Raw genomic sequence first — 57,671 nt, 5'->3', positions numbered from 1 at the left:
AAGACTGCCATCGCAGAAGGATTGGCACTGAAAATTACTGAAAGTGCTGTGCCCACAAAATTGATAGGCAAAGAAATATATATACTGGATGTAGCCTCGCTTGTAGCCAATACGGGTATTCGTGGACAATTTGAAGAACGCATGAAACAATTGATCGAAGAAATACAGCAAAGGGACGACATCATTGTATTTATAGATGAAATCCATCTACTGGTTGGAGCGGGTACAGCGGAGAGTTCACAGATGGATGCAGGAAACATATTGAAACCTGCACTTGCCCGTGGAGAAATGCAACTCATTGGGGCGACTACGTTAAAGGAATATCGTCAGATCGAAAAAGATGCGGCCCTGGAGCGTCGTTTGCAACCGATTATAGTGAAAGAACCAACGCTGGAAGAAGCGGAACAAATTCTTCAAGGGATTAAGGATCGCTATGAGAACTTCCATGAAGTACGTTATTCCGACGAAGCGATCCACGCTTTTGTATCTCTTTCTGACCGCTATATCCAAGACAGGTTCTTGCCGGATAAGGCGATTGATCTGATGGATGAGGTCGGTTCACGGTTGAACTTGGCAAATGCAGAAAACGATGCGCATGCCATACAACAGCATTTGGATGAAATCGAGAAAGAAAAAACCGAGGCGGCAGAACGAGAAGATTATGAAAAAGCAGCAAACTTGAAGTATGTCGAAATCCAGCTCGAGAAACAGCTCGAGAAAGCTAAGGATGAGGAGAAGACCATCGACGTAGACGTCTCTGATATCCAGTTGATAATTGAGGAGAAAACCGGCATCCCTGTAACGAAGTTGCAAGCAGATGAGCAAGAGAAGATGCGTGATCTGGAAGAGAGAATGACCAGCAAAGTCATCGGGCAGGAAGAAGCTGTTGCCAAAGTTGCGAAAGCAGTACGCCGTAGTAGGGCAGGTCTGAAATCGAAATACCGTCCGATAGGTTCCTTCCTCTTCGTCGGACCGACTGGGGTCGGCAAGACAGAACTGACTAAGGCATTGGCGGAAGAACTGTTCGGTTCCCGAGAGTCCATGATACGCCTTGATATGAGTGAGTACATGGAGAAACATGCAGTGTCTAAGATCATTGGTTCTCCCCCAGGTTATGTTGGCCACGAGGAAGCTGGACAACTGACTGAAAAAGTGCGGCACAACCCGTACAGCATCATCCTCCTGGACGAGATAGAAAAAGCGCACCCTGATGTACAGAACACTTTCCTTCAGATTATGGAAGATGGCCATTTGACAGATTCGCATGGTCGTATGGTCAGTTTCAAGGATACAGTCATCATCATGACAAGTAACGCAGGTACAGGAGTCAATACAGCGAGTGTAGGATTCAACGCAGAGGCACATGAGTCTGTATCGACACTGGAGAATCTGAGCGACTACTTTAAACCTGAGTTCCTGAACCGTTTCGATTCAATCATCAACTTCAATGAACTCTCTGAAGATGACCTATTCCTGATAGTCGATCTCATGTTGGCAGAACTTCGGGAAACTGTCGAAGACAACGACATCGAAATCACGATTACGGATGAGGCGAAATATGAATTGGCACGGCTCGGATATGACAAACGATTTGGAGCAAGACCATTAAGAAGAGTCATCCAGGATAAGGTTGAAGACCAACTTACAGATCTTATACTGGAAGAGGAATCAGTGGGCAATGTTGAAGTAAGGATGGAAGAAGGAGAAGTAAAAGTCGCAGTGGTCTAAAAATTGAGACAGACGCATGTGATATGTGAACTTCTTGAAATGAAAGCATGAAAAAGACTTCCGGGGAATCCCGGGAGTCTTTTTCATATATGGGACTTTTATCAATCGAATCAGGACATGCGGCGCTTAGACACAGCCCGGTCTCGCTGTTAGAATGGTTTTAGAAGTTTGTCTGCAGCCATTGAACTGGAGAAGAATGGGGAGGACAGATGGAGTCCAGATGAGGAGGTAATTTCATGAAAGCAATCAAACTATTGATGGCCGCCGGTATGACACTCATGCTGTTGACCGCATGTGGTACAGGAGATGATGAAGAAGAATTCAATAAACAGCAGACCATCAATGACTATTGACGATAGACCTCTCAACCATTAGAAAAGTTTAAGGTTTCCCGGTTAAGGGAAGACGGTTATAAACATTTCTAGGAGGCGTCGTCGTGCAGGAACATAAATTGTACATTAACGGACAATACGTCGAATCATCCGGTAATGAATGGCTCGACATCATCAACCCGGCAACAGAAGAAAAAATTTCCAAAACACCAAAAGGTACTGAAAAAGATGTAGACAAAGCTGTAGAAGCGGCATTTAATGCCCAAAAACAGTGGGAAATGACCCAAACATCGAACGCGGTAAAATTGTACGCAGGTTAGGCGATGAAATCGAAAAAAATAGGGACAGATTTATCGATATTCTTCAAGAAGAGCAAGGTAAAGATTATGAGTTGGCAAGCGGTGAAGTAGATCTTGCCATCGACTATTTCCGATATATGTCTGAATGGGCGAGAAGGATTGAAGGGGAAATCGTTCCAAGCGACCGTCCTAATGAGAACATCTTCATCTATAAAAAGCCGATAGGCGTCGTAGCGGGTATCATACCATGGAACTTCCCGATTTTCATTCTGGCAAGAAAAGTCGCTACTGCTCTTGTAACCGGTTGTACAATCGTAGTGAAACCAAGCCAACATACGCCTAATACAACAATGGAATTTACAAAGCTTATACATGAAATGAAAGATATACCAGAGGGTGTATACAACGTTGTGACAGGTGTCGGCTCTGAAATAGGTAATGCATTGGCTACTCACGAGAAGGTCCATATGGTGACTATGACAGGAAGTATTCCAGGCGGCGCAAAGGTAATGGAAGCTGCTGCGCAGAATATCACAAAAGTCAATTTGGAGTTAGGTGGAAAGGCACCAGCAATCGTTACGAAAAATGCAGATTTAGACCTTGCAGCACAAAATATAGCGGCATCACGGCTTGCGAACAATGGCCAGGCATGTACAAACGCAGAGAGGACTTATGTCCATGAAAGTGTAGCTGATGAATTGATTGAAAAACTAAGAGTAATATTCGAATCCAAGAAAATGGGTGATCCACGCACGGACAAGGAGATCTCAGTCGGACCACTGGTCAACCAGGAGCGGCTCGAAACTGTAGATGAAATGGTGCAGGAAGCCATTAAAGGTGGTGCTGAAGTGGTCACAGGAGGGAAACCTGCAGAGATGGATGAAGGGTTCTTCTATGAACCGACCATATTGACTAACGTCACCCACCAATCGAATATAATGAGCGATGAGATATTCGGTCCAGTGATCCCGATCTCTACGTTCAAGACATTGGATGAAGCGATTGAAAAAGCCAATGACACAGTGTATGGACTTTCATCTTCTGTATATACTGAGGACCTGAATGAAGCTATGCGCGTAGTCAATGAAATGAAATTTGGCGAAACTTTTGTCAACCGTGAAAACTTTGAAGCGGTACAGGGTTATCACGCGGGAATGCGCCAGTCGGGTCTTGGAGGTGCAGACGGCAAGCATGGAATGGAAGATTTCCTTGTGACTCAAGCAGTCTATATGCAATACAAAACGGATGATAACCAGTAAGTGAAGGGGCCATGGATGTAATATCCATGGGCTCTTTTTAAAGGAGGCGCGCTGATGGCGCATGATCATACCCATAACGCCAATAAGAAAGTACTCCAGATCAGCTTCTTCATCATTGCAGGGTTTATGATTGTAGAAGCAATCGGGGGCTTTTTGACAAATAGTCTTGCGTTGCTATCTGACGCAGGTCATATGCTGAGTGATGCCATTTCCTTAGGCGTAGCAGTGCTGGCGTTCAGATTTGGCAGTAAATTGGCAGATTACAGTAAAACCTATGGCTACAAGCGTTTTGAAATACTTGCAGCCATTTTCAACGGTGTAACGCTCATACTTGTCTCTTTATATATATTCTATGAAGCTTATCAGCGTTTTACAGATCCGCCTGAAGTAGCTTCAACGGGTATGCTTATAGTCGCTATCATAGGCTTGTTGGTCAACTTGATCGTAGCCTGGTTAATGATGCGGAGCGGTGACACTGAAGGGAACCTTAATATCAGAGCCGCATTCCTACATGTGATGGGAGATCTCCTCGGTTCGATTGGAGCAATCATAGCTGCACTCCTGATCATGTTCTTCGGATGGGGATTGCAGACCCCCTGGCAAGTGTGATTGTTGCAGTGCTGATTCTCTTCAGTGGCTGGAAAGTTACGAAATCATCGGTGCATGTACTGATGGAGGGTACACCGGTTGATGTAGACGTTGAGAACATCATTAAAGTCTTCAAAGAAGATGAACGGGTCATGGATATTCACGATCTCCATGTGTGGAGCATCACAAGCGACCAGCATGCTTTATCCTGTCATGTGACAGTAGATGGGAAGAAAACTATAGCGGAGAGCCAGTTGCTGCTCGATGACTTGGAAAAAAGGCTGATGGATGAAGGTATAGGGCATGTTACGATACAAGTTGAAAGTACGGACAACCCGCATGATGAAAATATATTGTGCGGAGCACTAGAGGAAGAAAATCATGAATAGACCTAGAGGGGATGGAGCATAGCACAAGCTGTTATGCTCCATCTTTATACTCTCTTGTAAAACTTCTCAATGAAGAAAGTCATAAAACAGTGACAAATGTCATAGATTTCTGCTGACACCTGATTCTATTTATATGGTTGTTCCCGTTATAAAATGAATTTAATTAGAATAATGGGAAGGAAGGTATACGTATGACTAAAGAAAAACAGGCTCAACTCAGAAAAGCGGTCATGCCTTATGCAAAATCACAGACGAAGACCAGCATAATTCAAATCCTCAATACAATCGTGCCATTTTTTGTATTGTGGTTCCTAGCCTATCAATCATTAAGCATTTCTTTCTGGCTCAGCCTTCTATTCAGCTTGGGTACAGCTGGATTCATGATCAGAACATTTATCATATTTCATGATTGTGCACACCAATCTTTCTTTAAAAGCAAGAAATGGAACAGTATATTAGGTACGTTCACCGGCGTGATCACACATTTTGCTTATGAAAAATGGAAACGTGAACACTCCATTCACCATGCAACCAGTGGGAATCTTGATAAGCGTGGCATTGGTGATATCTGGGTCATGACCGTTGAAGAATATGAGGAAGCAAGCAAAAGTGAGCGGCTCAAGTATCGCCTCTATCGCAATCCGCTTGTCATGTTCGGGCTTGGCCCCTTGTCGCTGTTCCTCTACGCCAACCGCTTCAACCGTAAGGGAGCAAAGAAGAAAGAGCGTATGAATACGTATCTCATCAATGTTTCCCTCTTGGCCATTTACGCATTGATCGGTTTCACTTTAGGATGGCACGTCCTTCTGCTTGTTCAACTTCCAATCATCTATTTTGCAGGTGCACTGGGCATTTGGCTCTTCTATGTCCAACACCAATTTGAAGATTCATATTTTGAGAACGAATCCGAATGGGATTATGTTAAAGCAGCAGTTGATGGCAGCTCATATTATAAACTGCCGCGTTGGTTGGAGTGGATGACAGGCAGCATCGGCTATCACCACGTCCATCACCTTGCTCCGAGGGTGCCGAACTATCATCTCGAGCAAGCACACGAAAGTACACCACCCCTGCATCAGGCGACAACCATCACACTGAAATCCAGCCTTGAATCGATCCGGTTCCGCCTATATGATGAAAGAAATAAGACATTCGTCGGTTTCAGTGAAATCGACGAAAGGTTAAAACAGAAGCGCGCGAGCCTCCAGTAGAAACTAATCCCCCTTCACGGGGGATTTTTTAATATAATGTCAATAAAACTGTTACACTTGAATAAAATGAGGAGGCTCAGCATGCGTGACTGGTATCATATATTTCCAAAAAATACGGGGCTCAGTCTATATATATGGATTATTTTGTGCATACTCCCATTCTATTTCATATTCCGTTCGAACTCATTGGTGGAAATAGTATTCGGCAGTGTCATGACACTGCTTTTCTTCACGATATATTGGCTGACCTTCAACACCAGGGGTCCACTTGTATATATCGGGTTAAGTATAGAACTCCTCATCAATATAATCATGACAATTCTTTATGGATATGTATATTTCGCACTTTTCATCGCTTTTTTTGTAGGGAATATAAAAAGTAAAGCAGGATTCGTCTCCATGTATGTCATTCATCTCGTAACGACAGCAGGAGCCATAGTAACAGGTTTTTTCTATAACTATAGCCTTCTTTTCAGTCATCTGCCATTCTTGATTATGACATTGCTCGCAGTCACACTCATCCCGATCAATCAATATAATAGGCTCAAACAAGAAGAGTTGGAGTCTCAGCTGGAAGATGCAAACCTCAAGATAGCTGAACTCGCAATCGTTGAAGAACGCCATAGAATTGCCCGGGACCTCCATGATACGCTTGGACAGAAATTGTCCATGATCGGGTTGAAGAGTGAACTGGCCCAAAAATTGATGGCAAGGGACCAGGAAGCGGCCAAGGAGGAGTTGGCAGATATTCAGGTTGCATCCAGGCAAGCATTGAAGGAAGTACGTGAGATGATCAGCAACATGAAGAATGTTGCACTGTCGGAAGAGATCACCCACGTCAAGGAACTCATGGATGCAGCGCAGATCAGTTACGACATCAATATTGATGGAGAACTTGATCACATTCCCTTACTAGTGGAAAATGTGCTGAGCATGTGCCTGAAAGAAGCGGTCACAAACGTCGTCAAGCATAGCCGCGCACACTTTTGTGCAATAGAGATCATTGAGACCAATAAAGATATCTTCCTCAAAGTTATGGACAATGGAGAGAGTAAAGAAGAAACTTTCGAAGCAGGACACGGGATCAGTGGTATGCGGGAACGTTTGGGATTTGTAAATGGTGACCTCAGATAATCAATAATATGGATGGGTTTGAAATCAATATTACAGTACCGAAGATATTGAAACAGATTGAGGAGGGAGAATCGTGATCCGGATTGTAATTGCTGAAGATCAAAATCTATTGAGGGGCGCGCTTAGCGCATTACTGGATTTAGAGGAAGATGTAGAAGTAGTCGGGCAAGCAGAAAACGGCAAGGAAATATTGGACCTGGTTGAAAGGGAAAGGCCGGAAATCTGTCTGATGGATATTGAAATGCCTGTCATGACAGGACTCGATGCTGCAGAACAGCTTCAGGAAGCAGATTGTAAAGTCATTATACTTACTACGTTTGCCCGGCCAGGCTACTTTGAAAGGGCGAAGAAGGCGGGGGTTAGCGGCTACTTGTTGAAAGATAGCTCCAGTGAGACTCTGGCACACTCAATCAGACAGATTATGAAAGGGAAGAAGGTCTACTCCCCTGAACTTATTGATATAGCTTTTGAAGCTTCCAACCCATTGACTGATAGAGAAAAGGAGATTATCCAACGCCTCAGAGAAGGGAAAAGCACCAAAGTGATCGCTAAGGAATTATATCTCTCGAATGGGACGGTCAGAAACTATATATCAATCATATTGGATAAGATGGGTACAAAAAATCGTATTGAAGCAATATCGAAAGCACATGATAAGGGATGGCTCAAGTAGAATGAAGCAACCTATAGATAAAACCATGCTATATATTTAAATATGTAGTACCAGCATACGAGGGTGAGTATACTGAGGAAAAACTTCTCAATCCGCCCACCTGTCTTTACAGTGATGGGAAAGCGTATTACGATCGGCAACGGAAAGAATAAACGAATGCCATTATGGGTAGCCATATCAAGCAGATAATGGCTGATCATCCCAGCAAGAAGGCCGTACTTTATAAGATCACCTGAGAAAATCTGGTCGGTGATGAGTGATATCAGAACAAGGAATAGCAGACTATGTGTGACGGTACGATGTCCGAACAGCAGGTTGATGAGTTTTGATAGGAAAGGGAACTGACGGCCAATCTTGCTCCCGCTATGGCATATGTCCGGCAATAATGCGCCCACTATACCTGCGGTGGTTATGATGAAAGGGTTCTCGCCGATGCCATAAGATACTGCAAGACTTGCTGCGATGCCCCCGACTAAGTGTGTTTTTCCAGTCATTGCTGTTGCCTCCTAAAATGCAGTCAGATGAATATTATAATACAATCTGGGATTATTTTCCCGACAATCGCAGAAAAATTTAGCGTAATCTCTACGTACTAACGCAAAGTAAGCTTATTTCATAGATTTGAAGGGAATATGGTGATGAATTGTGTAATAATCACTGAGCTCATCAAGAACGCATATGGGGATATGAGGATGCAGAAGCCGTAATCACTGACCAGCCCCTGGAAAAATATGAGTATAATAGAGAACAGACAAAACAATAGAAAAGGAGCATTATAATATGGATGGAACAAATAGAGCAGATATCAATGTAGGCAGCACAGTTAAGGTGGTGCAGAAACATCATCAGAAGTCTGGACAATTGACTGAAGGAAAAGTAGCGAGGATTTTGACCAATTCTCCAAACCACCACCATGGTATAAAAGTAAAGCTTGAGGATGGAACTGTAGGTAGGGTCAAAGAAATTGAATCGTAAAAATAAGCGCCTTTAAAGGCGCTTATTTTTATAGAGTCATATATGATCAAAATCATCTGGAGATCCCCGGTAGACGCGGAGTGCAAGGAATACCGCGACAAGTGAGAAGAGGAAGGCGATGAAATAGACGAGTTCTACTCCGGCAACCATCGCCTGGTCAATAGTCACAGGGTCATCAGGTCGTTCTGAAGCATTGAGGTAGGCAGCTTGCCTGGCATTCAATATACTGATGAATACAGATACTCCAATGGCGCCAGCCAATGGCTGCAATGTTGAGATGACAGCTGTACCGTGAGGGTATAAATCCTTAGGCAATTGGTTTAAACCATTTGTTTCGACTGGCATCATGATTGCAGAGACCGACACCATCAACAGAATGAAACTGACGATGATGGTCCAGATTGAACTGTCCGCATCCAGTCGGCTCATCGTGAACATGGTCACAGCGAGTATGATGGATGCAGGTATCATCAACGGCCGGGGACCGAACTTATCGAACAGACTACCCATGAATGGGGATAGGGCACCATTCAGAAGACTGCCTGGTAGCAGTAACACTCCCGCAGTCGCTGCACTTAGCGCGAGCGGGCCCTGCATATAGACCGGGAGTATGATTTCTGACGCAAACATCGTCATGATGATGATCAGGAACATGAAAGCGGCTTGACGGAACATGGGATATCTGAAGACCCTCAAATCCATTATCGGATCATCCAATTTGAACTGGCGCCATGCGAAGAGGGCGATTCCAAGAAAACCGATCAATATGGTCCCGACCACTTCAGGGTTTAAAAATCCGGCTTCGCTCTGTCCAGCGGAACTGAAGCCATAGATCGTCGCTCCGAAACCGACTGTAGAGAAAAGGATGGAAAGTAAATCAATTTTAGGCTTTGTGACTTCTGAAACATTAATCAAGAAGAAATAAGCAAATGCTATTGAGAATAAAGTGAAAGGTATAACCGAGATGAACAAGAATCGCCAACCAAGGTATTCTACAATGATGCCTGATAGCGTCGGGCCGATTGCTGGTGCAAACATGATGACGAGACCGATGATTCCCATGATTTTCCCTCTGCGATGGGGCGGATAGATGAGCAGGAATACATTGAAGAGTATGGGGATCAACATTCCAGTTCCTATGGCCTGAATAAACCGTCCGAGTAGAAGGATGCTGAATACAGGTGCAGAAGCGGCTATCAGCGTTCCTACGGTGAATATGATCATGGTCCCCAAGAACAGCTGACGGGTGGAGAACCACTGTATCACCAGTGCAGAGATTGGGATCACTACACCCATGACGAGCATGAAGCCTGTAGCCATCCATTGGACAGTGGGTAGCGTGATGTTGAATTCTTCCATAAGGGTCGTAAACGCGATGTTGAGCAGCGTTTCATTTAGTATGGCAAAAAAAGCGCCTATGATGAGCGACAGCATTATCGGAAGCGTTTTAACATCAGGATTTTCGGAAAGATATTCATAATTAGTGTCGTTCGTCATGGTCAGCCTCCTGATTATGTATTGGGACAAATTGCTTTAGTCTATGGGTACATTCCAATATAATATTATGTATATATGATATGTACAAGCAGATAGACTTATGTGGAGGAGGTAAGTATGCGCTGCGGAACGAAATGTTTTATCGTCACTATAGAGATGGGAAAGCAGACATTTGTCGAAGAAATCGGGGCAAGGAGTCAGGCAGAAGCAAGAAAAATGACAAGACATCACCATGGCAATGAAGCTAAAGTGAAAAGGATCATAAAAAAGACGGACTGATGAAATAAAAATACATGACATCGCAGAAAACGGGTATAGATGTGTTGAAATCTAAAAAACACACCGTCCAATAAGGAGGATTACATATGGAAAGATTCAAGGCACTTGTTGCAGATAAACAAAACGATAAAATGGAAATGAACATAAAAGAATTAGGCATGGAAGATTTATCAGAAGGAGAAGTAGTCATCCGGGTAGCCTATTCAAGCGTCAATTATAAAGATGGCATGGTGGGTGTGACTGGTGCTATAGCTGAAACCTTCCCAATCATACCCGGTATAGATCTCGCAGGCACCGTTATCTCTTCAGAGGATGATCGGTTCAAAGAAGGGGACGAAGTGATTGCGACAAGCTATTACATCGGCACACGCCACAGTGGTGGATTCAGTGAAGTTGCACGCATACCCGCTGACTGGGTGGTACCGCTTCCTGAAGGGTTGACTAAAAAAGAAGCAATGGAGATCGGGACTGCCGGGTTTACTGCAGCATTATCCATCCAGAGGCTTGAAGATAACGGGCTTGAACCAGGAGATGGTGAAGTGCTGGTGGATGGTGCCAGTGGGGGCGTCGGTAGTATTGCCATCAATATGCTTGCAGGCAAAGGATACGATGTAGTTGCAAGTACAGGGCGTACAGAAGAAGCGGAATATTTGAAGTCGCTCGGAGCCCGGAAGGTCATCCACAGGGATGAGGTGACTGACACAGACGGAAAATCTACACGCAAAAGAAGATGGAGGGCGGCAATCGATCCAGTGGGTGGCAAAACGCTCCAGTATATATTAAGCAGTTTGGACTATGGTGGTTCTGTTGCGACATGTGGACTTGCTGGAGGTATCGAGGTCGAGACTACAGTGCTCCCATTTATTTCCCGGGGAATAAACTGGTTGGGGATTGATTCGGTGAAGTACCCGATGGAAAAACGTTTGGAAGTGTGGGAAAGGTTGGCCAGTGACATGAAACCAGCCGCTCTTGGCACACATATCGCACATGAGGTGACGCTTGAAGAATTGCCTGATACGTTGCGAGATATTTTAAATGGAAAAGTGAGAGGGCGCGTCATAGTAAGGTTATAAAAGAGTGCCCTTCATCCTGGTATAGGATGAAGGGCACTTTTCATTTATCTATTTGGCATAGGCCTCTTCTTCAAGTTTTTTGATTTGTGCTTCAACATACTCAGGTGAAAGGTCATTTTCTATAACATATCTATTCCTTGAGCGCTTGCTGCATTCCAGTGAACAACCACCAAGATGTTTTGCCTCGTTTTCTTCCGAAGCAAGAATCTGATCGTTGCAATCCGGATTGGCACAGTTGATATAGCGCTCACAAGGCGTACCGTCGAAATGGTCGCGCCCCACGATATTATGCTCCACCTGGTTGACTGGTACTGTCAACCTTTCATCGAAGACATACATCATGCCATCCCAGTTTTGACCTTTTGCGACAGGATCTTTTCCGTAGGTAGCGATGCCGCCATGGAGTTGACCGACATCTTCAAAACCTTCGCGTTTCAACCATCCAGAAAATTTCTCGCAGCGTATGCCCCCTGTGCAGTATGTCAATATGCGTTTGCCTTCAAGCATATCACGGTTTTCTCTTACCCAGTCAGGTAAGTCGCGGAATGTTTCAACATCCGGACGGATGGCGCCACGGAAATGGCCGACATCATATTCGTAGGTATTTCTGGCATCGAGCACAATTGTATCCTCGTCCTGCATCTGCTCAAGAAACTCTGCAGGCGCCACATACTCGCCAGTCATCTCACGTGGATCGATATCATCTTCCAGGACTCAAGTTTACGAGCTCAGGTCTTGGACGCACATGTATCTTCTTGAAGGCGTGACCTTCTTCCTCATCAATTTTGAAGGTGATTCCTTCAAAGAGTGGATGCTCCTTCATATATGCCATATACTTTTCAGTATCTTCTACTGTGCCGGACACAGTACCATTGATACCTTCTTTGGCTACAAGTATGCGTCCTTTAAGATTCATGCTTCTACATAGTTCAAGATGTTCTGAAGCGAATGCTTCCGGGTCCTCGATATCAACATAATAGTAGTACAGTAATACTTGATATTTCATTGTCTTTTCCACCTATCAATTATATTTGCAGGATATACCTGATAGTTGCATGAAGTGTTCATGCAATACTTCATTATACCAATAACCCGTCTGATTTTAAAGAGTCTACCATAAAAGCAGATATTCATGAATGTTGCAGTATACTGATAGCCTAGAATTAACATCTTGGACATGATTCGATAGACCGGATAGTGGAAATTGCTTATAAAAATTGATAAAATCATATAATTGGATATTTAGTGATGAGAGGTAGATGGCTATGAATAGGAAAAAGGCACTTGTTGTTTTCTCGGGAGGTCAGGACAGTACGACCTGCATGTTTCATGCAATGGCCCATTACGATGAAGTAGAGTTAGTCACTTTCAATTATGGGCAGCGTCACAGCAACGAGATTGAAGTGGCAAAAAGTATAGCGGAGGAACAAGGGCTTAAACATCATATATTGGATATGTCATTGCTTGGCCAATTGAGCCCCAACGCCTTGACGGCACATGACATGGAGATCACGAAAGAAGCAGATGAAGAAATGCCGAATACGTTTGTTCCGGCCAGAAATATGTTGTTTTTATCCTTTGCTACGGCACTGGGTTACCAGATAGGCGCCGGTACAGTCATCACGGGCGTCTGTGAGACAGATTACAGTGGCTATCCCGATTGCCGGGATATTTTTGTCAAATCAATGAATGTAACGGCAAACCTTGCCATGGATCGCAACTTCGTCATAGAAACACCGTTGATGTGGCTGGATAAGAAGGAAACATGGGCGATGGCAGACGATTATGGCAAGTTGGAATATGTACGTGAAAAGACATTGACGTGCTACGAGGGTATCATAGGGGATGGATGCGGAGAATGCCCAGCCTGCAGGCTTAGAAATGAAGGATTAAATGCCTACTTGAACGAAAGGGATTGAGATAATGAACTACAATACTCCGATGCATGACTATACATTTGAATTAAATAAAGACTTCAATTTTTCTGCTGCACACTATATTCCGGATGAGCGGGCAGGGAAATGCAGTAATGTGCATGGCCATACGTATCATGTGAATATTACGGTTGCAGGAAATGAACTAGATGATCTGGGCTTCCTGGTCAATTTCGGGAGCTTAAATCACTGATAAGTGGTGCGTTTGACCATACGCTCCTCAATGACCATAAACGTTTTAGGGATGTGCCCCCGACTTCAGAAACAATGGCTAAAACGATATATGAAATGGTTGCGGAATATATATCCGGATTGGATAACAAGCCGGTATGCTTACAGGTTATTCTGAGGGAGACACCCACAAGTTATGTCGTATACCGTCCTAAAAAGGAGATGCGATGATGAGAGTCCCAGTACTAGAAATTTTTGGGCCCACATTCCAAGGGGAAGGTGCTGTAATCGGACAGAAGACCATGTTCGTCAGAACAGCAGGGTGTGATTACAGCTGCAGCTGGTGCGATTCGGCATTTACTTGGGACGGGTCTCAAAAGGATCGTATTCGAATGATGACAGGAGAAGAAATTTTAGCAGAACTAGATGGCCTTGCGCCAAACAACTATAGCCACGTTACCATTTCCGGTGGGAACCCCGCCCTGCTGAAAAATATGGGTGATTTTGTGGAACTTGCCAAAGAAAGAAATATTCAGATGGCTGTAGAAACACAAGGTACCGTTTTCCAGGAGTGGATGAAAGATATTGACGATGTCACCATCAGTCCGAAGCCACCAAGCTCCGGCATGGTTACAGATTACGAAAAATTGGAGAAGGTAATGGCTGGATTGAACGATGGAGGCGGCTGTTATAATTTCAAAGTGGTGGTCTTTGATGAACAAGATTTCGAGTATGCTGCACATATCCATCAGAAATATCCTGATGTTGCATTCTACCTGCAAGTAGGCAACCCATTCCTTGGAGATAATGTTGCAGACCATACCAGCAAATTGCTTGAGCGTTATAACAATCTAGTGGATATGACTATGAAAGATCAAAGAATGAATGATGCCAGAGTACTTCCGCAGCTTCACACATTACTCTGGAGCAACAAGCAAGGTGTATAATGAGATGGAGAGGTTCTTAGCACCACCCTCTATAAAAAACTGAGGCATACAGCAAATGGCTGCATGCAAAAAGGAGTATTACAATGCATAATGAAAACACTAAAGATCTGAGTCTCCTGGGAAATCAGGAAGTGAAATACGACTTCGATTATAACCCTAAACTTTTGGAGACGTTCGATAACAAGTATCCTGACCGGGACTACTTTGTAAAATTCAATTGCCCTGAATTCACTACGCTTTGTCCCATTACGAATCAGCCTGACTTTGCGACTGTCTATATCAGCTATATACCAGACGTGAAAATGGTTGAAAGCAAATCATTGAAGTTGTACCTATTCAGTTACAGAAACCACGGTGGCTTTCATGAGAGTAGCATGAATCTGATCATGGATGATCTGATTGAACTGATGGACCCGAAATATATAGAAGTGTGGGGCAAGTTCACCCCACGGGGCGGCATCTCGATCGACCCATACTGCAATTACGGCCGCTCCGGAACCAAGTATGAAGAGATGGCGGATTACCGTATGATGCATCACGATATGTACCCTGAAAAGATAGATAATCGATAAAAAAAGCGCCCTGGGGGGCGCTTTTTTATTCAGATGCAGTGTGATTGGCCTTATTGAATGTAATGATCTTGTACAGGTGGTAAACCGCCCCGTAAAGTACGAGTAAAGGCGTGATGATGAGCAATAGGAAAAATAGGGTGCCGCCAAATTCACGTAAACCAAAATTCGAGAAAAATTCTTGCGTAGCGACATCCTCTAGCGGCGGATAGAACACAAAGATATAGATTAAAGTAATGACTGCAAGTGTGAATATGTAGAAAATCATATTGGTGATATGGTAGGGAACAGTGTACTTATCGAATTTAAACATATTAAAAAACCCCTCTATATTCATTCTACAGATATTATACACTATAATAGAGCTATGTGGATATTAAAAAAGTGAAAATGATGAATTATGGAAATATTAGGAGGTATAATATGATCAGACAAGCAAGGAAAAAAGATTTGAGCCGGGTTATGGAGATCAAAGAAGCGGTTGTCCCCTGATGGTTGCTGCAGGGAACACTCAGTGGAGCTCGGATTACCCCAATGCTCAGCGCTTCACCAGAGATATAGAGGCAGGTACTTTGTATGTCTATGAATTGGATGAAAAAATAGTCGGGTTTGTGGTAGTGGATGATGAGCACCCTAAACCTTATGAGGAAATATCCTGGGAAGTGGATGCATCAGAAGCGAAAGCAATGCACCGTATGGCAGTAGATCCTGGAGTGCAGGGGCGGGGCATCGCGAGGAAGATAATGGAGGCGATAGCAGAGATACTAGAACAACAAGGTGTCAAAGGCATTCATACAGACACTTCACTAGAAAATGAACGGATGCAGAAACAATTTGAACGTAATGGCTATCATTATAGAGGGAAACTCCATCTTGATGATAATATAGAGGATTGGTATATAGCCTATGAAAAAACATTTTAGCACTAGTGAATGCATTATAATGTTTTTTTAACTCGCTTGGATGGTGTAGTATATAGTGGGGAACAACAATTGAATAGGAGGAGTTATAGTGAAATTGTTATTGAAGCTGATAACCGGCATCGTTGTCGGTATTGGTGTGGGCGCCCTATATTATGGGGTGGGTGAAGCAGGTGGACTTGGAGTTTTTCTTGAATTCCTGGTCAGGTTATTCATCACGATAAAGTCTATTCTTGGGAGCTTCATATTCTTCATGATTCCATTGATCATACTCTTTTTTATCGCAAATGGAATTTCAAAGATAGGAATAGGATCCGGCAAAGTTGTCGGGGTCACCTTAGGCACAGCATACATATCGACACTTGGTGCAGGACTTCTTGCGTATATGGTGGCAATGATGGTGATGCCTCGCATCACTAATGGCGGCAGCGTTCCAGAAGAAACAGCCGGCCTCGAACCCTTCTTTACATTCGAAATAGCACCATTGATGGATATACTTACAGCGCTTGTGTTGGCTTTCGCCTTCGGTATAGTCATTACCCTCACGCGCTCAGAAGTGATGGAGAAATGGTTTGAGGAAGGTAAGAATATCGTTGAGTTTCTGATCCAGAAGTCGTCATTCCAATTCTGCCGTTTTATATAGCTGGTGTGTTTGCAGAAATGGCTTCACAGGGGACGGTCTTCAACACATTATCTGTATTTGGACTTGTACTGCTTGCGGCAGTCGCTCTTCACTGGATTTGGATCACTATCCAATATACGATCGCCGGTGCATTACTCGGCAAAAATCCTTTCAAGATGATTAAAACGATGATGCCTGCTTATTTCACTGCGCTTGGTACGATGAGCAGTGCAGCGACGATTCCAGTCACCTTGCAGCAGACGAAAGAGAATGGAGTGCGGGGGCGGATAGCAGACTTTGTTATCCCGCTTTGTGCAAATATTCATCTCTCCGGCAGTACGATAACAATAGTCAGCTGTTCAATTGCAGTAATGTCGGTATTGCCCGAATATCAGCTGCCAGGTTTTCTCGCAATGCTCGGTACAATAATGCTCCTTGGAGTCATCATGATTGCGGCGCCTGGTGTGCCAGGTGGTGCAATCATGGCAGCAAGTGGGGTCCTGGTCACGAACCTCGGCTTTACAGAAGCGGCTGTTGCCTTCATGATTGCACTGTATATGGCGCAAGACAGCTTTGGTACAGCAGCGAACATTACAGGTGACGGAGCGGTTAGTGCCATTGTCGATGCCTACGAAAGAAAATTGAATAAATAGCGGAAGAAATTGGCCATGAATGATTGCCCTTCAAATGATCTACTTGAAAAGTCGAGAATTTGGAGGGCTTTTCTGTAGGCAAAAAGAGAGGGAAATGAAAAGATTTCGGTTTTATATCACTTGTACGGCCAGAATTGGATGATCTGTAACATTTACGAGTCATAGAATCCCCAAGCGAATGAAAATATGTTTATAATGGTAGTTATGATTATATGGATAAAGGATGCACTCTATGAATAAGTTTTTGTATTTCATCATCGTCATTTGCTTTTTGGATCTGTTCATTCAGCTGCCGATCATCACCCCATTCGCATTATCGCTTGGGGCTGATGAATATGCGGCAGGTATCATTGTAGCGATATATTCTTTGTTTAATATAGTGGGTAATATATTCGGCGGATTTTTCTCGGACAAGTTCGGTAGGAAGAACATGCTGCTTCTCGGAATGGGCTTACAGATCTTCATTCTGTTGTTGTATACCGTAGTGCCGACTGTAGGACTTCTCATCGGCATACGGGTTATACATGGATTTTCTAGTGGTTTACTGACACCCGCTGCATTCAGCCTTGTAGCTGATATATCCCGAAGATCGGCGATTGGTAAATCAATGGCGCTGACTGGAGTATCCATAGGGGTGGCTGCAGTACTGGGGCCGGCACTTGGTGGCATCATATCCAGCCAGGCCAGTTACCAGATGGTATATCTCGTCATGTCAGGTATATTCGTATTTGGTATCCTGTTGATTTTTATCACTGTTAATGAGAGCACAACAGTGAAGAGTCGTGAAGAGCACTATACTACAAACTTTGGTGAGATCATCATGAGGCCCTCTCTGATAGTGGCTTATATCTCTGCGTTCACTCTAATGGTTTCAAATGGTTCGCTAGCATTCGGCCTGCCACTCAAAGTTGCTGAGGTTGGATTATCGGACCAATCAACAGGCGCGATGCTTAGTGTATTTGGCATCACGGCCATCGTTATTTTTGCGAGTCCGCTCAATAGGATATATACAGACTATAGTCCGGTGGCACTTGTATCCTTTGGGGTTCTGATTGTAGGTTTTTCCATGATGGCTCTCCACATCGTCCCTACAGCTTTAATGATCTATCTTGTGATGATCCTCTATGGTATTGGCTTCAGCCTGATTTTCCCTTCTATGAATAAGATAATTGGGCAAAATACGGAAATATATGAGAGAGGGAAAGCCAATGGCATATTCTATTCCTTCTTTTCTTTAGGGTCTGTAGCAGGTGCCTATTTATCGGGAATCTTTGCTACGTATTTTACAACTCCTTTCCTTTTCATTGGAATGATACTCATCATATTGCTGAGCGGTATCCAGTATGCACATAAGAAAAGTGGCGTTTAATATCTCCAGTCAAAGAAGCATAAGGACGAAGGGTGTGGTTATGTGAAAAATGTTTTGCTTATGGGTACCAACGGTAGAATAGGAGAAAATCTTTATGAAGAATTGAAAGGTGACTTCAATCTTTTTGCGTTTTCAAGTCCGAATCAAGTAAACAACGAGATGGATATCACATTTTTGAAAAAAGATCTGTTTATTCTACCTGAAGTGGAAGAAGCACTGAAGGGAATCGATACGGTGCTCTTTTTTGAAGATCCAATAATGCGGTTGAACAGGCAGACGCAAGGACGTTTTGAGGACTTTTATATTTTGATAGCGGATAATATCGCCATGAGCCGCGCAACTGCATGAAGTCAAGCAGATAATATTCATCGCAGATGAGGTGAGTGACCCCTATATCGTTGAAGTGCTGGGTGCTTTTGGTGCAAAAGTACAGGTCACCCGGACCCCAATTAAAAGATACGGCAAGACCCTCTCCTATAAAACAACTGACTATAACAGTGTGAGGAGTGTGCAGCGCGCTCGCCTGCCCCGAGGCTGGAACATCAAAGATGTTGGGCAATATTATTTTGACTGGCTTGATAATATTCTTTATGGGCTCATCAATATCAGCTATGAAGGACCAACAATAAACATGTACCTCCCAAAAAGGCGCACCCTATCCTCGTCATCGAATATGATGCAGAAGGCAGCTACAATGGTTTGGAAATCTACAGGATAAAGGGTGGCAGCTTATCAAAAAAAATGATGAATAAAACACCCAGGTTTGAATTCAGAGCACTGCCGGGCGGGGAAGATTTCCTTATGGCACTTCATGACTTTGAGCCTAAGTTCTCTTGGGGCGCCTATCAAATTGTACAGGCGCCTCTATACACATTAATCAACCGCATATATCAAGTGGAGATGATCATAAATAACCAAGCCCCTGGCTCACATAATCGTCCTAATGTAGAACGATAAAAAACGGGCCGATCGATTAATCGATCGGCCCGTTTCATATTAATGGATGAATGTATGGCTGGATACTTGCGATGAACTGATGGTCCTGAAGTTTTTAACGCCTTTACCGCTACCGAAGTTCATTTCGGAAACAAGGATGGAACCGTCAGAATTGATGCGTTCCACTACGGCTACATGACCAAAGCTCCATGCATAGTTCGTCCATGCTTCCGTCTGCATGATGGCGCCGACTGAAGGAGAATTGTTGACTCTATATCCTTCGCTTCTTGCGCCGTTGTCCCAGTCGTAGGCGTTGCCCCAATTGTTTCCAACAGGTTTTCCGAGCTGTTTGCGGCGTTCGAAGACGTACCATGTGCAATCGCCCCAGTAATAGTAGTTCGTACCGTATGATGTGCCTGAAGGGGCAGGCGCTGATACTTTATCAGTGACTGATGTGTTGTTATTGGAATCTGGCTTGCTTACAGAGCTTGAGCTTCCGCTGACGCTCAACTTTTGTCCAACATAGATTACAGTTGAAGACAGATTGTTCAAGTTCATGATTTTTCTGTATGTAGTACCATGCTTATTGGCGATTTTACTTAGTGTATCACCAGATTTTACAGTGTATGTGCCGGTTGAGCTTGTGCTGGAGTTTGAACTTGATGTTGAACTGGAGTCGGAAGTATTGGAACTGCTCGAGTTGCTGGAGCTGCTAGAAGAATTCGAACTTCCATCTACACTCAGTTTCTGACCCGGATAAATGATATGTGAAGAAATATTATTATTTTTCATCAATGTACGGTAATTCATGCCATGTGCAGATGCGATCTTGCTAAGCGTATCACCAGGCTTTACAGTGTATGATCCGCTAGATGAATTGGACGTACTTGCCGATGAATTTGATGATGAGCTTGAACTCGAAGAGCTAGAGCTGCTTGAACCGCCTTCTACAGTAAGTTTTTGGTTAATGTAGATCATGTCTGAAGACAGGCTGTTCCAAGATTTGAGTTGGCCCACGGATACATTATTCTGGTTGGCGATCTTCCAAAGCGTGTCTCCGCCTTGTACTGTGTAGGAAGATGCTTCAACCTGATCTGCGAGACCGTATGTAGAGAGAGCAGCGGTAGCTGTAAGGGCTGTGATGGCTTTTTTCATGAATGTGTTGACCTCCTAGGATGTATAATGAATATGTGTTATGTAATTTGATTATTTTAATACTTCTTTATCTGTGATTACAAAATATATAGTAACAAATTAACAGAATGAATAGTTGAATGTAATATAACTGTAATATAAACTCAATATCATTAATATATTCTGAATATTCTTGTAACAATATAAGGATAAACTCCCTACAAGAGGGTATATGAATCGTGTTGATTTGGAGGAGGACGATAGTATGACAAGAAAATACGATGAGCGGATGGCCTGGCTCTATTTCCTTTATTACTGGGTGATCTTTGGAATTGGGGCGTACTTTGGACAGTATCTGCCAGAGGAGTGGCGGCCGACAGCGTCTGCAGTGGTTTTTGGAATATTGATGATCTCGTTATTCGTCCGGGGTTTTAATCGCAGTGGGCCTGTCATAAGCCACTTGTACGCAGTTCTTATAGGACTTGTGTCATATGGAGTATTTGAAAATTTCATTAATGATTTTGGAACCGGTATTTTCTACCGGATCATCTTGTTGGGAATAATTGTATTCATCTTTTTTGGTATTATAGGTTACTTTTTCCTTAGAGATGTTACGCATTGGGGAAAGTATTTATTTATTGCATTGCTGGTTGTAATAGTGGCAACGTTGCTTAACTTCTTTATTGACTTACCCTACTTGACATTGTCGCTCACGATTGTAGGTTTGATATTATATCTGCTTTACACAATCTACGACTTCAACAGGATGAAGAATGGTAAGTTCAGCCCAAGGGAAATGGGGTTCAATCTGTTCATCAACCTGCTTGTCATCATAAAAAGGCTTCTCAGGCTGTATCGGTATGTTAACAATAGAAGATAGATGGTATAGAATGATATATAATAGCATATAAACTTTTAATGAAGGAAGATGAAGTATGGGGCGTAAATGGAATAACATTAAAGAGAAAAAAGCTCAGAAAGATAAGGATACTAGCCGCATCAATGCCAAATTCGGGCGGGAAATATATGTGGCCGCCAAAAAAGGCGAGCCTGACCCTGAGAGCAACCAGGCGTTGAAGGCCGTCCTGGATCGTGCCAAAACATACTCCGTACCAAAGCACATCGTAGATAAGGCGATTGATAAGGCAAAAGGCAGTGATGAAGAAGCATTTGATGAACTCCGCTATGAAGGCTTTGGACCAGAAGGCACGATGATTATAGTCGATGCACTTACAAACAATGTGAACCGCACAGCTTCCGATGTCCGTGCAGCATTCGGGAAAAATGGTGGGAACATGGGAGTAAGCGGTGCAGTCAGTTATATGTTCGACGCAAAATCTGTATTCGTCTTTGAAGGATTCGACCCGGAAAGTATAATGATGGAACTGATGGAGAAGGATCTCGATGTGGAGGACGTGAGAGAAGAGAACGACTTCACAGTTGTATACGGACCGCCTCAAGCTTTCCATGATTTGAAGAAATCACTAGATGGCATGGGGGTTGAAGATTATGAGGTGGCAGAACAGACGATGATTGCGCAAAACGAAGTATCATTGGATGAAACTTCAAAGGAGCAATTTGAGACATTAATCGAAGCACTGGATGAACTGGAAGATGTGTCTAACATCTATCACAATGTTGATTTAAGCAAATAAATGGAGGAGGAAGCATAATGAATTTTGGCTATGAAGGCAAAGTCGCTGTAATTACAGGAAGCAGTCAGGGGATAGGACGAAAAACTGCCGAACAGATGACTCGACTTGGAGCAAAAGTCATGCTTGTGGCTCGAGGTGAGGATCAACTTCAGAAAGCTAAAAAGGAAATTTCACAATTTGGGGAAGTGGATTACATTGTTGCTGATGTGAAAGAAAATGACTCAGCAGAACGGATCATCGAAGAAACAGTCAAACGTTATGGACGGTTGGATGTATTGGTCAATAATGCAGGAGGGTCATTTGCGAAACCATTTGAAGAAGTCGCGATCTCAGACTGGGAAGATGATCTGGACTTGAAACTTCTGGCAGCTGTGAGAATGTCCAAAGCTGCCCTCCCCCATCTGAAGGAAGACGGTGGCGCAATCCTCAATCTGACAGCTGTCCTTGGTAAAACGCCACCGCCATCTTCATTGCCGACGACTGTTTCACGTGCCGCAGGCATGGCGATGACAAAGGCAATGAGTAAAGACCTTGGAAAATACGGCATTCGGGTCAATACAGTGTGCATTGGCCTCATAAGGAGTGCGCAAATAGAAAAGAAATGGCAAGATGAAGCACCTGAGCTGACTTGGGAGGAATATTCAAAACTCGATCGCCATAATATTCCACTCGGCAGAATAGGAGAGACCGAGGAAGCAGCGAATGTCATAACATTCCTTTGCTCTGATCTTGCGTCCTACATTAGTGGGGACGCTGTCAATATAGATGGTGGCTCAGGCCATGCCTTATAGAATATTAACGCCTACGGGCGTTTTTTAATTGCTTTAAAATTACACCAGCTATATTATTTAGAATAATACAATAGAATGTATGCAAGAAGATGATTGGACTGGATATCGATTAAAAATGGGGGTGAGGTATATGAACCTTGAAGTGGTACAACTTGATAAATCGTTTACCGGAAAAAAAGTGGTAGACTCAATCACTTTGTCTGTTGAGTCTGGAACAATCCATGGGCTTTTGGGATCCAATGGGGCAGGTAAGACCACTTTCATGAAACTACTCAGTGGCATCTATAGACCAGATGATGGAGGCGTATATTTTAGTGGTGTTCCTATCTATGGGAACACAGAGATGAAGAGCCAGGTCATGTTTATTAGTGATCATCCATACTTCCTTAATGGAAAAACGCTTCTTTCAATGGCTGAATTCTATAAGGCAATGTATCCGAGATGGTCTTCCGCGCGCTTTAATCAGCTCGCACATCATTTCGGGCTTGATATTCATCAACCCCTCTCTCAACTCTCAAAAGGAATGAAACGTCAGGCTACCTTTGTTCTTGCGTATGCCTCACGTCCCAAAGTGCTGTTACTGGATGAACCTTTCGATGGCTTGGATCCGATCATCAGGCGGCAGGTGAAGGATATCATGATGCAGGATATCGCAAATCATGGCATGATGGTCATAATCTCGAGCCACAACTTAAGGGAGATGGAGGACATATGCGACTCCATATCGATGGTGCACAAAGGGAAACTGCTGTTCCACAGCAACTTGGATGAAGTCAGAGGAACGCACTTCAAGCTGCAGATTGCTTTTGATGTGTTGCCGCCCGAGTCATTTTTTAAAGATGTGGATGTCGTACACCATGAAATCAAGGGACGGGTGGTCACTTGCATCGTTAAAGGCGACAGGTATGATATCGAACAAAAAATTACAAAATACAGTCCCTTGATGTATGACATTCTACCTTTGTCATTAGAAGAGATATTCGCCTACGAAATGGGGAGAGAGGTTATGCGATCAGCGACATCATTATTGAATAGGACACTGCTCCTTCATTTTACCGGGTCAGTATTCTGGTTATCAATATTATTTCTCATAGGTAACATATTGCTCCAACCTTTGGCTTTATGGATTGCCTCGATCAATGTCCGTATTAATGATGGGTACGTACCCTCCGGTAATCCTTTAGATATGATGGCAGGTTTCCAATTGGTTTTTGGAATGGTCTATGTCATGTTTTTGGCCGCTTTTCTATTCGGTTATAAAAATAAGGAGCAGTCAATTGATTTCATGCATGCGCTCCCGATGAAACGGCATTATCTCTTAAGCCATGCATTGCTCTCAGGATTTATCAATATTCTAATACCTATAATCACTACTTCAATCATTTTGTTCTTTGAGCGGCACTTCCTTGTGTTTGACATATCATTCATAGATATCATTGCTTGGGGCGCATATTCAGTTTTTGTCCTGGTGACTGTATTTTCTGTTTCGGTATTTTGTGGCTTCCTTGTAAATAATATTTTAGTACATCTGCAATTGATCCTCATCGTCTTCTTCTTGCCTGTTATTTTTTGGACGCTGACCGTAGCTGTTGCAGATGCGCTTTTTGAGGGTGTCGGAATAATACCGTTTACGGGGAATGGCGAGAGCCTGATCAGTGGCATTGTCGATAACACCTTCCCGATATTTGCTGTACAGCAAATCTATTCTGGTTTTGTTTTCTGGAAAATCCTCATGTGGTCACTCTTCACTGTATTTCTATTCATCGGATCGTATATTTTGTACGGAAGGAACCAGAATGAAAAAGTACATCATACCTTTAATCAGAGTTGGCTTCGTAACATTCTTGTGGCATTTCTATCGATTTCAGGAATGCTATTGGTGGGTTTAATCATTTCAGTTACATTGCCTAATGGGCTACTGATCTTCATTTTGTCATTTTTGTTCGGGACGGCCTTTGCTTACATCGCGATAGAGATGTCTTTCCAGGGGACCGTTCGGCTTGAGCGGAATATAAAATCTCTGGTTACGACGGCAGCCCTCCTGATTCTTTTTTGGACTGTTTTTATAACAGGATGGAACCAATATGTTGCATACGTTCCGGAAGAATCAGAAATCGATAGTGTGAGGATTACAAATTCCTCCAGTAGCAGCTATGGCAGTAATGGAAACATAAATGGAGAAATGGGTGAAGATTATCTATACATCGACGATGGGGAAATAATAGCAGAAGCGGTTCAGGCTCATGAAGAAGCAACGGCCGCCCCGGCCCTCAAAGATATATCACAAGGATATGAGTGGGTTGAAGTCAGCTACAGGATGAAAAATGGCAACTACATCAATAGACGATTTGATGATCATAAAAGAGAACCTTACAAAGAGATACTAGGCAAGGTGAACAGCGGAAAGTATGCGAGGAACAATGATGTCCTCTTTAATGTCGGGGACCCGTCAAAGCTCCTGAGGGTCGAGATATCAGCCCCTGGGGGTGCGGTGACGATTGAAGAAGCTTCACCGTTTATAGAAGAGTATCAGAGGGCGATGCTCGGAGTTGATGAGGATATACCTGCAAATATACTAAACGGTGGAGTGCCTCTGCTGAACGGTGTTGCAGAATTCGAGCAAAGCTACTACAGTGGCCAAGCATCAATCTATAACCCTGTGCTTCAAAAGGCGATAAAGGGGAAGAGGAACTGGCAGGGTTCCTAGGAGTGGAAGGCAGCGAGGAGATGTACACATTGACGTTGGGTGAAGTGGACAGGCAGAAATTCTTCCAGGATTATCAGATGTTGACCCCAAAAAAGTTCATCAATAAATATGAGTTGAAAGTTTTATCTGACAATCAGATGGCAGAGGTAGTGAAAGCAGTCGACGAAGGTAAGTTGGACGGCAGAGGTCAGAAGGTACTGGTCTACCGCTCTGTGGTTGAAGATTGGGCGGACGCAGAAGAAATTACACTTTCAATGGATCAGGAATTCAATATTCTGGGAATTGAATGATCGGCTGTGCCTATAGAACTTAATCCTTCACATTCTTCCTCTGATTTTTGTATAATTAAGGGAAGGAGATGACCGTGATGAAAACCAAATATCTTGATAAAGAGGATGGAGATGTCTTCTCCGCTCTGATTATAGGGAAAAGATCATCCATTATGAAGACGAAAAGATATTGGTGGGTCTGCTGGAGATCCATAAGGTCCGCTCACCCCTGACCGTATCGATATTGGATGAGAGGGTGAAGGTGTGCGACAATCGATACAGTTGGCTGCAGATTCTTCCTGAAAAAAGGAAGTATAGCATAACTGTGATGTATGATGCCCGTGGCAAAGTACTGCAATACTATTTCGATATCAATATCAAGCACATCCTCGAACTCGGCAATGCCAGAACGCAAGGATATTTATCTGGATGTCTTGGCTCTTCCAGATGGTCGTTATGAACTGGTCGATGAGAAGGATATAGCACGTGCCGTAAGAAGGGGCCATATATCAAAAAAACAATATGATTTTGCATATAAGGCTGCAAATGAAGTAATGGAAGAAATTGATGGGAACTTTGAACGGTTCATCCGTTTGGCTGAATACTGTAAAAAAATGATGAAATGAAAAAGGCAGCAGGGAAGTGATCACTTCCCTGCTGCCTTTATGTTAAGTCGTCGTGAAGCCCCCACCATTGACATGAAGGACCTGTCCCGTCATGTAACTTGAGTCTTCAGAGGCCAAAAGCACATAGCATGGAGCGAGTTCACTCGGCTGCCCACGTCTGCCCATCGGTGTTTCATGACCGTGCTTTTCGACTTTTTCGGCATCGAAAGTGGCAGGGATGAGTGGGGTGTATATAGGGCCTGGCGCCACACCGTTTACACGTATCCCCTTATCCGCAAGATTGGCAGATAATGAACGTGTGAGTGATGTGATGGCGCCATTTGTTGCAGAGTACTCGATTAGTTCAGGAGAACCTCTATATGCCGTCACACTCGTTGTGTTGACTATGGCATCTCCTTTCTCAAGATGTGGAAGAGCGGCTTGAGCCATGAATACGAACCCATATACATTTGTTTCAAAAGTGCGCTTCAGCTGTTCTTCTGAAATTTCAAGGAAATCTTCAGTCGGATATTGCACACCTGCATGGTTGACCAGTATATTCAATTTACCGAAAGTATCTACTGTAAACTCTACGAGCTCTTTACATTCTGATTTTTTTGTGACGTCAAATGACTTGATTTCACACTTCACCCCGTATGACTGCACCACTTTTTTAGTTTCCTCAGCATCCTTGTCCTCATCGAGGTAACCAATGACCAGATTTGCACCTTCTTTAGCATAAGCCACTGCCACGGCACGTCCTATACCGGAATCTCCACCGGTGATGATGGCGACTTTGCCTTTTAGCTTACCGCTGCCTTTATAATACTCTGCGTCGTATATGGGAGCTGGATCCATAGTGTGTTCAGTACCAGGTTGCTCTTCCTGGGTGTATCCTTTTATTTCTTCATCAATACGTTCATACTTATTCTTGCTGCTCATGTTATATCTCCTTCCATAAGTTTAATGTAATGTGCATCTACCCGTTATTTCCATCATATACACATATACACCTCAAAAGCTGATGATTGTAAAATAAAGTTTTTGTGATAAGATTTCCTTATCAGTGAAAGGGGAAAGAATAGATGAAGGTCGATGACTATAAACTCCTGGTCACACTGGATGAAACGCGCACCTTGAGGAAGGCTGCTGAAAAATTATTCATATCTCAACCAGCTGTCAGCCAACGGTTGAAATCGATCGAAGATGAGTGGGGCGTCAAAATTTTCATCCGGACCAAAAAAGAGCTTTATGTGACGGGAGAGGGCGAAAAGATAATCGAGCATGCACGCGATGTTACTGAAAAAGAGGCATTGGTGAAAGAATATCTCCGAAGTAATGAAAATTCCATCCAAGGTAATTTATCGATAGGGGTGTCCTCGCTCATAGGGCACACCATATTGCCTGAAATATTATCCCAATACTTGAAACTATACCCCAATGTAAATATAAAGATAAAGGTGGGCTCTTCCCAGCAGATCATCGATGAACAGAATGACTTTCATATATCGATCGTCAGAGGAAACCGAATTCTCAATAAGCAGAATGAATTGTTGTTCGTCGATAGGCATTACTTAGTCACCCCCAGTGGAAATGAAGAGGAAAAGCGGTTGCCAATAATAGAATTTCAGGCAGATCCGATATATATCAGTGAGATTGAACGTTTTTTTGAAGAACGCTTCAAAAGGAAGTATGAATCACAGATCAAGGTCGACCAGATTGCAACTTGCCGGGCGCTTCTCCTTGAGGGCGTAGGCATGACGGTTTTGCAGAAATAGTCTTGAAGGATTTCGACAAAAGTCAATTCAATATCGACGAAGTATTACATGAAGGACGTGCGATAACCCGCGATACCTATATTGCTTTTGATAAGAGTGTCATGGCACTTCCACAAGTCGAAGCATTTTTGAAATTAGTACGTACGTTTGTGAATGCAGATTGAGCAAAAGTCAGGTAACAGCAATAAGATGATGGGCTTAATATAAAAGGAAGAAAATTTATATCTTGTGATACTGCTATGTTATCCAGTCCCTCATGGCAATTGCCATGCCTCATATGGGACAATGGAAGTATCTTTTGCCTTATCTTTGTTAAAATGAAATTAAAAAGGAGAGATTCGATGGAAATCGTCTGGTGGCTCATCGTCATTGCATCATTCATATTGGGTTTTCTTGGTCTTGTTTTCCCAGTTATACCCTCTATCTTGATGTTTTGGGCGGGTTTTCTAGTATTCCAATTTGCTATAGATGGAGAAGCGTTATCATGGATGTTCTGGCTTATCATATTTGTGCTGACACTTCTGGTGTTATTCAGTGATTTTATTGCAAACAGTTATTTTGTTAAAAGATATGGAGGAACGAAGCGGGGGGAGTACGCCTCTATAGCCGGGGTCATCATCGGGATGTTTCTCTACCCGCCATTTGGCATCATATTTGTCCCATTCGTTTTTGTACTCGTTGTGGAACTTCTTAACTCAAAAGACATCAACCAAGCATTGAAAGCTTCTGTAGGTTCATTGCTCGCTTTTGTATCGAGTGCTGTTTTCAATCTTGTCGTCTATGTGCTCATGGTCGTCTGGTTCCTGCTTGATGCACTTCTATTTTAAAATATCCCCCTTTGCACCCACCTGTGACATTTAAAAAATGATATGATTATTGACGGACGGAAAGAGTGATCTGATGAAACGTATGATGGCAATCCTAATGGTGTTCTCCATTGCGGGGTGTTCTGGAGAAGATAGCCAGGCTGAAAAAGATCTGGAGGAAGTGAACCAGGAGAATCGGTCGATAGAGAACAAAGTGCAAAATCTAAAGAATGAAAATGACCAGTTGAAAGAGAATATTGACGCGAAGCAAGAAGAGCTCAATGCGCTTCAGAATTCTGACGCAGAGTCTCAGAATAAAAGCAAAACAGAGGCTGATGATACTGATTAAAGGCGATTGATTTGGGAATATACACAATAAATACTTGAGAGCGAGGAGATTTAATATGCATGAAGAGAAGTTCAATATCATTGAAGGCAAGCAGATGACCCTTGAATCCTTGGGACATGAATTGGAACAGATAACAGGTTTATCGGTTCGGGACTTCAAAGGTGATGCATCACGCTCTGTTGCCACTAAACCGAATCATGATCAGGATTTTGAAACATTCAATGTCCGGTATGACTTCAAAGAATCAAACGACTTTGTAGACGTAGTGTTTACAGTCAAGAAGGAAAGGTCTTTGGAAGACTACAATCTTGATGAAGCTGAGGTGACGGTACAACTCATCACCTATAAAAGGGGAGATGCGCCACAAGAGAATGAGAGTGATAAAATCAGCGAGTAGGCCCAGTGCTTGCTCTTTTTTGGTGGTATTGCTTCAGCCGTATAAAGAAGATCAAACGCTTATAATTTAGATGGAAAGTGGTTGTGAGAGCGGATGAAATATATAAAAACCAAAAGGCTTATCCTACGAGATTGGCAGGATAGTGACATCCATCCTTTTATAAAAATGAACCAGGATCCAGATGTCAGAAGATATTTCCCCAGTAAATTATCTGAAGAGGACTCGAGAAATTTTATAAGAGAAGCCCAAAAGGATATAGAGGACAGAGGGTTTGGGCTTTTTGCGATTGAGCGGCGCGATAATGGGGCGTTTATCGGCTTTGCTGGAATGCAGGTTCTTGAAGAAGATGGCCCGTTCAGATTGGAGTTTCTACCTTGCATTGAGATTGGCTGGAGACTTTCAAAAAGAAATTGGAATCAGGGATTTGCAACGGAAGCTGCGCTTGGCGTCCTTAAATTTGTTGAACGGCATACAGACATTAAAGAAATTTATGCATTGGCGGCTCAGAAAAACCGACCTTCCGTAAACGTAATGGAAAAAATCGGTATGTATAAAGTTGGAGAAATTTCGCATCCGTTAGTAGAAGATGGCCATTCGTTGAAACCACATATCGTTTATAAGATGACAATATAGAATCAAAAGACATCGATGTTGTCATCGATGTCTTTTTGATTCATATGATCTGATTTCAACAGGTTCGAAATCATCAAACCCTTTCAATATTTCATCAATGTCTTCTGAAATGAACAGTTGGGTTAAATATTCTTCCTGCAGGAATCCCTCGGCAATCAAGTTTTCAAACAGGTTGACCAGCGGGTCGAAGAATTGGTTGATATCAAGGATGCCAATCGGTTTTTTATGCAAGCCTATCTTGGCCCATGTGAACATTTCGAAAAACTCTTCTAAAGTCCCTGCCCCACCGGGGAGGGTAATGATTGCATCTCCCATCTCTTCCATCAATGCTTTCCTCTCGTGCATTGACTCCACAACACTCATATGTTGAACATCAGGATGGGCCATTTCCCTATTGACGAGGAATTCAGGGATCACACCCTTGACGGTCCCCCTTTTGACAACGAACCATCAGCAAGAGCCCCCATGAGTCCGACTGCGCCTCCTCCATACACGATGGTGATGTCGCGTTCAGCCAATGCGGCTCCCAGTTCGAATGCTTTTTCTTTGTAAAGATTGCCTTTGCCTTGGCTTGCGCCGCAAAAAACCGTCACGCTATCTACCTTCAAACTGCGCCACCTGCCTTTTCGTGTTTCTTGTATGAATGGTATGGATAATTACTTATATTGTTTTCTACGCTGTTTTTCTATCTTCTTCTCAAGCTTCATCTGTTTCCTTGATTTTGTCATTGAACTGGGTTCACCAGTTCTGCGCCCTATTTCTGACACTCTTTCTTCCTGCATGGTACGGTGACGATTAAAAAGGGAATCCTGATCGTCCGCTGAGGATGAAGATTTTGAGGTTGCGTGTTTTGGGTCCAGTATATTTTTATGCTTTGTAAAGAGTGGGCCATTTTCGTAATCTTCCTCTTCATGTCCTTTGACATTCTTCTCGATGTAGTGGTTCATATTTTGATTCATGTTGTCTAATCTCTCCTGTTCTTCATTATTGGACGGTACTTCCTGAAGGTTGTCATCCTCTCTCGATGACGAGCGGTCAGATGTACCATCGTCTTCTGTAGAGTATACATCATCCTGGTCATCTTCATCAGCAATCAATCGACTTGATGCATGATTATCTTCGTATGCCAATGCAAATCCATAATTATCAGGATTGGATTTCATATCGGTTTTTACTTCAGGAACTACAGGTTCCGCTTCTTGGGAATCGTATGATAACCCATTATTGTTTCCCTCTTGGGACTGCATTATTTTAGGGACTTCGGACTTTTGGATTTCTTTCAAACGGGATTTGCGGTGTTTTTCTTTATCTTTTTGGAAACGGGATTCCAAGGCCTCTGCTTCTTTCAGACTATCTTCATACTGTTTCATTTCTTTGGTGTATAAGCGTTCGCTACGTTTTTCCTCTATGGCCCCGGACACTTTGGATAACGCTGTTCTGCCAGTCGTATATGTCGTGGCCCCGGCATTTTTTACCGTATCTAATGCATAGACGCTCTTGTCCTTTGCAGTATGATAAGCATGAGAAGATTTCTCTTCGAGCTTTTGTACGTCAGGGTGCTGTTTAATCCGCTTTCTTTCATTTAGGAGAGGAACGAGGATAACCGGCAGGAGCGTTACTGCCTTTTTCACATTTTCATTCATTAGATTCAACCTCCATGGTCTTCATATATGATGATTATAATATACCCTAGCCGATGTTTCATTAAACTGCTGGAGAAATCGTTTAGATGCTGCGCTATAAAGGTATGGTTACAATAAAACAGGGAGGAATGCAGGTTGAAAAATATAACAGCACAGATGACATTAGGCGAGATTGTGACAGAAGTTCCAAAAGCCGGCGATATGATGCGAAAGCTGAGAGTCGATTTTGCCAATGAGGGTAGACGGACATTGCAGAGTATAGGAGAAGCGCAGCAATTGCCACTTGAAAACCTCTTATATGAAATAAATCAATTCGATACTGAAAATATGGATGGCATTGATGTCAAGTATATGGACGAAGAGAGTCTCATCAAATATATTCAACGGAAGTATCATGAAGACTTGAAAGACGAATTACCGGTATTGGAAGAATATGTTGAAAAAATGATTAAAGAAAATCGTGCCCTTGAGGAAGTGGAAACTGTTTTCCTTAACTTGAAGACTGCGCTCCTCGACCATACGCGGGATGAAGACGACAATGTATTTCCAATGCTTAAAGAATTCATGGCGACACCATCAGCTGAGTTGAAAGAGGCTTTAAAACCTCATCTGACAGAACTCGAAGATGAACATCGGAACGCGGTAGAGGCTTTTTGGCGAATGAGGGATTTGACGAATGATTTCACGCCAGAAGAAGGTGACTCCGGGATTATACGCTTTGTGTATCAGCGAATGGAAAAACTGGAAAAAGATACGTTGGACCACGTTCATCTGGAAAATAACATCTTGTTCAAGAATGTTAGAGAAAAACATTATGACTGAGTCGATAGAGCCCCCTAGCCTAGAAGGCCAGGGGGTTTTTGAAGCCATCATCCCCTCATGTTTGTCTATTATAAAGTCGGATCGTATTCGACTGAGGGATATGACCATCATCAATTCCATTTTAATAAAGTTCAAAAGAACCAAAAGTAGGAAATTCCCTAATATCTTTATAGGCGCTTTAGCCAGATAATATAGATATATGTTAATCAAATAGCAGAAATTTTGATGGGAGTGGCACAGATGGATGGTTTGTTTGGACTTAAGTTTTTCAAGCCTACTGAGAAGTTCAACGGTAACTGGTCGATTCTGGAAGAGAAAAGTCGCGAATGGGAAAAGATGTACAGGCAACGATGGAGTCATGACAAAGTGGTCAGGACAACACACGGCGTAAACTGTACAGGGTCCTGTTCCTGGAAGGTGTTCGTCAAGAACGGAATTATAACTTGGGAAAATCAGCAGACGGATTACCCTTCATGCGGGCCCGATATGCCTGAATATGAACCGAGAGGATGTCCTCGTGGTGCTTCATTCTCATGGTATGAGTATAGCCCGATGCGCATAAAATTCCCTTACATGAGAGGGAAGCTATGGCGCCTATGGCGGACAGCATTGGAAGAACAGCAGGACCCGGTGAAAGCATGGGCAAGTATTGTCGAAGATGAAGAGAAGGCGAAATCCTATAAGCAGGCAAGGGGGATGGGCGGTCATGTGAGGGTCAACTGGAAAGACGCCACACAACTCATAGCAGCTCAGCTCATATACACAATCAAGACATATGGACCGGATCGCATTGCAGGATTCACTCCGATTCCTGCCATGAGCATGCTCAGCTATGCAGCGGGTTCAAGGTTCATTTCCCTAATTGGAGGCGAGATGCTCAGTTTCTACGACTGGTACGCCGATCTTCCGAATGCTTCCCCGCAGATTTGGGGGGACCAGACGGATGTACCTGAATCTGCAGACTGGTATAATTCCAATTATTTGATGATGTGGGGCTCAAATGTTCCGCTGACACGTACGCCGGACGCACACTTCATGACTGAAGTCCGATATAAAGGGACTAAGATCGTATCCGTCGCTCCGGATTATGCAGAAAACGTCAAATTCGCCGACAATTGGCTAGCACCAAATCCGGGGACAGACGCGGCACTGGCCCAAGGCATGACGCATGTCATCCTGGATGAGTTCTACCATGAAAGAAAAGAACCGATGTTTATCGATTATGCCAAACGTTTTACAGACATGCCGTTCCTTATCCTGTTGGATGAATTCGAGGATACTTTAAAGGCTGGCCGGTTTTTAAGGGAGAGCGATATTGGCCTTGAGTCAAAGCATGCAGAATGGAAGCCGGTCATACTGGACGGCAATAGCGGCGAAATGATCGCTCCAAATGGTACGATGGGCCAAAGGTGGGAAGAAGGCAAGAAATGGAACTTGAAACTCGAAAAGGATGACGGAACCCCGATCGAGCCGCTGATGACGGTCGAAAGTTCCGAATCAGAAGTGGTGGAGATTGTCTATCCATATTTTGATAATGCCGGAAACGGTACTTTCACCCGTCCCATCGCAGCACGCAAAGTGACCTTGGCGGACGGTACAGAGCGTTACGCAGCAACCATATATGACCTGATGCTGAGCCAGTATGGCGTCAACCGCTTCGGTACTGAACACGAAGCAAAAGGATATGATGATGCATCTTCCATCTACTCCCCAGCGTGGCAGGAGAAAGTGACGGGAATCAAACAATCACTTGTGGTACAGATCGCCCGTGAATTTGCGCAGAATGCTGTGGATACAGATGGACGCTCGATGATCATCATGGGAGCAGGCATCAACCACTGGTTCAACTCGGATACAATATATAGGGCTATCCTGAACCTGGTCATCCTGTGCGGATGCCAAGGCAAAAATGGTGGGGGCTGGGCGCATTATGTCGGCCAGGAAAAGTAAGGCCACTTGAAGGATGGGGTCAGGTAGCATTTGCAAAAGACTGGGGCGGGCCATCACGCCAGCAGAATGCGACAAGCTGGTTCTATTTCGCAACTGAGCAATGGCGCTATGAAGAAGCGGGGGCGGATACCCTCCAATCCCCTACAGCAGAAACAATCAGCTATAAGCATCCGGCTGACTACAACGTACTTGCAGCACGTCTCGGCTGGTTGCCGAGCTATCCGCAATTTGATAAGAATAGCCTCGACTTTGCCAAAGAAGCAGCGGCGGCAGGCGATGACTCTGATGAAGCAATCATCGATATGGCAGTTGAGCAGCTGAAAAACAAAGAAACGAAATTTGCAATCGAAGATCCGGGTGCTAAGGAAAATCATCCGAAAACATTATTCGTTTGGCGTTCGAACCTTATCTCTTCTTCGGCAAAAGGTCAGGAATATTTCATGAAGCACCTTCTAGGTACAAAGAGTGGGCTGCTTGCTTCTCCAAACGATGAATTCAAGCCTGAGGAAATTGAATGGCGAGATGATGTGGAAGGCAAGTTGGATTTGATGGTCGCCCTGGATTTCAGGATGACAGCAACACCGATTTACGCAGATATTATACTGCCGGCCGCCACATGGTATGAAAAACATGACATATCGAGTACGGATATGCACCCATTTGTGCATCCGTTCAATCCAGCTGTCGACCCTCTGTGGGAATCAAAATCCGACTGGAACATCTTCAAAGATATAGCGCGTCGCTTTACAACGATGGCGGAAGAACAACTACCGGGTAAACATAGAGATCTTGTCACGATGCCTCTTGCACATGACACTCCACAGGAAATTGCCCAGCCCCTCGGTCATATTAAAGATTGGTCGAAAGGGAGATAGAAGCGGTGCCGGGGAAAACCATGCCAGCCATGAAGGTGGTGGAACGCGACTTCACCCAGGTATACGATAAATTTATCACTGCAGGACCGCTCTTTAAGAACAAAATAGGAGCGCATGGCGTCTCCTTTGATGTCAGCAAGCAGTATGAAGAATTGAAGTCGATGAATGGTGTCTATACAGACGGTTCTATAAAAGATGGCTATCCGCTGATGGACACGGCAAGACGTGCTGCTGATGTAGTGCTCCACGTTTCCTCCTGTGCAAATGGAGAGGTTTCCGAAAAATCATATGAAGATCTGGAAAATCAGACAGGGGTCCAATTACGTGACATCTCGGCAGACCGTAAAAATGAGAAGATTACATTCAAAAACATCACATCACAACCTCGTGAAGTGATCCCAACAGCAATTTTCCCTGGGTCCAACAAACAAGGTAGACGCTATAACCCTTTTACCACCAATATCGAACGACTGGTGCCTTTCCGTACCTTGACTGGCCGCCAATCATTCTATATCGATCATGATATGTTCCTGCAGTTCGGAGAAGCGTTGCCTGTCTACAAGCCAACATTGCCGCCGATGGTATTCGGTACACGCGACAAAAAAGTAAAGGGCGGCGTGGATAGTCTGGTGTTAAGGTACTTGACACCGCACGGCAAATGGAACATCCACTCAACCTATCAGGACAATCTGCATATGTTGACCCTCTTCAGGGGTGGACCTACCGTCTGGATATCAAGACTTGATGCAGAGGATCATGACATCAATGATAATGAATGGCTGGAAGTCTACAACCGTAACGGAGTGGTTGCGGCACGGGCAGTCGTTTCACATAGGATGCCAAAAGGCACGATGTTCATGTACCATGCCCAGGATAAGCATATAGAAGTACCAGGGTCAGAAATCACGGATACAAGAGGCGGCAGTCATAATGCCCCTACGAGAATACACATGAAGCCGACGCAGATGGCCGGAGGATACGCCCAGATTAGTTATGGCTTCAATTATTACGGCCCTATCGGAAACCAAAGGGATGAATACGTAGCAGTGAGAAAAATGAAGGAGGTCGACTGGCTTGAAGATTAAAGCACAGATTGCAATGGTGATGAACCTTGATAAATGTATTGGCTGCCACACATGCAGTGTGACCTGTAAGAGCACCTGGACGAACCGTCCAGGCGCTGAGTATATGTGGTTCAATAACGTCGAGACGAAACCTGGAATCGGTTATCCAAAACGCTGGGAAGATCAGGAACATTACAAAGGTGGCTGGAAGCTCAAGAACGGCCGTCTGGAACTTAAAAGTGGTACGAAACTTTCCAAGATTGCACTTGGAAAAATATTCTACAACCCGGACATGCCTGAAATGAAAGAGTATTATGAGCCATGGACTTATAGCTATAAAGATCTGATCACAAAAGAAGAAAGTGAACATAGTCCTGTAGCTAAAGCCCATTCAGTCATCTCAGGAGAAAAGATGGACCCTGAATGGGGACCGAACTGGGAGGACGATCTGGCGGGCGGACACATTACCGGCCGAGAGATCCGAATATCGAAAAGATCGAAGAAGAAATAAAATTCAATTTCGAACAGACATTCATGATGTATCTTCCAAGGTTATGTGAACACTGTCTGAACCCAAGCTGTGTGGCAAGCTGTCCTTCAGGTGCAATGTACAAGCGTGACGAAGACGGGATCGTCCTGGTCGACCAAGATGCATGTCGCGGGTGGCGCTACTGCATGACTGGTTGTCCTTATAAGAAGGTGTACTTCAACTGGAAGACGAATAAAGCAGAGAAATGTACATTCTGCTTCCCGCGTGTTGAAGCAGGGCTGCCTACAGTATGCTCCGAAACTTGTACAGGCAGAATGCGTTATCTGGGCGTCCTATTGTACGACGCAGACCGTGTCCTTGAAGCGGCCACTACTGAAAACGAGCAGGACCTCTATGAAGCACAACTTGATCTGTTCTTAGATCCAAATGACCCGGAGGTCATCGAGCAGGCTGAGAAAGATGGCATTTCTTCCGATTGGATTGAGGCGGCCCAGAATTCGCCTGTGTATAAACTTGCGGTTGAATATAAACTGGCGTTCCCGCTACACCCGGAGTACCGCACAATGCCCATGGTATGGTACTGTCCGCCCCTCAGCCCAATCATGAACTATTTTGAAGGCAAGGATTCCATAAAAAATCCGGATGCCATCTTCCCGGCCATCGATGAAATGAGGATTCCGGTCCAGTACCTGGCCAATATGCTGACGGCAGGTGACACTGAAGCAATAAAAGGGGCATTGCAGAAGATGGCGATGATGAGACAATATATGCGCGCCATTTCAAGTGGGAAAGACTTTGATGAATCACGGCTCGAACGCGTTGGGATGACTGCTACGGAAACTAAGATGATGTATCGCCTGCTGGCTATTGCGAAATATGAGGATCGTTTCGTCATCCCGACTTCACACCGGGAACAGTATACGGATCCATACCGCGCACAGGGCAGCAGCGGCTTCGGATTTGGAGGATCGGATTGCGACGGATGCGGTCCATCACTGTCCCAAGCTTCAATGGCGAAATCAGGTAAAGAAGTTTATGAAGAAAACTTCTACGGGGGAATCTGGCGTGATTAATCTAGAAAAATTGTACGATTATAAACAGGCATTCGGCTTTTTCGCCACTCAGCTTACGTACCCGGAAAAACTAGACTTCCATCCAAGGGGATTCGAGGGGGCTTTCACGGAAAGCCACCCTGCATACCCTTTCATCAGGCAATACTGGGATGATATGCATGAAATCAGTTTGGACGACATCCAACAAGTCTATACACAGACATTCGACTTCGATAAGCACACGAACCTATATATGACCTACTTCAAATTCGAAGAGCAGAAAGAACGGGGTCAGATGCTTGCCAAACTTAAAGTATTGTATGAAATGTTCGGGTTGAAGATGCCGGACAATGAATTGAGTGATTACCTGCCATTGATGCTTGAATTTCTTTATGCTGCCGATTGGCGCGGAGACGACCGGGCAAAAGAAAGCATGACACTGCTCATCATGGTACTTGAAGATGGTACATACCACCTGATTCAAGCCCTTGAAAAAAATAAGAGTCCATATTTCAACCTGATAAAAGGACTCAGGGAAACGTTCAAGGCATGTGTAGAAGTGTCTGAGAAAGAGGGCGTAGAACATGATTGATCAGTTCCTTTGGGTTATCCTGCCTTATCTCTGTATCGCAATCTTTGTTGTTGGCCATATATGGAGGTACAAAATCGACCAGTTCGGCTGGACTGCCAAATCCAGTGAGTTCATCGAAAAGAAATATCTGATGATCGGGAGTGTACTTTTTCACTTTTCTGTCATCCCAGTGTTTTTTGGACACGTTGTAGGATTGCTGGTGCCGGCACGGTGGTTGGAAGGAATTGGGGTAACCAACCACCTATACCATCTTGGTGCGTTATACGTCGGTGGTTTTTTCGGCATCGTCATGCTGATAGGCATGTTTTTGCTGACACTACGCCGTGTCACCAATAAATCTGTGCGCCGACTGAGTTCGGCGTCAGATATCCTTGTGAATTTCCTGCTGGTTTTCATTACATTCATGGGAGTATATGCTACTCTTGTAACGAACAATATAGTTGTAGACTTTGACTACAGGCAGACCATCTCCATCTGGCTGAGGGGATTATTTGTATTCTCTCCTGATGCCAACCTGATGACTGATGTGCCATTGGCGTTCAAGATACATGTCATTACCGGTTTTTTGATCTTCGCCTTATGGCCAGCCACACGGTTGGTCCATGCATGGAGCTTGCCATTCTTATATTTCAACAGAAGTTATATTGTTTACCGCAAGCATAAGTCATAAAAAACCTCCTTGGGATGGAGTGGGGATATGGATAAGATGGAAAAAATTCTTTCTGATGTAAGAGAAAAATTTAATTTTGATACTGTGGCACTGACTGATGTCGAATGCAGCCGCTGCCACAGCATCAAATGGAAATACAATATTGGGAGTACGAATGACCGCTGGAGGAAAATTGAACTCAGAAGCGGCAAAGGCCTCCCAGGCATCGTAATGAAGACAGGAAAATCATTGGTTGTTGATGCCATTGAACGCATAGAGATGGATGGGGGCGTTTTTCAGTATCCGATGATCAAAATAGAACGGCTTGAAAGTTTTATTGCAATGCCTCTGTGGAACGATACTGAAGAAGTTATCGGTATCGTTTTATTGGGTAATAGACAATCAAGGCATTTTCTTCAAAAGGAATACGAGGAGATAAAGGAATATGTAGAGAGGCACCTCAGGCAACAAATTTTGAAAGAGTTGATAGCTAATGAAGGAAGCTAATCTAATCGGTCTACTTGAAGCAATGTTCCACCAGTCAAAAGAAATGATCCTCTTTGTCAATGGAGATGGAGAAATCGTCTATATGAATGCTCATGCATCGCGCACGTTGGATGATACAGATTATGATAAATCGCAATTCCAGCATATCTGCTCACATTGTCAAGGCATGTATGTAGGTGAAGGACGTATAGAATGCAATAATTGTTACCTGCATATGGAGGAGAAAGTGACATTCCAGGTATATATGCGTACCAGAGACGGAAGCGTAGAACCATTCATCGCCAACTTTCAGCGCATAGATCCTGAAGAGGGCATCAGTGTGTTTACTTTGAATCCATTATCTGAACAACTTAAAACACAAGAGATGGAACATCAGAAGCGGCTGACACAACGCATCATCCAAGCTCAGGAAGACGAAAGAAAAAGGATTTCGAGGGATTTGCATGATGGTGTGACCCAAGAACTTCTTAATGTATTGCTTGAGATGAGATTGTTCAAATATATCGAGGACCATGATGCATTAACTGAGAAGATGCAGAAATCGGAAGAGTCTTTAAGTCGCCTATTGGATTATGTCAGAAACATCTCTGTAGAACTACGACCTGCAAGTCTCGATGACCTTGGACTGGAAGCTGCGCTTAAAACCCATTTCAAATGGGTGGAGAGACAGTACGGCATGACTGTAGAGTGCCACTTGGATATGCACAATAAGCGCTTCAACCCTGAAGTGGAGACAGTCGTCTACAGGATCATCCAGGAAGCGATTTTCAATGCAGCGAAGTACGCAGATGTAGAGACCGTGGAAGTCGATTTGCACGAGATTGAGGATATCTCAGGCCACTCCCTCAATTTTGAAATACGTGACGGAGGACTCGGGTTTGATCTGAATAGCCATCCACTGGGTACAGGACTCGGCCTTTTTGGCATGAATGAACGTGTAAGTAGCGTTAACGGCAACGTGACCATAGACAGCGCCCCAGGTAATGGCACGACAGTATCAGGTTCGATCCCTTTATAAGGAGGCGTTGGAATGAATATAGTCATAGCAGACGATCATGCAGTAGTCCGCACAGGCTTCAGTATGCTGATCGATTACCAGCCAGATATGAAAGTGATCGGGACGGCTGCAGACGGCAGGCAGGCATTTGATAAAGTAAATGAGCTTAGACCGGATGTTCTCCTGTTGGATTTGAGTATGCCACCGGGAGAGTCCGGTCTTTTTGCAGCCAGTCGTATTACAGAAGCTTTTCCAGAAATCAAAGTATTGATATTGACCATGTATGATGATGAGGAATATATCACCCATACTTTCAAAAGCGGCGCACACGGCTATATATTGAAGAATTCACCAGACGACGAATTGATTTCAGCAATCAGGACTATCTACAACGGTAAACGGTACATTGATCCAGTGCTGATGGATGGAGATATGGAGCGGCTGCTGAACAATGATCAGTATCCGGAACATTCGAATGAACCATTCAATATCCTGACAAAGAGGGAGTTGGAAATCCTGCCACTTATCGCCAAAGGGTATGGAAACAAAGATATTGCAGGCATGCTTTTTGTTTCCGTTAAAACGATTGAGGCCCATAAATCAAGAATCATGGAGAAACTGGAATTGACATCACGTCCGGAACTTGTTGAATATGCAATGAAGAAAAAACTGATGGATTTTTAACTGGAGGGGAATGGAGTGGCACAGGACACGTTTCAGTTTAAAGTGAAAGCATTGAGGGTGCTGGAAAACGAACATCGCTACCTGAAGTATCTGATGGATGATTGGTTTAGATTGGTATTGAAGTTTGAACATGATGACGTGAAAAGCAGGTTGGAAGGGCTGATGGTCATCAAAGATCTCAGACAGAAATTGAATGCGTTCGAAAAACCTTTGAAGCTTCATCAGGAGAAGGAGGAAAGGTTCTTCTTTCCGATGCTCGGTGCATACATCGGGTTGGAACAGGGACCAATCATGTCGATTGAAGAAGAGCATGCAGAGATAGATTCATATATCGCTCACTTTTTTCATCACTCCATGCATGATATGAACGAGATGTCCCTTGAGAGGATGAATGAAATGGTGAAAGACGTCATGGAAGCTTATGAAGTGTTGATGGTACATATGGTGAAAGAGGAGTCAGTCCTTTTTGAAATGGCAGATAAGATGCTGAAAGCAGTCGACGAAGAAGTGTTATTTGAACAAGTGAATACACTCATCACTGAACCGGCGTGAGTTCCCGCCGATAAATATAGGGTTTTCCCTTCTTAACTATATTGCGGATTTTGAATTATACTATGTATGTATAATAAATCACAATATAAGATAAAAGAGGTTGATTCCTATGAATGAAAAAATGGGTAAAAAGCAACTGATCCTCCACACATTCAGTCTACTTGCCGGTTTCATGGTGTGGACATTGCTTGCACCACTCTTCCCTGAAATCGTCGAAGATATCCCGGAAGCGGCCGGGCGACAATCTTTGATTGTTGCCCTCCCGGTGATTTTGGGTTCCGTCCTGCGCATACCATTCGGCATACTGGCCAATAAGATCGGAGCGCGCCTAGTGTTCCTGTTCAGCTTCATTTTCCTTTTGATTCCAGTTTTCTATCTGAGTATCGCTACTACACCGATGGACCTTATGATAGCAGCGGTATTCCTCGGCGTCGGCGGAGCGATTTTCAGTGTAGGTGTTACGAGTCTTCCAAAGTATTACCCGAAAGAAAAACACGGGTTTGTAAATGGTGTATATGCCATGGGTAATATCGGTACTGCCGTGACAAGCTTCGGGGCACCATTACTGGCCCTCGCATTTGGTGGCTGGCAGGCAGCTGTCCAGACATATCTTGTAGTATTGGCGCTATTTGCCATTCTGCAGTTCATATTGGGCGACAGAAACGAAAAGAAAGTAAGTCTGCCTCTCGGCAAGCAATTCAAGGAAGTCATGCGCGACTATAAGTTCTATTTCTTCAACTTATGGTACTTCATTACATTTGGTGCTTTCGTCGCTTTCGGACTCTTCTTACCGGCATTTCTGACGGATGAAGCATTGTTTGGACTGACGACCTTGGATGCTGGTGTCAGAACCGCAGTCTTCATTATAATTGCGACGGTTCTTAGACCAATAGGTGGCCTGATCGGTGATAGGTTCAATGCGCTGCATTCTTTGATCATTGTATTTATCGGCTTGACCGTTTCAGGACTACTCCTTGCCTTCACATATAATTTCATCTTCTTGTTTACCCTGGGAAGTTTGCTTGCAGCGGTATGCGCGGGGATTGGAAATGGACTTGTCTTCAAGTTCGTGCCGACATACTTCTCTAAACAGGCGGGTATCAGTAATGGAATCGTTGCAATGATGGGTGGCCTGGGTGGCTTTTCCCGCCGATTGTAATTGATCAGGCACACAATTTGACTGGTAGCTATGCAATTGGATTCATCCTGCTGTCAGTCTTCTGCATCATCAGTCTGTTTACAATGTTCTACATGAATAGTAACCTTAAGAAAAATGAACTTGCATAAGAGGGATGATATGGAACGATATTCGAGGCAGATGCTTTTTAATAGAATAGGGGCAGAAGGCCAGCGCCTGATCGGCTCACGTACGGCCCTCATCATTGGGGCCGGGGCGCTCGGTTCCCTTTCCAGTGAACTGCTTGCACGGGCAGGTATCGGCAAGCTGATCATGATTGACCGTGACTATGTCGAACACTCCAATCTTCAGCGCCAAACCCTTTTTACCGAACAGGATGCAGATGATAAGAAACCGAAAGTAATTGCTGCGAAAGAACGCCTACAATCAATCCGTCCAGACCTCGAGGTAGATGCACATATCGCGCATTGCGATGGCCCGCTATTGACGGAGCTCGCCATGGAGGCAGATATCCTGTTGGACGGGACAGATAACTTTGATACGCGCCTGCTGATCAATGACGTTGCATATAAATCGTCGAAGCCTTGGGTCTATGCAGCTTGTGTAGAAGCCTCTTACAGCAGCTGTGGTTTTGTGCCCCGCGCCACACCATGCTACCGCTGTCTGGTGCCGGTGCTGCCGAGTACCACATTGACGTGTGACACTGCCGGTATCATCGCGCCTGCAGTACAGATGGCAGTAGCCGAACAGGTCACGACTGCAATTAAAATGCTTACAGACCAATATGAAGCGCCTTATTACTTACGGATCGGTAACGTCTGGGATATGGAACATATGAAATACAAGGTTGACGCAATGAAAGACTCAGATTGTAGGACATGTGGGTATGCCCCTGTCTATCCGGCACTTGAAGAAGAGGATACGGATAATGCCATGCGGCTATGCGGCCGTGATACCGTCCAGGTGATTGACGGTCGGCTGACTGAAGAAGTTGTAAACCATACATTGACTCGGCTGGATATGAAAGTAAACCGCACGCCGTACTTCCAGGAGTTCCACTATAGTGGACAAAGGTTCGTCTGCTTCAATAATGGACGCATCCTAATCCATGGCCTGGATGATATGAATCGCGCGAAGACCCTTATCAACCAATTGTTCGGATAGGAGGAGCATTATGAGTCTAGTGGGGAGATAGATCGCGAAATCCGTATGGGCATCATAACGGTCAGCGATACACGCACTAAGGAAAGTGATAAAGGCGGACGCCTTGTCATGGATTACGTCTCAGGAATGAATGTGGAAATCAAGCCGGAGTGGTACAGCATCGTCAAAGATGACCAGCAAGAGATTGTGGATGCGGTGCACGAGCTTTTGGATAACGGCGTCGATGCCATCATAACCACGGGGGGACGGGCATAGCGCCTAGAGATGTTACCATCGAAGCAGTGCGCCCCCTTTTGATAAGGAGATAGAAGGATTCGGAGAAATTTTCCGTATGCTTAGCTTTACGGAGGATATCGGGTCACGAAGTATACTCTCAAGGGCTGTAGCCGGAAGCATCGGCAACGCAGTGCTGCTCTCATTGCCGGGATCGACAGGCGCAGTCAGATTGGCGATGGAACGGTTGATTGTCCCGAATTAAACCATATCGTCCACGAATTGAACAAATAAAAGCGTGCCGTATGGCACGCTTTTATTTGTCTATATGGTAATCCCGGACTTCCCGCCAGTCTTCGAGATGAGGGCGGTTTCGCGGATGATCATTCCCTTATCGATGGCCTTGCACATATCGTAGACGGTCAGGGCAGCTGCACTTGCTGCTGTCAGTGCCTCCATTTCGACACCGGTGCGGCCGGAAGTCTTAACTGTTGCTTCAATATGAAGTGCGTAGCCATCAGATAAATCCCAAGTGAAGGAAATATCTATGCCGGACAGCGGAAGCGGATGGCACATCGGTATGATCTGATGTGTGTTCTTTGCAGCCATGATGCCGGAAACTTGTGCCACAGAAAGCACGTCACCTTTTTCGACAGTCTTTCCTATGATGGCTTCATGTATTTCTTTAGAAACAATAAGCGTACTTTTGGCGAGCGCTGTACGAGTCGTTACCTCTTTATCGGATACATCGACCATCCGGGCTCTGCCTTCCTGGTTGAAATGAGTGAATTTCGACAATTTAAACTTCCTTTCTAGTATAATGAGTATAACAGAATTCATAATATGAAAGTAGGGATGATATGAATTTGAACCGTAAGCCGATCCCTGTACTGGAGGCAGTGGATCGTGCCGTTGCTGAAGTAACGCCTCTTAAGAATGAAGCGGTTCCCTATAGGGAAGCATATGGGCGCATTTTAGCGGAGGATCTGAAGGCAACCATGGCGGTGCCCCATTTTGACAAATCCGCGATGGATGGGTTTGCGATACGTTCAAAAGACTCAATAGGGGCTTCAGGTGATGATAGAATCGAGTTCACTGTGGCAGAAGAAGTGCCAGCAGGCTCGACAAGTGACTATATACTTAAAGAAAATGAGGCTTTCCGTATAATGACCGGAGCGCCTGTACCGGCAAGTGCTGACGCAGTTGTCATGTTTGAACAGGCGAAGATGGGTGATGGGACTTTTACGGTAAGGAAAGCGTTCAATCCAGGCGAAAATATTGCGATAGAAGGCGAGGAGTGTCAACCAGGCGAAGTGATCGTCCCTCGGGCACGTTCATCAATCCTGGTACTGTAGCGACTTTGGCGACATTCGGCTATGAAAACGTAGAGGTCTACAGACAACCTGTCGTCGGCATTTTGGCTACAGGGAGTGAATTGATAGAAATAGACCAGCCACTCAGTCCAGGTAAGATAAGAAATTCAAATGGCCCAATGATCTTGAGCCAACTGAAGCGGATGAACATCACCGGGAAGATGTATGCATTGGAAGCGGACGATTTTGACACACTTCTCGAACGCGTTGAAGATATGTTGGATGAAGTGGATGCCATAATCACAACGGGTGGCGTTTCCGTAGGCGATTACGATTTCCTGCCCAAACTGTATGAGGCCCTTGGCGCTGAGGAACTCTTCAATAAAGTGGGTATGCGTCCAGGGAGTGTCACAACAGTAAGCATGTTGGGAACAGTCCCTCTCTTCGGTTTGAGCGGCAACCCTTCAGCATGCTACACAGGATTTGAACTGTTTGCGAGGCCGGCACTGCTTAAGATGATGGGGCACGATAAAATCTATGCTCCTGTAGTAGATGGTGTACTTGACGGTGACTTTAGAAAAGCCAACCCGTTCACACGTTTCGTCAGGGCAGAGATTGACTATCGAGGCGGGGGCATATACGCAAAACCGGCTGGCTTCAATAAATCGAATGCGGTCACATCCATTGCGAGAAGCAATGGCATCATCGTTTTACCGGGTGGTTCAAGAGGGTATCAAAAGGGGACCCCGTCAAGGTGATGATGACTGATATGACTACTGGGGCCAGGCAGTTCAATCTATGAAGATTCTGCAGATAACCGGTTTCAAGAACACCGGAAAGACCACCCTGATATTGAAACTTGTAAAGCGGCTGAAACAGCAACAGCGGAAAGTTGCAGTCATAAAGCACCATCATCTGCAAGAAGAAGCTGGAAGCACCGATACGGAGAGATTTTTGCTTGAAGGTGCCGATACGACGATATTGAACACCCCGTCCATAACCATTGAGACAAGGAGACATCCCGATCTGACCGAACAATTGGCAGAATTTGAAGGTGCAATGGATGTCGTATTGATAGAAGGATACAAACAGGAAGCGTATCCTAAAATAGTACTGACCTATTCCTTCTCCGATGGACACACTAATGTCAGTGAAATAGGGATTCGGAATATTTTAATGGAAGCGGATATGAGGTATGATGAGGCTAAGGTTATGCAATGGTTTGACGAATGGAGTTCTGGAATATGAAGCAATATGAAATAGTGGATACACCAATAGATATCAACAAGTACCATAGTTATACGGTCAATGAAGTGCAAGGGGCTGTATGCATGTTTACAGGTCACGTGCGCGAGTGGACAAAAGGGACCAGAACTGTCCACTTGGAGTATGAAGCCTATAAACCTATGGCGGAGAGTAAAATGGCCCAAATCGGGGATGAGATTGCACAGCGTTGGCCTGGAGTCATTACAACAATCGCCCATCGGGTGGGCAAGCTTGAAATATCAGATATTGCTGTCGTCATAGTAACAAGTGCCCCACATCGGAAAGATAGTTATCAAGCCAATGAATATGCGATAGAACGGATTAAGGAAGTTGTTCCGATCTGGAAAAAAGAAGTATGGGAAGACGGTGAAGAATGGATGGGGCATCAGCGTCAGTACCATTCAAGTGTGGAGGAGGAATAATGATGGATATCATGGTGTTCGCAGGGCTGAAGGAGAAGATTGGGGATACCCGCATCACGTTGGACATCAAAAATGAACCTACGGTCAAAGAGTTGAAAGAAACGGTATATAGGCAATATCCCGCGCTCGAAGGGGATGTTTTCCAAGTGGCCTGCAACGAATCATTCGTTAAGGATACGCACATACTTTCAAAAACGGATGAGGTTGCTCTGATTCCACCAGTGAGTGGAGGATGACAGACACTATAGGCATAGTTATGGCAGGGGGAACTCCACCCGTTTTGGCGAAGATAAGCCTTTCTTTGAAGTAGACGGCAAACCGATGTATCGGCATATAGTAGATGCGATGGCGCAATCCGGCGTGTGCGATGATATCATGGTCAGCACTAATTCAAGATTAAGTGGCCGATTTCGTGATATGCCGGTAAAAGTGGATGTGGAAAGGTTCAAGGATAAGGGGCCGCTTGCTGGCATATATACATTTGCCGATGCTTATCCGGATAAGCGGTTGCTCATCATTTCATGTGACACGCCCTACATCAGTCCCGAGTGGATCAGGACGCTGCATGAAGTTGCTCTTGATGACCAGTCAATCGTTGTGACACGCGCTGGAGACAGGCTACACCCACTTGTTGGCATCTATCAGGGGACGGTCTCGCTTCAGACATTGAAGAATTGTTGACGACAGACCGAAGGAGCATGAAAGCACTATTCGCAGAAAGAAAGACAATCGAAGTGGACAGTAAACTTTATGATATTGATGTAACCAGTTTCCTGAACATCAATAGAAAAGCAGACCTTCACTGAGGAGGGGTACGATGGCGGGAAGTATAACGGATAAATTTGGCAGGCCGATTCGGGATCTGAGGATATCAGTGACTGACCGTTGCAATTTCCGATGCAGATACTGCATGCCGAAAGAGATTTTGGGGATGATTTCGCGTTTATGAAGAAGGACGAGCTCTTATCTTTTGAGGAAATTGAACGCATTGCAAAAATATACGCGTCCCTGGGCGTCAAAAAATTGAGGATCACTGGCGGGGAACCGCTTCTTAGACGGGACCTCGATGTATTGATAAAAAGGCTTAATGATATAGAGGGTATTGAAGATATAGGTATGACCACAAATGGTCTATTGTTGAAGAAACATGGCAAGAAACTTTATGAAGCAGGGCTCAGGAGACTCAATATCAGCCTTGACGCGATGGATGACGAATTGTTTGGACAGATCAATGATCGCGGCATCGGCACTTCAAGGATAATCGAGCAGATTGAGTATGCCATTTCACTCGGATTTAAGATTAAAATCAATATGGTTGTGCAAAAAGGCTTGAATGACCATGAAATACTGCCAATGGCCCGCTTCTTCAAAAAGATGCCTGTAACATTGAGATTCATAGAATTTATGGATGTCGGAAACGATAATGGGTGGAATTTTGATAGAGTAGTCACCAAAAAGAAATACTGGAAATTCTTGAGAATGAATTTGATATTGAACCTTTGGAACCGGCATACTACGGGGAAGTGGCAAAAGTCTATCGTCATAATGACGCAGATTCGCACCTTGGTTTCATCACCAGCGTGTCTGAAAGCTTCTGTTCGACATGCACCCGTGCCAGACTCTCCTCAGATGGAAAGTTCTATGGTTGCCTTTTCGCTGTGGAAGGTTTTGATGTCAGGAAGCACCTTAGAGAAGGTGTATCCGACCAGGAATTGGAAGAGATACTGACTGGGGTATGGAACAGGCGGGACGACCGTTACTCAGATCTCAGGACGGAAATTACTGCAGAAAACCGCCGGAAGCGCAATAAGATCAATATGAGCTATATAGGTGGCTGACAAAGAACGTGAAGTGTGACTTCACGTTCTTTGTCGATGGAAAGGATAATTATGAAGCTGAACATACCAAAGAAATATATCCTGTTGTATACACTGATGTCCATGATGGGCGTGGCGGCTTTCGTCTTGTTTGGACATAACCTTTCGCTAGTGCTTGAAGAAATTGTAATAGAAAGAAAACTCCAGCTGTTAAAGGGATGACGTTGGCCGGCCTTTTTTTCATCATCTATGCAATGCTGTTGATGATCTATAGGGTGACTTCGGCTAAAATTGCAAACAGCCGTATAGAGGCATTGACCACCGAGTTGATTGAGAAGATCGGGGATGGCACCAAAAAGCAATCAGAAGCGATGCTCAATGCAGTATTTGTCCATATGGAGAAATACCGCCCTTTCGAAAAGGTCTTCATCCCCACTGTCATACAGACTGCTGTCAAACTAGCAGTAATTATCATAGCATCATTCTTCGTCCATAAAAATGCTGCTTTCATCATGTTATTCACAGCACCATTCGTACCTTTGTATTACATCCTTGTGGGATTGCGTACGAAGGATGAATCGGAAGCTCAGGCCACGCAGTTCGACGAGCTTGGTACGCTTTTCCTCAACCTGATAAGGGGAAGGATACGGTACGCTACACACAATCTCAGCAAACTGTCATCGATAGGCTCAGATCATTTAATTCGGGCTATGTAAAAGAAACGATGAATATTTTAAAATATGCCTTCCAATCCACTTTAATGCTTGAGTTCATTACGATTCTCGGGATTGGACTCATTGCTCTTGAAGTTGGGTTGCAGATCATAATTTTTGATGGCATTACATTCTATGCGGCATTTTTCACGTTGCTGCTGGCACCGAGTTCTATAATGCATTAAAAGTACTCGGCATCGAATTTCATAATGGCAAGCTTGCCCAAGGGCATTTGGACCGCATCGAAGTGTTGATCGATCAGGGAGAACCAACCGAAGAGTACCGCATTTTCAATGCTCAGACGAGTGCAGTGACACTCGAGGGTGTTTCAATGGGCCATGGGGAGCTATCGCTTCTGAAAATGTGAATCTATCCTTGCCGAAAACAGGGCTCACTGCCATAACAGGTCCTTCCGGCATCGGTAAAAGTACATTCATGCGTATGTTGCTTGGACTCCACCGCCCTGCTGAAGGCGCTTTATACCTTCATACGGATGATATCGGATATATATCCGATGAAGTCTATTTCTCGGATACGTCCATCTATGACTATGTTTCTGATGGACGTTACAGCGAAGAAGACGTCATCAGTATATTGGAGCGCCTTGACTTGATGGGGAGCTTGAACAATCTGGAGCAGGGCATCCATACTGAAATCGTAAACCACAACATCCCCCTCTCAGGCGGGGAAGTGGTGCGGCTCAAGATGGCGCGTGCACTGATAAGAAAACCTGAAATCATCATTATGGATGAACCTACTGAGTTTCTCGATGCAACGACGGAAGAGATGGTTCTCTCATACTTGGATGAAATCAAGCATGAGAGTGCCATCATAGCGGTGGTCCACCGTAGAAAACTGCTCAGCATTGCTGATGCACACTACACGTTCGCTGACCGTAACATTGTAAGGGGAGGGGCTTTGTAATGGAATATTTGAAGAGTGAAAGGAAAAACATCTTCTACAGCATCCTTCTCGGCCTTGCAGGTGGTCTGGTGGGGGTCTCCCTGTTCGGACTCAGTGGCTACATGATCAGTCTTAGTTTCTTCGACCCGCCATTTTTCATAATCGTCCTCATCATTGCAGTAATCAAGTTTTTCGGGATGATGAAAGGCGCCTTCAAATATATCGAGCGTCTACTCTCGCATGATGCGACATTCAGGCTCATCGGGCGTCTTAGGTTGAATTACTTCAAAACCGCCATACAAAATCATGCGGATACGCATAGCGTTAAATTCATACAGCGGCTGAACCAGTATTTTGAAGAGGTCGAAAATTATTATATCCGCATTGTCTATCCGTATATCGTAGCGTTGCTGTTATCAATGCTCCTGATTCTTCTATCCATCTATTTCGGGGCAGTATTTGTAATAATGTCGACAGTTGTGGCACTGGTGCTTCTTTATGCCATACCGAAAATGTTTGAAAAGCGGGTGACGAATGATCTGCGTGCCAGGAATGGTGTTGAAGACGCGCTCTATGGTCGTCTCTATCATTATATCCACGACTTTACCGACTTGTTTGTGACAGGGAGGACGCAAGATAAGAAAAGAGATTTCCCAGGAAATCTCTAGGGTGAGAGCAACAGAAGATAAGGTTGCCTTCTCGGACGCTGCAATGCAGTTCATCGCCCAACTGCTTCAGGTTGCAGCACTCCTGTTCATCATATTCTGGCTGTATGAAGATATGCCACTCCTTGTACCTATGATCATGTTACTGGTACTCAGCTATTTCGATCTTGTCATGCCGGTCATGCAACCTGCAAGCCGGTACAGATCAGTCAAGGAAGCGGTAGGGGTACTCAACGCTGAGACGTCACCACAACCGACAATAACGAAAGACGTCTCCCTAGACCAAATAGATGTGAGGTTGCTTGATTATCGTTATGCCACTGCCTCAGTCGATGTCCTAAAAGGGATTACGGTCAACTTCAGGCGTGGTGAAAAGCACGCAATCATCGGCAGCAGTGGATCCGGCAAGACAACCTTACTTGAACGCATCATTGAGGGTGGACCCTCAATCCATCTAATCCACGGATCTGAGGAAGTCAGCCAGGAGGGGTTACTTCAAAACGCTTCCATCATGCCCCAACATCTCGACTTCTACAATGCTTCAGTCATTGACAACGTCACTCTTTTCGGACATCTCAACAGAGCTAGAGAAGAAGTTGTCGAAGACCTCGAATTGATGGAAATGTCTTACTATACACCGGAAGAAATGATCGAGTTCACCGGCCGGCTGTCGGGAGGAGAACAAAAGCGACTGCACTTCATAAGAATGTTGGCCGAAGATAAGTCATGGTGGATTATGGATGAACCGACAGCACGGCTAGATGACAGGCTCAAACAAAAACTGTGGGATCAAATATTGGCACAGCCAACAGTAATTGTAAGTACACATGACTTAAGTCGCCTTGAGGAATTTGACTATATTCATTATATGGAGCAGGGCAGTATAATAGAATCAGGCGGCTATTCCCGCCTGATGGCTGAAAAAGGGCATGTTTATCAAGCTGTTCAGCGCTTCAATGATTATTTATAGTAATAAAATTATATGCATGATAGAATTATGGCAGTTATTTCATAGAGAAAGTGGGAAAATGACGATGAAGAAAACAGCAATCGTGACGGATTCTTCCTCAGGTGTAGAAAAAGAGTATGCAGAAGAACATGATGTCTTCGTATTGCCGATGTCTGTCATCATCGACGGAGTCGCCTATAGGGACGGCGTCGATGCAACAACTGAAGAGATTTACGATATGCTGAAGCAGAGTGGGGAAGGTGCTAAAACTTCGCAACCGCCAATCGGTGAGTTCATGGAGATCTATGAGAAAATAGAAGCGGATGACTCATTTGATTCGGTCATCGCGATCCATGCATCCAGTGAACTTACGGGTACTTACCAAAGTTCGCTGAGTGCTTCTGAAAACATCGACAAGCCAGTCCATGTCATTGACTCCCGTATTGGAAGCTATCCTATGAAGCAGATGGTGGAGCATGCTGTCGAATCGAAGGAATCTGACAAAGGAATTGAAGAAGTGGTAAAGGAAATCCAAGGCATGACCGACCGCGCTCAATTATACCTGCTGCCTAAAAGTTTCAACCAGATGAGGAAGAGTGGCAGAGTATCAGCATCACAATCGATGCTTGCTTCTGTATTGAATATCCATTTGAAGCTTGAATTCGATGATGGAAAAGTAGTCATTGGAGAAAAGCTCCGCACAAAAAAGAAAATCATCAATAATGTAATGGGAAAATTGGAAGAATACGTTAAAGAGAAATCGGTGAGTACAATTGCCATCGTCTATGCAGGGGGCATCGACTTGACTGATGAATGGAGAAAACGGCTGGAAGCACGTCTGCCGGATGTCAAGTTGGTTATAGAACCACTCGTCACTGTGGCAGGTGTCCACACCGGTCATGGCACCATCGGATTCGGCTTTACCAAGGGAAGATGAAGAAGTCGGGACAAATAAAAAATGCAGCTCGGAATCATTTCCGGGCTGCATTTTTTCAGCAAGTCTTACACTGACATGCTGTATATATTCAAGAAAGAGGGACTCCTCTTCGGTTGTCAGGCTGATTACATCACCAAAAGCTTCAAAAGCTTCTTCCAACTGTTTTCCCATCTGTTTACCATGCTCTGTGGGTTCCAGAATTACAAGGCGCTGATCAGTGGGATTTCTAAAACGATGTACAAGTCCAAGCCGTTCCATCCGCTTTATCAAGGGAGAAATGGTTCCGGTATCGAGCCGCAATGTTTCAGCCAACATTTTGATGTTGACCTGCTCCTTATCCAATAAAATATTCAAAACTAAAAATTGTGGATAAGTAATCTCCATTTCTGTCAGCACGGATTTATTGTAGAAGCGGCTAATCTGGTGGTGCAGACTATATACATTAAAGCAGAGGCGTTTGTCCAAAGAGGGTTTAGTCATTAAAGACAACCTCCATTCTGTTTATCATGTGTCCCTTCAGTTATTATACAAGCAATTATATGCGAATTCAATATAAATATTAAGCGCACTTATGCCTTGGTCAAAAGGATAGGGAATGAAGTACGGTAGCAATCATAAAATGATGTATGGTAAAATAACCATAATTATAACTTTTGGGAGGTGACTGCAATTGGGAAGACGAATCTGAACATTAATACGTCCATTGAAAAGCCGGCCCACTGCACAAATATAGTTTCAAAAAGCATACCGCGCAGAATTGCAGTCACATATTACCGGAGGTGAATCCCTTTTAAAAAAGGGAACTAATTGGATATAACCACATTATGGAACTTGATTTTTTTTATAATACTTATATTGCTCACAATGTTTTTTGTGGGCTCTGAATTTGCACTTGTCAAAGCCCGGATGTCGCGTATTGAACAACTGGCTGAAGAAGGGGATAAAAAAGCACAGCGTTTGCGCAAGATGACAGGAAAACTTGATTATTACCTGTCCGCGTGTCAATTGGGTATTACTGTCACTGCACTTGCACTTGGGTGGATCGGTGAATCCACTTTTGCTGGTGTGTTGGCGCCGCTCTTCGAAATGTTGGGGGTACCCAATCAATTGACGACGCCATTGATCATTGGTGCGGCCTTTGTAATAGTCACATTCCTGAACGTCGTCATAGGGCAACTTGCGCCTAAGACGATTGCAGTCCAGTATGCTGAAAAGTTGGCGCTTGCCCTCTCCGGCCCGCTTGCTTTTTTTGGCGCCATCATGAAACCATTCATCTGGTTGATGAACGGCACTGCCAGATTCCTCGTCAGGATCTTTGGCCTTAAAGATGTGCCCGTTGAGCAAGCTCACTCAGAAGATGAGCTGAAGATCATAATGACACAGAGTTATCAGAGTGGGGAAATAAACCAGACTGAACTCGCCTATATGCAAAATATATTTTCATTTGATGAGAGGTTGGCGAAAGACATTATGGTGCCAAGGACTCAGATGATTACAATGTCAGACCCTGTGAATATAGATGACGTCATCGCGACAATCAAGGAGCACAACTTTACGCGTTACCCCATCACAGAAGAAAGCGGAGATAAAGATCAGATTATCGGCTTCATAAATGTTAGGGAATTTTTAACGAACCATGTTTCCGACGAAGAAGTGACCCGGCAGACCATATACATGAAATCCCGATGATTACAGAGGTGTCACGCATCAGTGATGCACTGGTCAGAATGCAACGCGAGCGTGTGCACATCGCGTTGATCATCGATGAATACGGTGGCACGGCCGGGATGATTACAATGGAGGACATCCTCGAAGAGATAGTCGGGGAAATCCGGGATGAGTTTGATGAGGACGAACAGCCTGATATTGTAAAGGTTGAGGAAAACATCTATCATATCACCGGGCGGGTATTGATTGATGATTTGGAAGAACAATTCGATCTGAATTTCAATGATAGTGATGATATCGATACCATAGGTGGTTGGCTGCAGAGCATTAATACCGACCTTGAGATCGACGATACGATAGATACAGCTGACGATAGATGGATTGTCCTTGATATGGATAACCATCTGATTAAAAAAGTGGCGCTCCTAAAAGATCACAACCGAACCATTGAAGACGATGAAGAAGCATAATACAACAGCGTCCCCCACATATGGGGGACGCTGTTCTAGTTCACGACATTCGCGTCGAGGTATCTATAGATATTATATTCCACGGGAGATTCCATTATCATATGCATTGTCACGACTGGTTTACCGGATGTTCCAGGCATCACTGTCTCCTGCAGAGTGTGGTAATCAATCCGACTTTTTCCAAGATAATAGAAGGAAGTGCCTTCATCGTCATCTTTTTTAACGAATATATAAATCGGCATCCCATTTCTGGTGACTGTCGAGTATGGAATTGATCTCCTTCGAAGCTAATGTTCTATTGCTTCTCGTGAACCATTTCAACGTATGGCGATCGAGGAATTCATCATCGTATTTAATGGTGTCGTCAACTGCGTCATTTTTGTGATAGGTGATGAACACCGGACATGTCCCATGTTTTTGCTTATAGCCGTATATTGTCGAAGCTTCATCCTTTTGCCAATTCAGCATACGGCAGACGTCTTTCTGGAATACTTCTGGTTAAGGGTCAATGGTCGGGATTGATCATATTGATTGCCGTTCAATAAGGAAAGTTCCATGATTTGTCTGCAATGCTTCATGAAGACCTTTGAATGGAGAGCGGACTCGAGTGTTTCTGAAGGGTATATATAACCGCTATCCAGACGGACGAGGGGAGAGCCGTATTTCAAGATATCTTGAGCCTTGAAAAAGTCGAGTGTAAATACCCTTATGACAGAATCCATTACTGCATCAGACATGTAATATCCTTGTTTGTGCATCTCCATCTGAAATTCATTCTTATCTACAGGACCGTCCATGAGGGCTTTCAGCAGATGCATTTCGACAATGCGTTTTCCACCGGCCAGTTCTTTCGAAAGGAAAGTCAGCATCTTATCCATTCGGACCTCCAGAGTGCTGTCCTTTTCTTTGATCTTCTGCAGGAATTCCGGGTAGTGCCTATATTTGTTCAGGATGATCATCGGGTCGATTACATCCTTATCGTAGTAGAAGTCCACTAGTGTAGGCTTCCTTCCGATTTTATTCTTAAGGTATACATACATCTCCTTCAAGTGCCTCAAGTTGTCCAAAGAAGACGCATTAATGGCTTGATAGATTTTTTCTTTTGCGACAGCTTCGAAATTGATGGTCGAAACCCCTTTAAGGGGGTACGGTCAATCAGTGAACGCCTCAAATTATCCTTACTATAGGAGTTATCTCCTGTTAGGGCAATCGGAATCATATAATTGTTTCTATAGTTGCCGATGAAATCTATAACGGTAAGATATTCTTTATCATCGTGTTTCCTGAGTCCTCTCCCGAGTTGTTGAATGAAGATGATGCTTGATTGTGTCCGCCTCAGCATGACGACTTGGTTGACTGAAGGGATGTCGATTCCTTCATTGAATATATCCACTGTAACGATGTAATCGAGGTGACCATTCTCAAGACTCCTTACAGCATCCCTCCGTGTGCCCTGTGAATCACTTCCAGTCAA

At 44.2% G+C, this 57,671-nt stretch carries 59 protein-coding genes and 12 pseudogenes (2 of these 71 cut by a window edge); 59 read left to right on the top strand and 12 right to left on the bottom strand.

The genetic code is table 11. The annotated features are described in order from the left end of the window. From ACYF68_RS13230 to ACYF68_RS13205, 6 genes and pseudogenes are all read left to right on the top strand, one after another. Positions 1-1,728, top strand: partial view of an ATP-dependent Clp protease ATP-binding subunit gene (locus tag ACYF68_RS13230; RefSeq protein ID WP_461047399.1) — the 3' portion only. Its footprint begins 405 nt before the window's first position; the window shows 1,728 of its 2,133 coding nt (coding positions 406-2,133); its start codon lies beyond the left edge, outside the window; the stop codon is at positions 1,726-1,728. A 436-nt stretch (positions 1,729-2,164) separates the two neighbouring features. Beyond that, positions 2,165-3,618, top strand: a pseudogene (gene aldA / locus ACYF68_RS13225) (aldehyde dehydrogenase). Between the two features lie 54 nt (positions 3,619-3,672). Beyond that, a pseudogene (locus ACYF68_RS13220) lies at positions 3,673-4,595 on the top strand (cation diffusion facilitator family transporter). Positions 4,596-4,786: 191 nt separating this feature from the next. After that, on the top strand, positions 4,787-5,806 hold the full coding sequence (gene desA, locus ACYF68_RS13215) for a Delta(5) desaturase DesA (RefSeq protein WP_461047397.1): 1,020 nt from the start codon (positions 4,787-4,789) through the stop codon (positions 5,804-5,806). 81 nt (positions 5,807-5,887) lie between these two features. Then, entirely contained in the window at positions 5,888-6,940 is a 1,053-nt protein-coding gene (locus tag ACYF68_RS13210; protein ID WP_461047396.1) for a sensor histidine kinase, read from the top strand. A gap of 73 nt (positions 6,941-7,013) precedes the next feature. Further along, on the top strand, positions 7,014-7,613 hold the full coding sequence (locus ACYF68_RS13205) for a response regulator (protein WP_461047394.1): 600 nt from the start codon (positions 7,014-7,016) through the stop codon (positions 7,611-7,613). An 11-nt stretch (positions 7,614-7,624) separates the two neighbouring features. Here ACYF68_RS13205 and ACYF68_RS13200 read toward each other — a convergent pair whose 3' ends face one another. Beyond that, entirely contained in the window at positions 7,625-8,107 is a 483-nt protein-coding gene (locus ACYF68_RS13200; protein WP_461047393.1) for a metal-dependent hydrolase, read from the bottom strand. Between the two features lie 286 nt (positions 8,108-8,393). On the opposite strand from ACYF68_RS13200, the gene ACYF68_RS13195 reads away from it, so the two are divergent. Beyond that, the gene (locus ACYF68_RS13195) at positions 8,394-8,588 is read left to right on the top strand and encodes a YwbE family protein (RefSeq protein WP_461047391.1); all 195 of its coding nucleotides are present in this window, start codon (positions 8,394-8,396) and stop codon (positions 8,586-8,588) included. A 36-nt stretch (positions 8,589-8,624) separates the two neighbouring features. Here the strand turns inward: ACYF68_RS13195 and ACYF68_RS13190 are convergent, their stop codons facing one another. Beyond that, positions 8,625-10,085, bottom strand: coding sequence for an MDR family MFS transporter (locus tag ACYF68_RS13190; RefSeq protein WP_461047389.1), 1,461 nt, complete (start codon positions 10,083-10,085; stop codon positions 8,625-8,627). Between the two features lie 117 nt (positions 10,086-10,202). On the opposite strand from ACYF68_RS13190, the gene ACYF68_RS13185 reads away from it, so the two are divergent. Next, positions 10,203-10,364, top strand: coding sequence for a hypothetical protein (locus tag ACYF68_RS13185; protein WP_461047387.1), 162 nt, complete (start codon positions 10,203-10,205; stop codon positions 10,362-10,364). Between the two features lie 86 nt (positions 10,365-10,450). Then, positions 10,451-11,437, top strand: coding sequence for an acrylyl-CoA reductase family protein (locus ACYF68_RS13180; RefSeq protein ID WP_461047385.1), 987 nt, complete (start codon positions 10,451-10,453; stop codon positions 11,435-11,437). A gap of 48 nt (positions 11,438-11,485) precedes the next feature. On the opposite strand, the pseudogene trhO reads toward ACYF68_RS13180, so the two are convergent. After that, a pseudogene (trhO, locus tag ACYF68_RS13175) lies at positions 11,486-12,443 on the bottom strand (oxygen-dependent tRNA uridine(34) hydroxylase TrhO). Between the two features lie 259 nt (positions 12,444-12,702). Here trhO and queC point away from each other — a divergent pair. The 4 genes and pseudogenes from queC to queF all read left to right on the top strand — a co-directional run bounded on the left by queC (position 12,703) and on the right by queF (position 15,061). Beyond that, entirely contained in the window at positions 12,703-13,356 is a 654-nt protein-coding gene (gene queC, locus ACYF68_RS13170) for a 7-cyano-7-deazaguanine synthase QueC (RefSeq protein WP_461047383.1), read from the top strand. A gap of 4 nt (positions 13,357-13,360) precedes the next feature. Further along, a pseudogene (gene queD, locus ACYF68_RS13165) lies at positions 13,361-13,773 on the top strand (6-carboxytetrahydropterin synthase QueD). After that, positions 13,770-14,489, top strand: coding sequence for a 7-carboxy-7-deazaguanine synthase QueE (queE, locus tag ACYF68_RS13160; protein WP_461047381.1), 720 nt, complete (start codon positions 13,770-13,772; stop codon positions 14,487-14,489). Before queD ends, queE begins: the two are co-directional and overlap by 4 nt. A gap of 83 nt (positions 14,490-14,572) precedes the next feature. Beyond that, entirely contained in the window at positions 14,573-15,061 is a 489-nt protein-coding gene (queF, locus tag ACYF68_RS13155) for a preQ(1) synthase (RefSeq protein ID WP_461047379.1), read from the top strand. A gap of 25 nt (positions 15,062-15,086) precedes the next feature. On the opposite strand, the gene ACYF68_RS13150 is transcribed toward queF, so the two are convergent. Beyond that, a complete protein-coding gene (locus tag ACYF68_RS13150; RefSeq protein ID WP_461047378.1) occupies positions 15,087-15,371 on the bottom strand; it encodes a hypothetical protein in 285 nt (94 codons plus the stop codon). 178 nt (positions 15,372-15,549) lie between these two features. Here ACYF68_RS13150 and ACYF68_RS13145 point away from each other — a divergent pair, with 178 nt between their 5' ends. The 6 genes from ACYF68_RS13145 to ACYF68_RS13120 all read left to right on the top strand — a co-directional run bounded on the left by ACYF68_RS13145 (position 15,550) and on the right by ACYF68_RS13120 (position 19,340). After that, entirely contained in the window at positions 15,550-15,981 is a 432-nt protein-coding gene (locus ACYF68_RS13145) for a GNAT family N-acetyltransferase (protein ID WP_461047376.1), read from the top strand. Between the two features lie 88 nt (positions 15,982-16,069). After that, entirely contained in the window at positions 16,070-16,621 is a 552-nt protein-coding gene (locus ACYF68_RS13140; protein ID WP_461047374.1) for a cation:dicarboxylate symporter family transporter, read from the top strand. Between the two features lie 5 nt (positions 16,622-16,626). After that, the gene (locus ACYF68_RS13135) at positions 16,627-17,253 is read left to right on the top strand and encodes a cation:dicarboxylate symporter family transporter (protein ID WP_461047372.1); all 627 of its coding nucleotides are present in this window, start codon (positions 16,627-16,629) and stop codon (positions 17,251-17,253) included. A 232-nt stretch (positions 17,254-17,485) separates the two neighbouring features. Beyond that, the gene (locus ACYF68_RS13130) at positions 17,486-18,622 is read left to right on the top strand and encodes an MFS transporter (protein WP_461047370.1); all 1,137 of its coding nucleotides are present in this window, start codon (positions 17,486-17,488) and stop codon (positions 18,620-18,622) included. 42 nt (positions 18,623-18,664) lie between these two features. Further along, complete coding sequence (locus ACYF68_RS13125; RefSeq protein WP_461047368.1) at positions 18,665-18,970, top strand: hypothetical protein; 306 nt, start codon at positions 18,665-18,667, stop codon at positions 18,968-18,970. Positions 18,971-19,001: 31 nt separating this feature from the next. Then, positions 19,002-19,340 (top strand): hypothetical protein, encoded by a 339-nt coding sequence (locus ACYF68_RS13120; protein WP_461047365.1) that lies wholly within the window; start codon positions 19,002-19,004, stop codon positions 19,338-19,340. Positions 19,341-19,618: 278 nt separating this feature from the next. Here the strand turns inward: ACYF68_RS13120 and ACYF68_RS13115 are convergent, their stop codons facing one another. Beyond that, a complete protein-coding gene (locus ACYF68_RS13115) occupies positions 19,619-20,713 on the bottom strand; it encodes a LysM peptidoglycan-binding domain-containing protein (protein ID WP_461047364.1) in 1,095 nt (364 codons plus the stop codon). 244 nt (positions 20,714-20,957) lie between these two features. Between ACYF68_RS13115 and ACYF68_RS13110 the strand changes: the two genes are divergently transcribed. From ACYF68_RS13110 to ACYF68_RS13080, 7 genes are all read left to right on the top strand, one after another. After that, positions 20,958-21,572: a Bax inhibitor-1/YccA family protein gene (locus tag ACYF68_RS13110; RefSeq protein WP_461047362.1), complete on the top strand. Its 615-nt coding sequence runs from the start codon at positions 20,958-20,960 to the stop codon at positions 21,570-21,572. A 55-nt stretch (positions 21,573-21,627) separates the two neighbouring features. Further along, positions 21,628-22,347, top strand: coding sequence for a YebC/PmpR family DNA-binding transcriptional regulator (locus tag ACYF68_RS13105; RefSeq protein ID WP_461047360.1), 720 nt, complete (start codon positions 21,628-21,630; stop codon positions 22,345-22,347). Between the two features lie 17 nt (positions 22,348-22,364). Beyond that, positions 22,365-23,138, top strand: a complete 774-nt coding sequence (locus ACYF68_RS13100; RefSeq protein ID WP_461047358.1) for an SDR family NAD(P)-dependent oxidoreductase — start codon at positions 22,365-22,367, stop codon at positions 23,136-23,138. Between the two features lie 130 nt (positions 23,139-23,268). Further along, entirely contained in the window at positions 23,269-25,845 is a 2,577-nt protein-coding gene (locus ACYF68_RS13095) for an ABC transporter ATP-binding protein (protein ID WP_461047356.1), read from the top strand. A gap of 2 nt (positions 25,846-25,847) precedes the next feature. Next, entirely contained in the window at positions 25,848-26,135 is a 288-nt protein-coding gene (locus tag ACYF68_RS13090) for a hypothetical protein (RefSeq protein WP_461047354.1), read from the top strand. A gap of 172 nt (positions 26,136-26,307) precedes the next feature. Continuing rightward, a complete protein-coding gene (locus tag ACYF68_RS13085) occupies positions 26,308-26,574 on the top strand; it encodes a DUF402 domain-containing protein (protein ID WP_461047642.1) in 267 nt (88 codons plus the stop codon). Next, positions 26,516-26,740 (top strand): hypothetical protein, encoded by a 225-nt coding sequence (locus ACYF68_RS13080; protein WP_461047655.1) that lies wholly within the window; start codon positions 26,516-26,518, stop codon positions 26,738-26,740. Before ACYF68_RS13085 ends, ACYF68_RS13080 begins: the two co-directional genes overlap by 59 nt. Before the next feature lie 42 nt (positions 26,741-26,782). Here ACYF68_RS13080 and ACYF68_RS13075 read toward each other — a convergent pair whose 3' ends face one another. Next, positions 26,783-27,661, bottom strand: coding sequence for an SDR family oxidoreductase (locus tag ACYF68_RS13075; protein WP_461047353.1), 879 nt, complete (start codon positions 27,659-27,661; stop codon positions 26,783-26,785). Between the two features lie 143 nt (positions 27,662-27,804). On the opposite strand from ACYF68_RS13075, the gene ACYF68_RS13070 reads away from it, so the two are divergent. The 6 genes from ACYF68_RS13070 (at position 27,805) to ACYF68_RS13045 (ending at position 30,682) form a co-directional block, all read left to right on the top strand. After that, positions 27,805-28,497 (top strand): LysR family transcriptional regulator, encoded by a 693-nt coding sequence (locus ACYF68_RS13070; RefSeq protein WP_461047351.1) that lies wholly within the window; start codon positions 27,805-27,807, stop codon positions 28,495-28,497. 2 nt (positions 28,498-28,499) lie between these two features. Continuing rightward, a complete protein-coding gene (locus ACYF68_RS13065; protein WP_461047349.1) occupies positions 28,500-28,661 on the top strand; it encodes a hypothetical protein in 162 nt (53 codons plus the stop codon). Positions 28,662-28,838: 177 nt separating this feature from the next. Continuing rightward, complete coding sequence (locus ACYF68_RS13060; RefSeq protein WP_380569125.1) at positions 28,839-29,324, top strand: DUF456 domain-containing protein; 486 nt, start codon at positions 28,839-28,841, stop codon at positions 29,322-29,324. Between the two features lie 73 nt (positions 29,325-29,397). Continuing rightward, positions 29,398-29,652, top strand: coding sequence for a hypothetical protein (locus tag ACYF68_RS13055; protein ID WP_461047347.1), 255 nt, complete (start codon positions 29,398-29,400; stop codon positions 29,650-29,652). 55 nt (positions 29,653-29,707) lie between these two features. Next, a complete protein-coding gene (locus ACYF68_RS13050) occupies positions 29,708-30,049 on the top strand; it encodes a hypothetical protein (protein ID WP_461047345.1) in 342 nt (113 codons plus the stop codon). A 93-nt stretch (positions 30,050-30,142) separates the two neighbouring features. Further along, positions 30,143-30,682, top strand: a complete 540-nt coding sequence (locus ACYF68_RS13045) for a GNAT family N-acetyltransferase (RefSeq protein ID WP_461047343.1) — start codon at positions 30,143-30,145, stop codon at positions 30,680-30,682. Positions 30,683-30,703: 21 nt separating this feature from the next. On the opposite strand, the gene ACYF68_RS13040 is transcribed toward ACYF68_RS13045, so the two are convergent. The 3 genes from ACYF68_RS13040 to ACYF68_RS13030 are packed head-to-tail and all read right to left on the bottom strand — an operon-like array spanning position 30,704 to position 32,325. After that, positions 30,704-31,099 (bottom strand): LOG family protein, encoded by a 396-nt coding sequence (locus ACYF68_RS13040; protein ID WP_461047341.1) that lies wholly within the window; start codon positions 31,097-31,099, stop codon positions 30,704-30,706. After that, complete coding sequence (locus ACYF68_RS13035; protein WP_461047339.1) at positions 31,096-31,290, bottom strand: LOG family protein; 195 nt, start codon at positions 31,288-31,290, stop codon at positions 31,096-31,098. Before ACYF68_RS13035 ends, ACYF68_RS13040 begins: the two co-directional genes overlap by 4 nt. A gap of 48 nt (positions 31,291-31,338) precedes the next feature. After that, the gene (locus ACYF68_RS13030; RefSeq protein ID WP_461047337.1) at positions 31,339-32,325 is read right to left on the bottom strand and encodes a hypothetical protein; all 987 of its coding nucleotides are present in this window, start codon (positions 32,323-32,325) and stop codon (positions 31,339-31,341) included. Positions 32,326-32,460: 135 nt separating this feature from the next. Between ACYF68_RS13030 and ACYF68_RS13025 the strand changes: the two genes are divergently transcribed. From ACYF68_RS13025 to ACYF68_RS12970, 12 genes and pseudogenes are all read left to right on the top strand, one after another. After that, positions 32,461-33,147 (top strand): hemerythrin domain-containing protein, encoded by a 687-nt coding sequence (locus ACYF68_RS13025; RefSeq protein ID WP_461047336.1) that lies wholly within the window; start codon positions 32,461-32,463, stop codon positions 33,145-33,147. Positions 33,148-33,387: 240 nt separating this feature from the next. Further along, positions 33,388-37,057 (top strand): annotated as a pseudogene (locus tag ACYF68_RS13020) (nitrate reductase subunit alpha). Next, positions 37,047-38,599, top strand: a pseudogene (gene narH, locus ACYF68_RS13015) (nitrate reductase subunit beta). The pseudogenes ACYF68_RS13020 and narH overlap by 11 nt, the downstream one beginning before the upstream one ends. Then, the gene (gene narJ, locus ACYF68_RS13010) at positions 38,592-39,170 is read left to right on the top strand and encodes a nitrate reductase molybdenum cofactor assembly chaperone (RefSeq protein ID WP_461047334.1); all 579 of its coding nucleotides are present in this window, start codon (positions 38,592-38,594) and stop codon (positions 39,168-39,170) included. Before narH ends, narJ begins: the two are co-directional and overlap by 8 nt. Beyond that, positions 39,163-39,840, top strand: a complete 678-nt coding sequence (narI, locus tag ACYF68_RS13005; protein ID WP_461047332.1) for a respiratory nitrate reductase subunit gamma — start codon at positions 39,163-39,165, stop codon at positions 39,838-39,840. Before narJ ends, narI begins: the two co-directional genes overlap by 8 nt. Before the next feature lie 27 nt (positions 39,841-39,867). After that, complete coding sequence (locus tag ACYF68_RS13000; RefSeq protein ID WP_461047330.1) at positions 39,868-40,326, top strand: GAF domain-containing protein; 459 nt, start codon at positions 39,868-39,870, stop codon at positions 40,324-40,326. Continuing rightward, entirely contained in the window at positions 40,313-41,344 is a 1,032-nt protein-coding gene (locus tag ACYF68_RS12995; protein WP_461047329.1) for a sensor histidine kinase, read from the top strand. The genes ACYF68_RS13000 and ACYF68_RS12995 overlap by 14 nt, the downstream gene beginning before the upstream one ends. Before the next feature lie 12 nt (positions 41,345-41,356). Next, a complete protein-coding gene (locus ACYF68_RS12990; RefSeq protein WP_461047327.1) occupies positions 41,357-42,007 on the top strand; it encodes a response regulator transcription factor in 651 nt (216 codons plus the stop codon). A gap of 15 nt (positions 42,008-42,022) precedes the next feature. Beyond that, entirely contained in the window at positions 42,023-42,559 is a 537-nt protein-coding gene (locus ACYF68_RS12985) for a hemerythrin domain-containing protein (protein WP_461047325.1), read from the top strand. Positions 42,560-42,668: 109 nt separating this feature from the next. Beyond that, positions 42,669-43,846, top strand: a pseudogene (locus tag ACYF68_RS12980) (nitrate/nitrite transporter). Between the two features lie 10 nt (positions 43,847-43,856). Then, on the top strand, positions 43,857-44,861 hold the full coding sequence (locus ACYF68_RS12975; protein WP_344704608.1) for a ThiF family adenylyltransferase: 1,005 nt from the start codon (positions 43,857-43,859) through the stop codon (positions 44,859-44,861). Positions 44,862-44,906: 45 nt separating this feature from the next. Continuing rightward, positions 44,907-45,368: pseudogene (locus tag ACYF68_RS12970) on the top strand (MogA/MoaB family molybdenum cofactor biosynthesis protein). A 30-nt stretch (positions 45,369-45,398) separates the two neighbouring features. Here the strand turns inward: ACYF68_RS12970 and moaC are convergent. Then, positions 45,399-45,872, bottom strand: coding sequence for a cyclic pyranopterin monophosphate synthase MoaC (moaC, locus tag ACYF68_RS12965; protein WP_461047323.1), 474 nt, complete (start codon positions 45,870-45,872; stop codon positions 45,399-45,401). A gap of 68 nt (positions 45,873-45,940) precedes the next feature. On the opposite strand from moaC, the gene ACYF68_RS12960 reads away from it, so the two are divergent. The 14 genes and pseudogenes from ACYF68_RS12960 (at position 45,941) to ACYF68_RS12895 (ending at position 54,059) form a co-directional block, all read left to right on the top strand. Next, on the top strand, positions 45,941-46,429 hold the full coding sequence (locus ACYF68_RS12960) for a MoeA family protein (protein ID WP_461047321.1): 489 nt from the start codon (positions 45,941-45,943) through the stop codon (positions 46,427-46,429). Further along, positions 46,372-47,145, top strand: a complete 774-nt coding sequence (locus tag ACYF68_RS12955; protein ID WP_461047319.1) for a molybdopterin molybdotransferase MoeA — start codon at positions 46,372-46,374, stop codon at positions 47,143-47,145. The genes ACYF68_RS12960 and ACYF68_RS12955 overlap by 58 nt, the downstream gene beginning before the upstream one ends. A gap of 40 nt (positions 47,146-47,185) precedes the next feature. Continuing rightward, positions 47,186-47,635 (top strand): molybdopterin-guanine dinucleotide biosynthesis protein B, encoded by a 450-nt coding sequence (gene mobB / locus ACYF68_RS12950; protein WP_344704601.1) that lies wholly within the window; start codon positions 47,186-47,188, stop codon positions 47,633-47,635. Next, complete coding sequence (locus ACYF68_RS12945) at positions 47,632-48,075, top strand: molybdenum cofactor biosynthesis protein MoaE (protein WP_344704600.1); 444 nt, start codon at positions 47,632-47,634, stop codon at positions 48,073-48,075. Before mobB ends, ACYF68_RS12945 begins: the two co-directional genes overlap by 4 nt. Beyond that, on the top strand, positions 48,075-48,311 hold the full coding sequence (gene moaD / locus ACYF68_RS12940; RefSeq protein WP_344704598.1) for a molybdopterin converting factor subunit 1: 237 nt from the start codon (positions 48,075-48,077) through the stop codon (positions 48,309-48,311). The genes ACYF68_RS12945 and moaD overlap by 1 nt, the downstream gene beginning before the upstream one ends. Continuing rightward, positions 48,301-48,756 carry a molybdenum cofactor guanylyltransferase gene (gene mobA / locus ACYF68_RS12935; RefSeq protein WP_461047317.1) on the top strand — a complete coding sequence of 152 codons (456 nt, stop codon included), beginning with the start codon at positions 48,301-48,303 and terminating at the stop codon, positions 48,754-48,756. Before moaD ends, mobA begins: the two co-directional genes overlap by 11 nt. Before the next feature lie 136 nt (positions 48,757-48,892). Beyond that, a pseudogene (moaA, locus tag ACYF68_RS12930) lies at positions 48,893-49,913 on the top strand (GTP 3',8-cyclase MoaA). Positions 49,914-49,964: 51 nt separating this feature from the next. Further along, positions 49,965-50,114 carry a hypothetical protein gene (locus ACYF68_RS12925; protein WP_461047315.1) on the top strand — a complete coding sequence of 50 codons (150 nt, stop codon included), beginning with the start codon at positions 49,965-49,967 and terminating at the stop codon, positions 50,112-50,114. Continuing rightward, entirely contained in the window at positions 50,111-50,608 is a 498-nt protein-coding gene (locus tag ACYF68_RS12920) for a 6TM ABC transporter family protein (protein ID WP_461047313.1), read from the top strand. The genes ACYF68_RS12925 and ACYF68_RS12920 overlap by 4 nt, the downstream gene beginning before the upstream one ends. Positions 50,609-50,837: 229 nt before the next feature. After that, on the top strand, positions 50,838-50,972 hold the full coding sequence (locus tag ACYF68_RS12915) for a hypothetical protein (protein WP_461047311.1): 135 nt from the start codon (positions 50,838-50,840) through the stop codon (positions 50,970-50,972). A gap of 8 nt (positions 50,973-50,980) precedes the next feature. Next, a complete protein-coding gene (locus tag ACYF68_RS12910) occupies positions 50,981-51,529 on the top strand; it encodes an ATP-binding cassette domain-containing protein (protein WP_461047309.1) in 549 nt (182 codons plus the stop codon). Continuing rightward, on the top strand, positions 51,529-52,176 hold the full coding sequence (locus ACYF68_RS12905; RefSeq protein ID WP_461047307.1) for a hypothetical protein: 648 nt from the start codon (positions 51,529-51,531) through the stop codon (positions 52,174-52,176). Before ACYF68_RS12910 ends, ACYF68_RS12905 begins: the two co-directional genes overlap by 1 nt. A gap of 1 nt (position 52,177) precedes the next feature. Further along, the gene (locus ACYF68_RS12900) at positions 52,178-53,143 is read left to right on the top strand and encodes an ATP-binding cassette domain-containing protein (RefSeq protein WP_461047305.1); all 966 of its coding nucleotides are present in this window, start codon (positions 52,178-52,180) and stop codon (positions 53,141-53,143) included. A 58-nt stretch (positions 53,144-53,201) separates the two neighbouring features. Next, positions 53,202-54,059, top strand: a complete 858-nt coding sequence (locus tag ACYF68_RS12895) for a DegV family protein (protein ID WP_461047303.1) — start codon at positions 53,202-53,204, stop codon at positions 54,057-54,059. Between the two features lie 228 nt (positions 54,060-54,287). Here ACYF68_RS12895 and ACYF68_RS12890 read toward each other — a convergent pair. Continuing rightward, a pseudogene (locus ACYF68_RS12890) lies at positions 54,288-54,443 on the bottom strand (MarR family winged helix-turn-helix transcriptional regulator); the annotation flags it as partial. A gap of 423 nt (positions 54,444-54,866) precedes the next feature. On the opposite strand from ACYF68_RS12890, the pseudogene ACYF68_RS12885 reads away from it, so the two are divergent. Continuing rightward, positions 54,867-56,197, top strand: a pseudogene (locus ACYF68_RS12885) (hemolysin family protein). A 35-nt stretch (positions 56,198-56,232) separates the two neighbouring features. Here ACYF68_RS12885 and ACYF68_RS12880 read toward each other — a convergent pair. Then, positions 56,233-57,671, bottom strand: a pseudogene (locus ACYF68_RS12880) (DUF3427 domain-containing protein); it runs 1,439 nt beyond the window's last position.

Source organism: Salinicoccus sp. CNSTN-B1, from assembly GCF_054792835.1.
This window is presented reverse-complemented; position numbering and strand designations above follow the sequence as displayed.

Coding starts and splice junctions, on each gene's coding strand:
- desA (WP_461047397.1), top strand. CDS start 4,787: ATGACTAAAGAAAAACAGGCTCAACTCAGAAAAGCGGTCATGCCTTAT.
- ACYF68_RS13210 (WP_461047396.1), top strand. CDS start 5,888: ATGCGTGACTGGTATCATATATTTCCAAAAAATACGGGGCTCAGTCTA.
- ACYF68_RS13200 (WP_461047393.1), bottom strand. CDS start 8,107: ATGACTGGAAAAACACACTTAGTCGGGGGCATCGCAGCAAGTCTTGCA.
- ACYF68_RS13195 (WP_461047391.1), top strand. CDS start 8,394: ATGGATGGAACAAATAGAGCAGATATCAATGTAGGCAGCACAGTTAAG.
- ACYF68_RS13190 (WP_461047389.1), bottom strand. CDS start 10,085: ATGACGAACGACACTAATTATGAATATCTTTCCGAAAATCCTGATGTT.
- ACYF68_RS13185 (WP_461047387.1), top strand. CDS start 10,203: ATGCGCTGCGGAACGAAATGTTTTATCGTCACTATAGAGATGGGAAAG.
- ACYF68_RS13180 (WP_461047385.1), top strand. CDS start 10,451: ATGGAAAGATTCAAGGCACTTGTTGCAGATAAACAAAACGATAAAATG.
- queC (WP_461047383.1), top strand. CDS start 12,703: ATGAATAGGAAAAAGGCACTTGTTGTTTTCTCGGGAGGTCAGGACAGT.
- queE (WP_461047381.1), top strand. CDS start 13,770: ATGATGAGAGTCCCAGTACTAGAAATTTTTGGGCCCACATTCCAAGGG.
- queF (WP_461047379.1), top strand. CDS start 14,573: ATGCATAATGAAAACACTAAAGATCTGAGTCTCCTGGGAAATCAGGAA.
- ACYF68_RS13150 (WP_461047378.1), bottom strand. CDS start 15,371: ATGTTTAAATTCGATAAGTACACTGTTCCCTACCATATCACCAATATG.
- ACYF68_RS13145 (WP_461047376.1), top strand. CDS start 15,550: ATGGTTGCTGCAGGGAACACTCAGTGGAGCTCGGATTACCCCAATGCT.
- ACYF68_RS13130 (WP_461047370.1), top strand. CDS start 17,486: ATGAATAAGTTTTTGTATTTCATCATCGTCATTTGCTTTTTGGATCTG.
- ACYF68_RS13115 (WP_461047364.1), bottom strand. CDS start 20,713: ATGAAAAAAGCCATCACAGCCCTTACAGCTACCGCTGCTCTCTCTACA.
- ACYF68_RS13110 (WP_461047362.1), top strand. CDS start 20,958: ATGACAAGAAAATACGATGAGCGGATGGCCTGGCTCTATTTCCTTTAT.
- ACYF68_RS13105 (WP_461047360.1), top strand. CDS start 21,628: ATGGGGCGTAAATGGAATAACATTAAAGAGAAAAAAGCTCAGAAAGAT.
- ACYF68_RS13100 (WP_461047358.1), top strand. CDS start 22,365: ATGAATTTTGGCTATGAAGGCAAAGTCGCTGTAATTACAGGAAGCAGT.
- ACYF68_RS13095 (WP_461047356.1), top strand. CDS start 23,269: ATGAACCTTGAAGTGGTACAACTTGATAAATCGTTTACCGGAAAAAAA.
- ACYF68_RS13080 (WP_461047655.1), top strand. CDS start 26,516: ATGCCAGAACGCAAGGATATTTATCTGGATGTCTTGGCTCTTCCAGAT.
- ACYF68_RS13075 (WP_461047353.1), bottom strand. CDS start 27,661: ATGAGCAGCAAGAATAAGTATGAACGTATTGATGAAGAAATAAAAGGA.
- ACYF68_RS13070 (WP_461047351.1), top strand. CDS start 27,805: ATGAAGGTCGATGACTATAAACTCCTGGTCACACTGGATGAAACGCGC.
- ACYF68_RS13060 (WP_380569125.1), top strand. CDS start 28,839: ATGGAAATCGTCTGGTGGCTCATCGTCATTGCATCATTCATATTGGGT.
- ACYF68_RS13055 (WP_461047347.1), top strand. CDS start 29,398: ATGAAACGTATGATGGCAATCCTAATGGTGTTCTCCATTGCGGGGTGT.
- ACYF68_RS13050 (WP_461047345.1), top strand. CDS start 29,708: ATGCATGAAGAGAAGTTCAATATCATTGAAGGCAAGCAGATGACCCTT.
- ACYF68_RS13045 (WP_461047343.1), top strand. CDS start 30,143: ATGAAATATATAAAAACCAAAAGGCTTATCCTACGAGATTGGCAGGAT.
- ACYF68_RS13030 (WP_461047337.1), bottom strand. CDS start 32,325: ATGAATGAAAATGTGAAAAAGGCAGTAACGCTCCTGCCGGTTATCCTC.
- narI (WP_461047332.1), top strand. CDS start 39,163: ATGATTGATCAGTTCCTTTGGGTTATCCTGCCTTATCTCTGTATCGCA.
- ACYF68_RS13000 (WP_461047330.1), top strand. CDS start 39,868: ATGGATAAGATGGAAAAAATTCTTTCTGATGTAAGAGAAAAATTTAAT.
- ACYF68_RS12995 (WP_461047329.1), top strand. CDS start 40,313: ATGAAGGAAGCTAATCTAATCGGTCTACTTGAAGCAATGTTCCACCAG.
- ACYF68_RS12990 (WP_461047327.1), top strand. CDS start 41,357: ATGAATATAGTCATAGCAGACGATCATGCAGTAGTCCGCACAGGCTTC.
- ACYF68_RS12975 (WP_344704608.1), top strand. CDS start 43,857: ATGGAACGATATTCGAGGCAGATGCTTTTTAATAGAATAGGGGCAGAA.
- mobB (WP_344704601.1), top strand. CDS start 47,186: ATGAAGATTCTGCAGATAACCGGTTTCAAGAACACCGGAAAGACCACC.
- ACYF68_RS12945 (WP_344704600.1), top strand. CDS start 47,632: ATGAAGCAATATGAAATAGTGGATACACCAATAGATATCAACAAGTAC.
- moaD (WP_344704598.1), top strand. CDS start 48,075: ATGATGGATATCATGGTGTTCGCAGGGCTGAAGGAGAAGATTGGGGAT.
- ACYF68_RS12925 (WP_461047315.1), top strand. CDS start 49,965: ATGAAGCTGAACATACCAAAGAAATATATCCTGTTGTATACACTGATG.
- ACYF68_RS12920 (WP_461047313.1), top strand. CDS start 50,111: ATGACGTTGGCCGGCCTTTTTTTCATCATCTATGCAATGCTGTTGATG.
- ACYF68_RS12905 (WP_461047307.1), top strand. CDS start 51,529: ATGGAATATTTGAAGAGTGAAAGGAAAAACATCTTCTACAGCATCCTT.
- ACYF68_RS12895 (WP_461047303.1), top strand. CDS start 53,202: ATGACGATGAAGAAAACAGCAATCGTGACGGATTCTTCCTCAGGTGTA.